Genomic DNA, 57671 nt, shown 5'->3' on the forward strand with positions numbered 1-57671 from the left:
CATGTAGGCTAGCTACACATCAAAGCCTCTGCCTTGTATAAATACCCAGCAACTCGCTGCAAAAATCAGCTCGAAAGATCAACATGCCCTAGTAGTACACAAGCAACATGGTAGAATGCCGCCATTAATCTTATCCTTGTATAAGATTATTGAACCTTTCCATCGCTATTTAGCCAAATCATACCGAGAAACTTATGCCATTTTCCAAGCTTGGATTAAGCTCACCTATTGTTAAAGCCGTTGCAAAACAAGGCTATGAAAAGCCAACTTCGATTCAAGAAAAAGCAATTCCAATTGTACTTTCTGGTAAGAACCTTATTGCGGCAGCACAAACAGGTACAGGTAAAACTGCGAGCTTTGTTCTCCCTATCTTAGAAATGCTAAGCAAAGGTGAAACGCAGCGTAAAAAACGTATTCGCGCCGTGATCCTGACACCGACTCGTGAGCTGGCTGTTCAGGTTGAGCAAAACATCACTAAGTACGCCAAGTTCCTAAACCTAACATCACTAGCGATGTACGGTGGCGTATCTTACCAACACCAAAAAGACCGTCTGATTGAAGGTGTTGATATTCTGGTTGCAACACCTGGCCGTTTGATCGACATGTACGGACAACGTGCCGTTCACTTTGATGAAGTTGAAGTTTTGGTTCTTGATGAAGCAGACCGCATGCTAGACATGGGTTTCATTGAAGACATCAACAAGATCATTGCGCGTTTACCACAAGACATCCAAAACCTACTGTTCTCAGCAACGCTTTCAACGCCAGTTCGTGCGCTAGCGAAAAGTGCTATCAGCGAAGCAGAAGAGATTTCAATTGCCAAAACTGATGCGTCTAAAGCGAACATTGAGCAATGGTTGGTAACGGTAGATAAAGATCGTAAGTCAGCACTGTTGAGCCACATGATTACCGAAGGTAATTGGGATCAAGCGCTAATCTTTATCGAAACCAAGCACGGTGCGGCTAAGTTGGTTGCTCAACTAGAGAAACGTGGCATTCAGGCTGAAGCTTTCCACAGTGGACGCAGCCAAGCGATCCGTGAAAAGATCTTGGCTGACTTCAAGAAAGGTCGCCTAAAATACTTGGTAGCGACTGGCGTTGCTGCTCGTGGTATTGATATCGATAATCTAAGCCGCGTAGTGAACTACGACCTGCCTTTCCCAGCAGACGACTACGTTCACCGTATTGGTCGTACTGGCCGTGCTGATGCATCTGGTGAAGCGATCTCTTTCCTATCAAAAGACAACTTCAAAAACCTGTGCATTATTGAAAAGCGCCTTGGTCACCTGATTGAACGTCGTGTAGTGGAAGGTTTCGAGCCGCGTAAAGAAGTACCGATTTCAGTGCTGAATTTCGTTCCTAAGAAGAAAAGAGAACAGCAAGAGAAAGAAGGCAAGTAAACTATCAAAGCTTAACTAGCAGCGATAACGTGTTAGCCGACGTATAACTTAAACGAAGCCCCATGTGGCTTCGTTTTGTTCTTTGATACACAGATAAAACAGAGGTATTGAGATGATTACTCCTATCGCAACGAGGTTAACCCGAGGACAAGATCTAAAGCTTGAGATCCAGAGGCTAGTGACAGCGCACAATATCTCTGCAGGCTCTATTGCTTCTTGTGTCGGATGTGTTTCTCAACTCAATATTCGCTTAGCTAATGCCAGCAACACCAAGCAAGTTCAAGCTCCATTCGAAATCGTATCTGTAATGGCAACGCTAACGCCTAACCACCAGCACGTTCATATATCCGTTGCTGATGAGAATGGCGATGTGATTGGCGGGCACCTGCTTGAAGGGACGATTATCGCAACCACCGCTGAATTGATTGTTCACCGTTACGATACTTTGACCTTTAACAGAGAGCATGACGATTCGACGGGTTACACTGAGCTCACTATCAGCAGTAACACATAATAGCTTCACTCGTAACAGCACCAAACGCCTCATATAAAGCGATACCACCCAATAGTAATTAGGAAACACGATGGCTCCAAACTCCGCAGACTCCGTTATCGTTCTCGATTTCGAAACCACAGGCTTATCACCAAACATGGGTGACCGAGCGATTGAAATCGGTGCGGTGAAACTCGTTAACGGCGAAGTCGTCGACACCTTCCAACAACTCATGAACCCAGGGTTTCGTGTTAGTGGATTCATTGAAGGTTATACCGGAATCAGTAACCGTATGTTAAGCACAGCGGCCAGTTGTAGTGAAGTGATGGATGAGTTTGCAGACTTCATTCAAGACAGCCAACTTGTCGCTCACAATGCCTCATTTGATAAGCGCTTTCTTGATGCGGAATTAGATAATATTGGTCGCGATTACAATGGACAGTTTGCATGCTCAATGCTGATTGCTCGTCGTCTAATCCAAGACGCACCGACTCATAAGCTAGGCGACCTTGTGCGTTTCAAGAATATCGACAACGACGGTACTTTCCACAGAGCGTTAGCCGATTCAGAAATGACAGCTAGACTGTGGTTATTGATGATTGATGAACTACAAAGCGACCACGGTATTCAACAGCCGAGCTTTCAACTGATGCAGAAAATATCTAAGACCGCTAAAGGCTCTATTGCAAAGCTGTTGATGAGTAATCGAGGTTAAAACCCTTACCATACGATAATGTTTGAAAGGCTGATTAGTTTAACGCGATCAGCCTTTTTAGTTATTAACGAAGCTTACTTGCACCCTACTCCTGCAATGCCACCAGCGTTGCTTTAAGGCTCTCTAACTCATTCATGAAATAAGACCATTGCTTATCACTACTGGTGGCGGCGATATCCACCAAGAATTTGGCTGATGTTTGCATATTCTTATTAAGCTTAGATTCCAATTCATCTGGATAATAAGCTTCGTTATTCAGAAGCAAGTTCATAATAATTGGCTGAGCGATATGTAGGTCACTCTTCTTTTCCATCAGTGTTGTGAGATCTTGGTAGGTATTATTTTGATATTGGCGCCAGTTATCGTTGGTATTTACCCACTCTTGAGACCAAGTATAAATAATCTGCTTTTGTTCTTTCGATACCGATCCTAGCCATCGTTCTAGCCTCTCTTCTATTCGATTTCGATATCGTTCTCTGGAATCTTCGTCATTCAACGACAATCTTCCTTCGTAATAGTCTTGCTGCTTTTCTCTAAAGTTTTTTAAGAACTCGCTATCTTGCTTAGGGCTAAGTTGCATACTTAACGCGTAAACATCGGGTGCAAATTTATTAACGATCGAGCGAATATGATTTTTAATTTGCTCACTTTGGTCGACGATAAAGGCAGAGTTCATATCAGGACGAGTAATACTTTGAATCGCTTCTAATTGCGAAATGTACAATGGGAGTTGAGTTTCTTTATGCCAGGCTTGCAATGAGTCTAGACGGGCTTCTAGCTCGGACTCTTGACTATTAGATAAGGAAACAAAGTCTTCGATATAACTCACCGCAAACCAACTGATATTGTTATAGGCGAATTTCGTCCCACACCCCGTAAATAGGAAGCACACCAATAACATTAACCAACGGCATTTTCTCATTACACCCTCTCACAAACTTCTACTGATCAGCGAACCTGTAAACAGCTTTATCAGATTCACTATTGATCTTATAACATTAGCTATAAAAGCAGCTGATCGTAAAAACTTTAAGATAAATTGAGACTTCACCTTGCTAAACCGTCTATTTAGGCAAATGATTAAACTAAAAATAATTAACGGCAGTGATATAACTTGATTTTTATTACTCATTTGACGTAGTGCGAACCCTATAAAAGAATCGGGTCAGCGTATTTTCAAATGATTGATTATTTGGGAGGCAAGCTATGGCCGCTATTCCTGAGCACCCAAGCGATTTAGAATATGAGCTTTGTTATTTTGACGATGGTTCAATAACCACAATCACGATATTCGTTCACAATCGACAGGAAGCGATGAATTGGTATGTTAGCGAAGGAAAACATATCAACGATCTTTATTCGATAAGACCCGATGAATAATGCTTTAGTATAGAGGACTAGGTCAATAAACCTAAGAGAAGAAGCTTGAGTGACATTTTGTGGAACACCCTTTACTGCAATGCCATTAATTAGACATATCGCAGCAAAGGGATTCAGTCTCGAATTACTTCAGGATTCGGGCGCGGAATTGACGACCCTTCATTTTACCTGATTCGATTTTGTTCAGTGCTTTCTTAGCCACAGATCTTTCTACCGCTACGTAAGCACGCATTGCGAACAGATTGATCTTACCTACTGATTTACCATCAATGCCGCCTTGACCCGTCAATGCACCAAGAATATCACCAGCACGAAGCTTAGCTTTCTTACCGCCATCAATCTGGATGGTAACCATGTTTGAGTAGTATGGCTTAGCAATTGGTTTTGCTGGTAGTTCAGATGGCTCGATTGGCATATCCATGTACTCATCAATTTGAGCAACACGGTACATCTCTTTCTCGCTAAAGAAGCTGATAGCGACGCCTTTGCTTCCTGCACGGCCAGTACGACCAATGCGGTGTACGTGAACTTCAGGGTCGCGAGACAATTCAAAGTTGAATACTGCGTCTAGGTTATCAACATCAAGACCACGAGCCGCAACGTCTGTCGCAACTAGAATCGAGATCGTTTTGTTTGAGAACTGAACCAAAGCTTGGTCACGTTCACGCTGCTCCATATCGCCATGAAGTTCGATAACGCTGAAACCACGGTGGCTTAGCTCATCGTTTACGTTCTGCACTTCTTTCTTAGTGTTACAGAACACAACCGCAGATTCCGGTTGGTGATGAAGTAACAACAACTCTAGAGCGTCATCACGAGCTTCAGAGCCTTCTAGCTTGTAGAAGTGTTGTTGGATGCTTGAGTGATCGTGTGTTGATTCAACCTTCACCATTTCTGGGTTACGCATGATGCGGTCTGCAACAGACTTGATTTGTTTAGGGAAAGTAGCACTGAATAGTAGAGTTTGGCGTTCTTTTGGAGCTGCTTCAATCACTGCATCCAAAGCGTCTTGGAAGCCCATTTCTAGCATGCGGTCAGCTTCATCTAACACAAGTGTGTTCAGCTCAGACAGATCAATACGACCTTTCTCTAGGTGATCAAGAATACGACCAGGTGTGCCCACAAGAATGTGTGCGCCATGCTCTAGTGAACCAATCTGTGGGCCCATTGGCATACCGCCACAAAGTGTCAGCACTTTAATATTGTGAATACCGCGAGCAAGAGTACGAATCTCTTTTGCTACTTGGTCTGCAAGCTCACGAGTCGGACATAACACTAAAGACTGAACACGGAAACGCTTAACGCGTAGGTTCTGCAGCACGCCTAAACCGAAAGCAGCTGTTTTACCTGAACCCGTTTTACCCTGACCGATAACGTCCTTGCCATTTAGGATAGTAGGAAGACTTAACGCTTGGATCGGCGTCATTTCAGTATAACCAAGAGAATCCAACGTATTTAGAAGCTCTGGCTTAAGGGCGATTGAAGAGAATTTTGAAGTGCTCAATGGAAATATCCAACTGGTGAAAAACAGAGTGCATTATGAGTGTTTTTGAAAATTATTCCACCTTAATCACAGTTTTGAAGAAACATGTTAGGCGAGCACAAAAAAGCCAGCTTTCTTAGCTGGCTTTTGCTTCTATACGAATTGCTTCCTATGGCACACCGTGGCCTTTAGAAGCTACCCACACGCGATACCATTGTTCGCGAGTCAGTTCAATTTTCAGTGCATCAACAGCTGTCTTAACGCGCTCAATCTTACCTGAGCCAATAATGGCAATTGGGTTAGATGGTAAACGGCGTACCCATGCGTAGATCACTTGATCAATGCTGTCTGCACTCACTTCTTGACGAATCGCTTCTAGCTCATCACGAACACGAATCGCTTGTGCTGAGTCACCACTGAAGATACTACCACCACCAAGACAAGACCACGCCATCGGGCGAATGCGGTTCATCTGCAGTTGATCTAGTGTGCCATCATGAGCCACTTCGAAGTTCAATGGGTTGATTTCAACTTGGTTGGTCACTAACGGCTTACCGAGGCGAGATTGAAGCAGTTCGAACTGACGCGGTGAAAAGTTAGAAACACCGAAGTGCTTAACTTTACCTACTTTGTGTAGCTCTGCGAACGCTTCTGCTACTTCATCTGCATCCATCAATACGTCTGGGCGGTGAATCAATAATACATCGAGTTCGGTTACACCCAAACGCTCTAGAGAATTATTTACCGATTGGTAAATATGGTGTGCGCTGGTGTCATAGTGATTGATCTTACGATCAGGAGTGTGGTCACCACATAGATTAATATCGCACTTGGTGACGATTTGAATATCATCACGAAGGCTTGGTTCAAGCGCCAATGCCTCACCGAATAACTTTTCACATTGGTAGTTACCGTAAATATCCGCGTGATCAACCGTTGTGATACCAAGATCAATGTGTTGCTTCAGGAAAGTCAGGCGTTGTTGCGGGGTCATACCCCATTCTGCTATACGCCAGTATCCTTGCACCAACTCAGAAAGTTCTGGGCCTTGTGGCGCTATCGTTACTTTTGCAACCATGGGTTGTCTCCTTTATCAATACTGAACGTATCCTAAGCTCGTTTTACCGAAGGCTCAACGTATAACAAATGGCAAAGGCAAACGCTTACTAAAAATGTGAGAGCCGCAGAAAAACGAACACTTAAATGAATTATAACTTGCCGTCTGCCCGCGAGCCGTTCTCCTGAAAGGCTTGTTTAGCCTAATAAATAACGAAACTATCTATAAATTTGAGCAATTAAAAGCGATTAAGTTCAACCGTTAAGTTGTCACCATCACTATGTAACTGAATCCAAGGAGAGGAAGATCCAGGAGAAGATAAGTTAGGAACATTCCATACACTCATTTGCTCTGATGAACCGTGTGGCGCGTTGATAAATTCGACCAGCTGTTTATCCACCTTATCGAAACCAACACCTTCATTTCGAGCTCGTTCGAGTTGAGCAGTAACATCGAATTCATCTTCGCCAATACGAATTGAACTGAGAGCAAAGCCATCTTGGCGAAGGTACGCCTGAAGCTTTGTGTAACTTAGGTTCGAATATGGCAGGTTTAAGTGCACTGTTTCAACGCTTGAGTCCCCCAACTCCAGTTCAACATAAACGTCCAGATCGTAATATTGGGTTAAGTCACTACACAACAAAGTGCCTTCGGTCTCACCACAATCCATCAAGTCGATATCGTTAATATAGTTTTGAGAATTCGGCAGGCTTGGGCTGCTGTTAAATACTGTTCTTAGCCACCAGCTTTCGGTTGCTTGTGCGGAAAATGCAAAAGCATTAAGGGACAGCATTAAAGGCAAGATTAGAACTTGAAAGATTTTCATCGACTGGGCTTATTTAGCGCTATATGAAGTATCCATTATACGTGACCAATCGACAAACAACTGCTCGAGTCGCAAACTTTAGGCGAAAAAAAACGGGCATACATGCCCGCAGATAAATTCATCACCGAATAACGTAATCCGTCACGTTGAGAACCATTACAAAAGTAAGGATATCACTCCGCCAGTAAGATTACAACACGTCGTACCCATTACTTATATCCACCTTCAATTGCAGGTTCTTCAAGCGACAATCTCACTTTGTTACGTTGAATCGCTTCTGGTGGTAAGCTGATGAAACCGTACTGATTTAGTACCTCTTGATGGTCTTCAGAAAGCGTTAGACCAATAAAGAACTTCTCTTGCTCAGTAAACCCTTTACGGTGTGCAGGGATGTTCAAGTACATGTAGTACACAGTCGCTAATGGGTAACGCCCAGAGAGGATTGTCTCTTTGTTAAGGTCGTAATTAACCCCTAAGTTATCGACAACACTCAACCATTTCACATCAGAAATTTTATCAGAGTATACGGTGTAACCAATAGCAGCTTCTTCATCTTCAATCTTATTTATAAGATGCGGTAAATCCGCTAAAAATTGAGTATGAGCGTATTCCCCGTCCGTTTCACACTCAACCCAACTTGAGAAGGTGGTGTGCCCCTTCAGGTTATGATCAATGGCGAAAGGCAACATGTGAGCATCTAGGCTTTCACCATTACGAGCATCACTACTAGCCAACCATTTCGGGTGTTTAGGATCGTTAGAACACCCAAACACATCGATGAGTTCAGCAACAGTGATCGATGTAGCAGGATTTTCCTCATTGGCCAGAATCGCAATCACGTCAGCGGTAAACATCAGCTCTGTCGGTCTATAACCGTAGCGCATGTCAAACCTAGCCATCTCTTTGTCAGTCCATTTTTTGGAAGTGATACCAACACGCGAGCGCTGCATGATCATCTGTTCTGGGACGCTGTCACTCAACAAGATTTCTAAGTCGATCTCTTGGCTCTCAAGCAGGTCTTCAACAAGTCCCTGCATATTAGGCTCAATCGCGACCAAACCAATGTCACTGACATCATTAGCTAATGTCGATGCAGATAGCAACGCAGGTACAGCAGCAAGCAGCAAGCCCGATTTATTAGATAGACGTTTCATTACTGGCCTCCTACTGGATCAATCGACGTTTTAGACTCAACATCGCTATTACTATCGAGCTGCATTTCTGAAGTGAAGATGTTCCAAGATGGATTCACTTCCATGCTTTCTGTTTTAATCACCGCAATCGTTCTGCGCTTACGTTTGTGAAGATGCTGAGTTAGGCTAGTGATCTGAGTAAACTCTTGTTCGAAAATACGCTCACCATCAACGCCTCTGTCAATCAATGCGTCTCGAATCACGCCAGTTCTTTTCTTGGCCAGTGCTTTGTTATAAACGTTTGTACCTTCAGAACTGGTATCACCTACCAAGGTAATTGAGGCGTCAGGTTGCTCTCCTAGTAAACGCACCAACTCATTTAATACAGCCGTATGATCAGGTTTAAGGTCATACTTATCAAAATCAAATGCCACGCTTAATACTTCAACGTCTTCGACAATTTTCCAATTGGCACACCCTTTAATGTCTACCGCTACACCTTCTGGCGTATCGGCACAAAGATCTCGCTGATTAATCACACCATCGCGGTCATTATCCGCTAAGTCATCAATTTGATGGCGTGTCATGGTCGTATCAGGCGTTTCTGCACATCCCATCAGCAAGATAGAGCTAAGTAGCGCTAGTTTAAAATGTCTCATTACTTGTTCTCCCCTTGCCACTCTTCTGGATGTTCAATCCTTAACGCATACGTCAACATGCCCATCGCATTCAATACTCGATAAGCCGCTAACGTTTGATCATATTCAGTGCTAATGAAGTTTCTTCGAGCCAAGAACACCTCGACCTTCGCATCAAGTACATCGAGTAGGCTTCGTCTACCAACATTAAATTGTTGGATATAGCCGAGCTCTGCAATTTTCGCTGCATCAACGTTCTGTTGAAGTAGGGATTTTTGCTGTTCTAGCATTTTGTATGCGTTCCAAGCCAGTTGTGTACCTTCTCTAACCTCACGCTCCGTTCGTAGTCGTATCGCTCTTGCTTCTTCAACTCGCCAAGCCGATGATTCAACTCTGGAATCGGTAGAGAAGCCATTAAACAGGTCATAATCCATCGTCAACATCAGTCGAGCATCTTCATCGACACCACCTGGAGGGTTAGATACGTTGTCATTCTTGTTAGCATGAAGCTCAAGTTTAAGCTCTGGGTAGTAATCTCCCTTCTCACGGCGCATCTCTTTACGAGCCGCGTCGATATCAAACAAAGATGCCTTGATTTCTGGGTGATTCTCGACAGCCTGTTCAAGTGCGACTTGTGCTGAGCTTGGCAATAAAGCGTAATCAAAACGAGGATAAACCAAGTTCACCGCAGGTTTACCAACCAAGCGTAGGTACTGTGTTTGCAAATCAAAAAGGTTGTTCTGAGCGGCAATAAGTGAGGACTGTGCTGTGGCAACACGGGCGGAGATCTGAGCCAAATCCGAGTTACTACTCAAGCCTTTGCTCTTTTTATCTTGGATATCTTGATAGATTTCTTGGTGCTCTTTTACGTTGCGCTTAGACAACTCAAGCAGCGTCTCTGCTTTAAGGATATCAAGATAATTTCTCACTACATCTAACGATACGTTTTCAGCGCGAGAAATCAGGGTTAATCGTTCAGCTTCAGCTTCGAACGTCAGTCGATCGACATTCGACGTCGTTTTAAAACCATCGAATAGTAACTGAGAAACTTTAACGCCAATTTCCGTTCGCGTTAGGCCTCGATCATCAGTGTCGAGTTTGCTACCACTGTTGTAGCGCGTCTCTTCATAACCTGCCGCTGCGTACAAATTAACTTGCGGCATATACAAACCACTCGCCGCGTCACCGTCTCTTATCACCGATTGATATCGGGAGTATTGCGCCAATATCTCAGGACTATAGTCGATGGCAAAGGCCACGGATTCTTCTAATGAAGCTGCTTGAGACAGCCCACTCATTAGTAAGCAAGAAGAGAGTAAGAATTTTGAATGCATTACACTTCCTTTTATATTTATGCTTAACGCACTTCATCGTTCGCGAAGTGAGTTTTCCTTAGCTCGTAAAATAGGTTTTAACCAATAACTCAATACTGTTTTCTCTCCGGTTAATATATCAACCGCGACTTGCATCCCTGGGATAATGCTAAAGGCAGAGTTTTGTTGCTGGTCTTCGTTTAACTGAATATGGGCGCGATAATAGGCGTTGCCGTCTTCCGTTTGTAAGGCGTCGGCACTCACGTAAATCACCTCGCCTTTAAGTCCGCCATAAATGACGAAATCATAGGCCGTAAATTTCACTGTCGCGCCCAGCCCCTTATGAACAAACGCGATATCTTGTGGAGAGATTCTCGCTTCAACAATCAGGTCACTGTTTGACGGGATAATCTCAATGATCGGCTCGCCGGGACGAACAACACCACCAATGGTACGCACAAAGATCTCTTTGACTGTGCCATCAACAGGCGCAACAATTTCGGTACGCTTGAGTTGGTCGGCAATTGCCTGCTGGCTTTCGTTCAGCTGTGCTATCTTGCTCGCCACTTCATTCAACTGACCTTGTACTTTGGTACGAAAATCTAAGGCAATGCTTCGATGATCCGCTATCGACTCTGAGTAGGCGGCTATCTGCTTCTGCGCTGCTACTTTTGAGCTAGCAATATCACCTTTGAGTTTGACCACATCACGGTTCAGTTTCAGCAGTTCAACTTCTGCTACAGCACCACTCGCCACCACGTCTTTCAACATGTTGCGCTCTCGAATTACAATATCTAGGCTGCTCTCTAACGTCTGAATATTATTAAGCGTATCGACTCGAGCCTGGTCTTGTTGTTCGATACGAAGTGCCGCCTCTTCCAGTTCAGATTTCAACTGTCCTAAACGCTCTCGATAGTTCGCCTTGGCGTTCATTAACGCAGGGTGGCTTGATACATCAACAATGATATTTTGCGGTACTAAGACTACTCGCTCATACCACTCTTTTGCATCGTTATTTAAAACGACCGTCGACAGCTCCGCCTTTAATCTTAATTGCTGAGCAAGCAAGGTATCCGCTTGTTGAGCCGACTCTAAAAACGCCGCCTTAAAGCGTGTGTCTTCTAACTTAGCGAGAGGTTGCCCTTTCACAACAGATTGGCCTTGTCGCACTATAATCTCTTGAACCAAGCCCCCTTCTAAGCTCTGAATCGTCTGTACTGAAAGGCTAGGCACCACCTTGCCCTCACCAATCACCACTTCTTCGAGAGTTGCCCACGTCGCCCAGCCAATGATCGACACAATCAACAGTGCACTTAGCCAAATCAGCTTTCGAGAGCGGAATGCTAAGTGGTTGTTGGTCCACTGAATATCGTTACTCATGACGGCCTCCCTTCACTACAGATACCGTCTTAAAACGACTCGCCCCTTTGGGTACACTTTTCTTCTGAAGCGAGAGAATATCTTTAGGCGCACCTTCCGCCACGATTTGACCTTTATCTAAAACGATCACGCGGTCACACATCATTAAGAATGAAGATTTGTGCGAACTGATCAGCATAGAAGTTTCTCTCGGCATACTTTGCAGTGCATTGAAGAACTGTATCTCAGCTTGGTTATCTAACGCGCTGGTTGGTTCATCCATGATCAATAACTTTGGACAACGGTATAGTGCTCTTGCAATGGCGACAGCTTGGCGTTGGCCGCCAGATAACAACCGGCCACCTTCGCCAACTGGTGTCTCAAGACCATTGCTCAAACGCCCCATATAGCCGTTCAAACCCGACTGTTGAAGCGCTTGTCTTAGTTTTACTTCATCAACATTGGTCGCACCAAGCGTAACGTTGTCGTAAACACTGCCAAAAATAAGATTGGTGGTTTGCCCCACCCAGCCCATGCCACTACGCAGAACACTGGTTGGCCATAATTGCCCATCAATCTCTTGATAGAAAGCTTGTCCTGTTGTTGGCATATACTGGCGAGCAACAATCGATAGTAGGGTTGTTTTGCCCGAGCCTGCCGCACCAACAAGGCCAACTCGTTCACCGGGCTTTATCTCCAGTGAGATATCCTTCAATGCAGGGCTTTGAGTTTCTGGGTAAGTGAACGTCACTTCATCAAGCCTTACCCCACCGTCAAAATCCCCCTTGTCTATCACCTGATGTTTCGACTCTTCCTGAGGCAGTTCCATTATCTGGTTCAAGCCTTCGACTGCCGAACGGGTTTGTTGAAACCTCAGTAATAGAAGAGAAAGCTGATTCACTGAACTCGCTGCTCGCCCACTCAGCATCACCACTGCAATTAACCCCCCCATGCTGAGTAGGCCTTCAGAGATCTGATACACACCGAAGATAATCAAAGTGATGGTGACGATCTGTTGACTCGACTGAATAGAGTGCGTCACGATATTGGAGTAGTGTCGAGATTGAGTCTGCCATTGAGAGAGCGATGAAATAGTCTGTTCCCAACGCTTCTGGGTAAGACCCTCAGCATTGTTTTGCTTGATATCCGGAAGGGTTGTTAAGCAATCAAACAGCTGTGCTTGTCTTTGTGTCGACAAACGTGCGGTTTCATCGAATGTTTTCTCGACTTTACCTTTCATCGCAATGCTCAGGACAATCAATACCAACATGATTGCGACTGGGATGAACATCATCGCGCCACCGAGCCAACCGATAAGAAACAGGAACAACAAGGTGAACGGTAAGTCGACTAACGTGACCAAAGATATGGAAGTGAAGAAATCTTTTACGCTATCGAAGTCTTGAAGCTGCCTTGCGAATGCACCCACCGATTGTGGTCGGTTTTCGAGTTTCATTCCGAGAACTTTTGAGAACAACTGAGAAGACAACTTGTTGTCTATATAGCGCCCCGCCATATCAGTCACAGAGCTTCGTGAGCTTCTCAATACCCAATCAAAAACAACGACAATACCAACGCCTGCGGCCAGTACCCAAAGCGTGTTAAACGCTTGGTTTGGTACCACACGGTCGTACACGTTCATGGTAAAGAGCGGAACGACTAGCGCCAATACGTTGATCAAGAACGAAGCGATAAACAGGTCTCGATACCAAGGTTTCACTTCTTTGACCACACGCCACAACCAGCGCGTGTTTGATTTACTGTCACTGCGTTCGTGCGATTGAACACGAGCATCATCGAGAGCTTGAGCGCCAACTTGCCAAACATAAGGTTCGACTTGTGCGACCAACTCTTTTAGCGAGATAGTCTGACTAGAATCACTTTCACAATCTAAAACATCAAAGTCACCACCCGAGCCTTGGGTAACGACTACAGGAAAACCTGTCGCTGATTTCACAGCAACAACCGGAAACTGACATTGAGTCAGCAACTCTTTTTTTACATGACTCAGAGTCAAGCCTGATTTCTCAATCGCTCTTGGGAAAAGGGACTCATTAAGCCTTCCTTGGTCTAAAGGTAGGCCAGACACTATTTTGGACGGGTGGCTACGCACATTAAAATGCTCACACAACCACTCAACACAACCTAGCCAGCTGTCTTTTTGTTCTACCAATCTAAAACTTCCTTTTATAGACTGTACATCTAACTTACAGCGTTAAATTATTGTCTTCTATCATTTTTTGTAAAATTTGTGCTTCTAATGCACTGCTACTATCACCCTGATACAAATCATCATACGTCACCTCGGCGAGCAAGATATTTTGTTGGACGTCATCGTCTCCATTGGCCTTAATCGAAATCGTTACGCCTTCCGCTGATTCTTCTAGATCGAGGTACTGTGTCGCACCAATGCCCGTCGCGATACCTAAGCCACCCAGGATACCTGACAAATCAATCGCATCCGTGTCTGGTGAGGCATCAAAATCTTGAACCACATCGAAGCTCGGCGCATCTGCACTGCCTAAACCTGTAGATTCAAATACAAAGCTATCCGAGCCTGTACCACCAATTAGCAAATCATTGTCATCTGTTGCGGTAATCGTAGAGTCACCTTCAGCCACAAACTCAACCGATACGGTTTGTGGGAGCCCTACCGCTTGGTTATTACCGATTTCTGCTGATGGCTCAATCGTTAGATCAAATTGATCACCACTGTTGTAGCCGCCGGTAATCGCTACATTAGGCACATCCGCCAAGTTCACCACGTATTGTCCGCCGACCATCGAACCATGTGAGAAAGTCAAACCGGCAGGTATGTCATAGATGGTAATAAAACCCTCCTCAGAATCGGCAGGGTTAACGAGAGAAAGATCTAGACCAAGAGGAATCGTGCCGCTTGCTTCAGCGACAATTGATGGGTATTCGAGGCTTAACAACGGAGCATCGGGCTCTGGTGTAATCACCAAAGTCATATCTTGTGAACTTGATTCGCCAGTATCTGTTACCAAATTACCAAGCACCGTATTTTGGTCAACCGTTTGACCAGTGATCGTAATATCGAGGTTGCCCCAAGCGTCTCCAGCAAAGAACTCAAGCTCATCAACGGAGCTCGCAGTCACCAGAATAGTAGCGTGAACACCACCAACCCCATTAGAGATAAACTGCGCGGTTTCAGAGCCAATGCGAATTCTATCAAGCCCAATTAAACCTGAAGGATCCGAAGTCCCATTTACCGTGAGTGTAATTAATAAAAACTCGTCACTGTTAGTTTCAAAACTATTCGCATCGAGTGGAATAACAATACCTTCATCTTCACTACCAATCAGCTGTTCAGGTAGGTCGAAAAACTCAACTTTATCACCGATAGGATTCACACCGACGGTAAACTCAGATTCTGTATAACGAATATCTGTTGTACCAATTTCTTGAGTGATTGCCTCAAGAGCAAGATCCATATCTCCACTGAAATCCCTTGGCGGCAAAATAACTAGGTTCGCAAGCTGACTTGGATCCAACTGCCATTCATAGGTAGGGTTTCCATCGAAGGTACCGCCATCAGCGCCATTGTTTGGAACCAATTCATAGGTATCTCCTACTTTAATTGCGACAACTGCGCCTTCAGGAACTCCCTTTAATGAAAGTGACATATTTTCAGAGCCATCTTGGTCAATCAGCTCTGCGCTAAGTGATGACAATGAAATATAGTTGTCTTCGTCACCTACTATATTCTCCGTCACCAGGTTCGCCGCATCAGCGACAGGCTCAACAGTAATAGTCACCACCGTCGTTTTATCTTGCGTATCCGTTTCAGTCACACAATCCGCTTCATCGGTAATATTTGCTTTCACAGTGAGGGTAATTTCACCACTGTAATGTTCAGGTGGAGTTACCAACACGTCACTCAATCGGCTAGGGTCTGTGACCGTCCAAGTGCCATCGCCATTGTCAACTAACAGCCCGGTGTCTGTTGGAGTTTCAGACAAGGTTGCTCCATTCGAAATGCTCACCGTTAGAGAGTTAACGGTTTCTTTACCAGTAGCGCTGTTACCTTCACCTGTTATTAACTGCCCTGTTTCAACGCTGTCACCAAGGACTAGCTCAAGATTAAGGTCTGTCGCGGTGTCTTCTTGAATGGTTGTAGCGTCAGTCACGACCGTAATGTCGTCCACAACGGGTAGAACTTGAATACTGATGGTTTGGTCTGTTGTAACGGTATCTCCGTTACAAGGAGAGGTCTCAATGGTTTCAATCGTAAAGTTGATACAGCCAGCAAAGTCTTCATCTAAGCCCGTTAACGTTAGTTTCGAGAGTCCATCTGCAGTAATTGAATAACCGACGATCTCACCAGAAGCATCGTATTCAGCAATCACACCATCACCGGAGATCTCAACGCCTTCAGGAAGTGAATCGGCAGGAATATAGAAAGAGATTTCATTGCCTGGATCACTGCCAACATCGGTGTTTAACAAACCAGTAAGATCAATATCTTCCCCTTCAGGTGTTTTAATTTCGCCATCGGGTTGAATCGGGCTTGGTGGACCAACAGGATCACAACTGCCGCCACCGCCATCATGACCAGTAATTTGCAGCGGGAAAGTCGCATCAATATATCTCGCATCTTCGCCATCAATCACACGAGCACGAACCACAATATCCAGTACCGGAGTATCACTTGGACTGGAAATCGTCGCATTATCTAAAATGTACGCTGCAAGCTCTTGGAAAGAGTCACTCGTTAGCCCATCCGCCGATATAATCCAATTCCCCGAGCTATCTTGCGCGGCACCATTAGGGTGCTCAACAATCAACGAATAGCCGTCGGGAATTTCGATCAAAATATAATCGAGGTACTCTGACCCATCGATATCCGCGTCGACGAATGTCACGGCGTTAGATATATCAACAGGCGAGCCATCTGTACTCTGTAAAAGCTCTGTAGAGCCTTCTAATCGAGTATCTAACTCGACACGAGCATCGACAGTCACGCTAATAGAACCAATAATATCTTTAATATCCGTGGCACCAGTTGGAGAGGTATCCGTGACTTCATAGGTGATAGGAATCGAGAATGTTCCGCTTAAATCTTCTGTCGCTGTAACAGAAAGCCTACCGCTGCTTAGAAGATCCGAAAGCGTTGGAGTTGTTGAGTCCAGTAGAGTGTCCAAATCTAAGCCTGAGGCTGGAATCTGAATAGCACTCCCATCAAAATAAAGAGTGAGATCTGCAGGTAGGCTATCAATGACATATCCCGTCAAGGATTCGCTGCCATCAATATCCTGATTCACTGAAGGCTCGAGGTTAAGGCCTATTTGACTATCTTCGATCCCTTGAGTACTCACCACTTGACCGTCTTTTTGGTCAACAATAGGGGCTAACTCTACTTTAAGTGTCATCAGAAATTCACCCGAATCACCATCGGGCTCAGTTGAGATAGCAATAACGGTGAGTTCTAATTCACCACTAAAGTCAGGAACCGGCTTGAGGTACAGGTCATTCAGTTGAGCGTTAGATACTTGGAATACCGGTCCTGTAACATCATCAACATACGCAATCGTCAGTGATACTGGCTCACCCAACGCATCCACCAGCAAAGTGCCTTCCGGAATGTTGGTAAGCAGTATGTTGATCTCTTCTGAAACATCGTCATCCGTCGTTTGTATGAGGAAGTCGAGTTGTATTAACCCATCTTCATTTAAGACCGATTGGTTGCTGATGACTTTACTGTCACTGTCGTATTGCCAATGACCATTACCGCCGTCTACCGCGATAGGTTCATCTACAACACCTTTCAAAAAGATGTTGATGGTTTTTGTATCACTTGACGCTTGCCCATTGATAGGAATAAGTGAATCGACCGTCGACTCGGTCGCTATCGCTGTTACGTTTATTGACAGGTCTTCAGTAAAGGAACTGATATCTTCTTTAGGCTGAATATAAGCAACACCATTGGCGATTGCTTCGGCAGTGACTGAATAGGAATTGTTGCCTATCTTTGCGGTACCATCACCTTCAACAGACCAACCATCTTGAACTTGGATAATATAACTTAACGATTCAGAACCATCGGTGTCGGTAAGAGTGCCTTCAATGACATCTTTGAGATAAATAGCTTCATCCTCTAGTCCCTTATAATCTTTCACTGATAAATGCGGAGTATCTGCATCCGGTGACATTTCGACCACTACGGTATTGACAATATCGGCTGTTTTATCACCTGGATCCGCGAAGGTATTACCCGATTCGGTTGCGACCGCAGTAATCTCAAATTCGAATCGACCCGCTAGGTTTTCATCAGCTCTGATTTCCATTTTATCGATTTGGTTCTGCGTGTACGCTTTACCCTCTTTAATCAAGGCTCCATTCAAGGTGATATTTAACCCATCGGGAATGCCACTAATCGTATAGGTCAGAGCTTCAGACGAATCTTGATCAACGAGCTGAGCTGTAATATCAAGTTTGATAGGGTCAGCGTCATCTTCCACAGATTGATAAGTGAAGACCGAATCAGACCAATCAGGTGCGTCAGCTACAGGTAAAACGGAAACCGCAATATCGGCTGTAAGTTCTTTTGGTACTGTATCTGTGCTAATGATGGCGTTAATCGCCAAAATAACCGTCGACGTGGTGTTAGATTCATGGAGGGCCGGACGATAGGTTAACTGTCCATCTGGGCCAGTAAACTGACTATCAATCGCTGTCAGCTGACTTCCTGATAAGGTGACCTTGCCGTCGACAACTTGAAGTAGCACCCCATCAAGGTACAAGCTACCACCGTTTAGCGATGCTTCGGAGAATTCGATAGCGGTAACGGTTTCGCTTTGGTCAATATCACCAGTTGAGACACTGACAACAATAATCGCATCGTTATCTTCTGTGGTTTCTGAATCTTCATAACGAATAAAGCCTTCGTTATCATCGAGGACAAGTGTCGCAGTACTAGCAACTTCATCACCATCCGCATCTCGGACTAAGTAATCAATGTCATCCACTAGTCTTGGATCATCTGGATTTGTAGCTACATCTGGATTTGTAGTTAGTTGGTAGCGGCCATCTGAGTGAAGCGTAAACTGGCCATACACGCTATTATCAAAATCATTAATTAGCTCAATCTCGATTGACGTAATTACATCGGTAAAAGTGTAAGTATCACCACGATAGTCAAAACTAACGATTTCTGCACCGTCGGCGCCTGCAAACTCTTCGGTTAAGAATTGCCCAGTAAGGTTATCACCCTCAACCAACTCAATAGAACCACTTCGCGCAGTTGGCACACCATCTTTTACGTTGACAGAGTAAGTAGCAGGATCAGAAGTATCTCCATCCGCATCATTAACTGTCAGTTCAAAATTAAGGGCTAGGTTGTTTTCACCATCGCCATATGCGTGATCTAGTGGTGCATAGAGATCAAACTCAGTGGTCCCGTCAGTATTAAAACGAATCCTAAATACGTTATTGCCGTCAGTATCTTGCCCGTAATACCAACCATCAGAATCAACAGCTTGAAGGGATATCGCTTTCCCAGCGCTAGTGTAGCTTAGTGCATCAAATGCAGCGGTATTTACCGTGACAGAAACAACATCATCAGAGCCCTCAATAATACCTAAAGAAGGACTGCTATCCTCTGATCCAACTTGCTGGCCGTCTCCTAACAACCCATCCTCATCAACGGAGATACTTCCAATTACCGATATTTCAGGATCTTTACCGTCATAGATTTTGATGTCAGACTCTTGCGTGTCTCTCGAACCATCGGAATCAATGGTGACGATAGAAGCTGGAATCGTCAGCTCGGTGTCTTTAGAACCTGAGCCATGATCAATGGACTGATACAGTTCAATAACGACATCAACGTTTGTTGAGCCATTGGCTTCAAGGCTGAAGCTGTCTGGTAATTTGATTCTGAAAACAGCATCGCCATTACCAAGAACCGCATCAAAGTTACCATTACCATTATCACGCCAAGTCAGCGCTTCACCATTGCTGGTTACCGCTACACCATCGCTATCTAGAACAGCTTGGCCCGTGGTCACATCCAAACCTAAGAAAACCAGAGGGTCATTGCCCGCGGTAACAGCTAAGCTCACGTTTGCTGTTGAACCAACTCCCGATGGAGTGTTATCAGCAACGGGAATTTCACTCAATTCCACCATTCCAGAGCCAATCGTTGGCTCACCACCATCAGTCACTGATACATTCAGGGTTAATTTGGTTTCATCGTTATCATCATCTCTAGCGGTAACAACAAATGGAATTTGGTCCATAGGAGAACTTTGATCCAAGCCTTTGTTTAGAACAAATGTGTAAGTTACATTCGAGTCAACCTGGCTGTCGGTTTGAGGGAAACTAAGCGTAAAAGCAACGTTCTCCGCACTGACAGAACCAACGTAACCGGTGAGCAAGTTTCCGTTAGGGGAGACAGTGTAGACAATCTGTTCGCCTCCGCTAAATAACAAGGGTTGATCAGCTAAGTTGAAAAAAAGTGCCCCCTCATAGTCACTACCTAAATTGAGGCTGAAAACACCGGTGCTTGATGCAGTGCCACTTGAGAGATCAGATTCATCAATGACCACATTGCTCACACTATCTAGGCTAGGATTCGCCCCATCTTTGACTACCCACTTAAAATTGCCGTCAGTTAATGCGGTGCCATCCAAATCAGTCCCTTTAACGTTCAATGATAATGTGAGTGAATCTCGGACAAAGTCGTGGTTAAGCGGTTTATTCAACACTAAAGTAACGTCCGCCAAAACATCATCACCACTCGCGCTTGCTGCTAGCGTCAGTGTAAAAATAGTTTCGCCGCCAACTTGTGCTGTAATCACTTTACCGTTAGCTGACAAGGTGTAAGAGAGCGGTATCAGAATATCACTCGTAGTTATATTCAGTGCATCGAGTTGATTCAAAGTGCTAATATCAAAAACTAGTGAGTCTGGATCAGGGTTATCAGAACCTCCCAAAACGGAGAACTGACCCACTACCGTTTGGATACCATCTGCAACATCTGTTTCTATTGTTGTCGTACTACCATCTACAATGTGACCACCTGCACCATCAATAATATCGATAATAGCAGTACCACTACCAAAGTCGTTGCTGATATCCCCAGCGACGTAATTAAATGTAATATTTTGGCTGACCGTATGATCAAGGTTTCTATCAGCAACAAAATTCCAATGACCATTCGCAAATACAGTCAAGGTGCCTTCGCTAGTAGTAAATGAAACTGGAGAACCACCGACAATCGTCTTGGTCGTGCCATCAACTTCAACACTTTTTATCGTAAGTTGAGTATCTAGGTCTATATCGTTATTAAGGACGTTGCCAGATGCAACTTCCCCCTCAACCATTTGATAAGATTCATCAAAAACAAGTGGTTCAGAATCTTTAATGATAATAGGTAAATGGCCGATGACCAGCTCCGTAGTGCCATCAGCGTCCGTTTGCAAACCTTCAATAACCAAAGACGTTTGAATAGAATTTAAACCTGTCTCTTGGTCAATCGCCTTGTAGAAGTTGATGTTTACGTTACTGCCAGAAATAGCAGCATCGAATACAATTTCGCCATCGCTTCTTGTTCCAGTTAGGCTTTGTTTGTCACCTGATACGGTAATCGTTATCGACAAGCCTTGAGAAGTTAGCGACTCAGCTATAGTTTGATCTTCGCTAAACGAGAAATCTGCAAAATCGATCCGAATATCAGAAGTTTGTGTTTCGTCTCCAAAAATACCGATGATGTTTTCCGAAAACACAACAGATTCAGGAAGAATAATCGTTGGCATATCATCGATGGCTTCGTTGCCGACTGTATTGAAAACTTTTGCGTCGATCGTCCATTCTGCCGACGAATCCAATGCAGAGATGTCAATGTTCTCCACCTGCCAATTACCCGCGGAATCAACTACGCCCTCAAAGACTAGTGTCTGAGTTCCGTCGCTTACTTCAATGTAAACCGGTAAACCTTCTGCAACATTGGTTGTACCCTGCATGGTGGTAAGTTGGCCACTACGAAATGCCAAAATACTAAAACCATCTAACGTATCAATATCAATAACAGGCGAAACGGTATCAATAACAATGACCCCGGCACTATTTACTGCATTCGCTGGGTTACCAGCGATATCAATAGTGTCAGCCTCAATGGTAATACTGCCATCAGCAAAACTCGTTAAATCGACGCCTTCGACAGACCAAGCACCGTTCACAACCGTCGCCGTCAGCGCGATAACGTTGGTGGTGCTGTCTGAAATACGGATATTGACCGTTTGACCATCCTCAACATTTTGGACGGTACCGAAGAACTTGGCAGACTGAACTTCGAAACTGTTGAGAACACCATCGCCGCCATCATCAACACTTGCGGTGATGCTCGCTAACGTATCTTTGATTATGGTGTCTGTCGCTGTGGTTGGGTTTCCGGCAATATCGATGGTGTTAGCAATCACCGTCAACTCCCCTTCCGCAAAATTTGAGTAGTCTTGTAGAGTGAGAGTCCATGTACCACCCGATACGGTCGTTGTGTATTCTTGGGTGAGTCCTTGGCTATCGGTAATGGAAATGCTTATCGTCTGACCATCTTCAACATTGGCTACGGTGCCGACTAGCGCTCCGTTGGCAATTTCGAATTGGTTGTAAAACTCATCACCAAAACCATCAAAATCAACATCGATTGTAGCTAGGGTATCTTTGATTGTAGAGTCGTTGGCCGCAATGCTGTTACCAAACTCATCAGCAATGACCGCATCGACCTTAAGAGCCCCCTCAGCCAATGAAGAGAGATCAACACCGTTCACAACATAGGTTTCATCGCTTGTGATTGCTGTTGTGGTCACCGTATTACCATTAATGTCAGTGATCGTTAGCAGAACGGTACGCCCGTCTCGAACATCAACAGCGGTACCCGTTATCGTGACTGAAGGTACTTCGAACTGGTTTTCGTAACCGTCACCACCATCTAAAATATCTACGGTTAACGCAGCACTCGGTAAAAGTATGTCGAGATTGCCTTCATTCGATGTTGCGTCGTCTTCAAAGTATTCTGTTGGTCGAGTATCAAAACCGGCTTCTGCCAGGGTTTCGTTTAGTGTAGATCGGACATAGGCAATAAAAGAGGCACTAGCGCTAGGTTGGTCGTTTGAAGCACTCGGCTGTTCTGGCGAGCTTTCAATGTTGTTTACAAGCTGTGTCACAACCTTTTCCAACTGTTGTTCTACAGCTTCTATTTGTGGTTCTGTCAGAGGTTGAGTCTGGTCCAAGTTTTGAGGTTCAATACTCACCACTTGCACGCCCTCGACCTTCGCTTGCGTAGCGGGTAATGGCTGCCAAGTACCGTCAGGAAACACCTGCCAAATTACCCCGCCAACTTCGATATATAAAATAGGATCCATCCTAAACCTCTTCCTTACAAAAACGCTGACCTTGAGAACATCAATTTACTCAATAAAAGGCTGGAGAAATCAGCGAACTCTCTCTTATAAATACTAGCAAACAACAAATCATTAACAGTTAATTAATTACCATTGATACGCTGTAAAGTAAACCGATATGCTGTGACTTGCATTCAGTTATATCTATCGTCACAAAATACATTCAATGAATGTGTCATAATGTTGAAATTACTGGTTAATTTTCAAGGAATGTCATGACTGCAACGAACTATCTCAACCAATTGAATCAAAAGTATCTTGCGACTCATAAAGCGAAAGAGGACTTCTTTTGGGATACCTATATGGGAATCAGTGACGACCATGATGGTTCGACACTCGCGCAGACTCAGTGGACCGAGTTTCTAAGCTCTGCCGAACAGATTACCGCTATTGAAATGCAACTTGCTGCTATCGATGAAATTCAAGACCCCCAAGAAAAAGAAAGTACGTTTACAGGCTTAAATGGCTGGTTGGCGACCTTTAGAGCTCACGCTATTGAGTCTGAGCAGTCACAGAAGCTTAAAACAGACCTCATAAAATTTGAGGCTGAACTGTTTGAGAAAAAACAAAATCACGTAATGACTTACGTCAATGAAACGGGTGAAGAAACAGAGGGCTCCTTGCCAGTTCTAGGCTCAGCAGTTAGAAGTAATAGTAATGAACAAGTAAGGTTTTCTGCACACCAAACACTATTAAATTTAGAGCAATGGCTGCTGGTTAACGGATTTATTGAGCTGATCAAAAAGCGTAATAAGTTTGCCCGATCTCTAGGGTTCAAAACATTTTTTGATTACTCAGTCGTTAAAACTGAACAGATGACCACTGAGCAACTGTTCTCGATTCTGGATGACTTTGAAACACGTACCCGTGATAGTCACCAACAAAGCTTGAAGAACCTAGCAGAGCAAAAAGGTCAGAGCGCCCTCGAAGGCCATAACTTCACCTACTCTTTTGCTGGTGACGTGATGAATGACCTCGACCCTTATGTCCCTTTCTCAAAGTCATTAAGACGCTGGATTGAATCTTTTGGTCGCCTGAATATCGAATATTCACAAGCCACACTGAAGTTGGACTTGCTTGATCGCAAAGGTAAATACCCAAACGGCTTCTGTCACGGGCCTATTCCTTCGTTCTATGACCAAGACACCTGGGTGCCTGCTCAAGTCAACTTCACTAGTAATGCTAAGCCCGATCAAGTAGGCAGCGGCTATGATGGGATCAACACACTGTTTCACGAAGGTGGGCACGCTGCGCACTTTGCTAACGTGAAAATGAACGCGCCGTGTTTCTCTCAAGAGTTTGCACCTACCTCGATGGCTTATGCGGAAACCCAGTCTATGTTCTGCGATAGCCTATTGAATGATGCCGATTGGTTAAAACAGTACGCACTTAATGCAGAAGGACAACCGGTGCCTAATGAGCTCATCAAAGCAATCATCGATAACAAACAACCCTTCAGAGCTTATCAAGAACGCAGCATTTTAGTGGTTCCCTATTTCGAGCGAGCACTTTACGAATTGGCAGATGAAGATCTGACGCCTGAAAAGATCACCGCTCTCGCTCGTAATAGTGAGAAAACGATTCTTGGATTGGCTTGTAGCCCTCGCCCATTAATGGCGATCCCGCATCTATTGTCGGATGAAGCGTCTTGCGCGTATCAAGGTTACCTACTGGCTCATATGGCGGTGTATCAAACTCGTGCATATTTCACCGATAAGTTTGGCTACTTAACGGATAACCCAGAGATCGGCCCTTTGTTAGCTAAGCACTATTGGTACCAAGGAAATAGCGTGAATCATAATGGGACAATCGAAAGCCTGACTGGGGAAGGTTTTAATGCCAAATACCTCGCTGACGAGTGCAACTTATCGCCAGAGGAAGCATGGGCTATTGAAGAGCAAAAAATCAAACAGCTATCGACAAGAGAGCGTGTACCAGTTGCTGATTTGAATGCGAAGATATCGATCGTTGATGGGTCAACCGAGTTGGCGAATAATGATAAATCAAACCATCAGATGTGTGATGAGTTTGAGCACTTTATCGTTGGGCAATACGGTCGATAGATTGTGTTTAAGCCTCTGTAACAAAAATTGAGTTCAAAACTAAAATGAAAAAAGGACGATAAGTTATCGTCCTTTTTAGATTCAGCTTGGGATCTATATCGTGAAACATGCTGAGCGAATTTTGCTATTAAACTCAACATCAACAGAATCAACACTTCTTAGTGATTTTCGATGAATGCCGAATACCTGCCCCGTCAAAACAATATAAAACTTTTCTGTTTTGAGTAAATTCCAAGCTTCATCAAGAGATTCAGCATAAACCTTGTTCTTGAGATCTTGTGGGCGAGTACCTGCGACTCTTCCATGTTTACGTGCCAATTCAAATAGTCCGTTTCGATTCGGTTTACATGTAAACAGGGTATCATTTCCGTAAATAACACCCTTGGCAGTAATGCTTTCAACCATTACATTTCTCCAAATAATAATTCCACTCGTAACACTTGAGTGGCATACCACATGTCGATTTGTGGATGCTTAAACTGCGAAAAGAAGAGAACATGGTGTAACGACCGGGCAAGCTATTACACCATTACCATCAAATTTCTTAGAAGCTCTAAGAGTTCAAGTTCTTAGAAGTAGTAGTAAGCTGCTGCAAATACGTGAGTTTCTTCATCGTATTGCGCACTAGTTTTGCCTACACGGTAACCATCCAGGTCTTGCTTGATATCAATGCCCATGTCAGCGTTGTCAGCAATACGGTACATTGCCGCGATGTTGATGTAAGAAGCATCGACATCGGCTTGGCCATCAAGTTCATTGCTGCTAGATGCGTAACCCGCTGCGATTGTTAGGTCTTCAGAAAGTGTGTAGCCACCCGAAACGTAGTAACCCGTATTCTTAACAGAGTCACTCTCTTCAATCCAAGAGTTCACGCCTAGTTTAAGAGCACCAACTTTAACGTTACCTGTCACTGTGTAAACTTCGTAATCAGCATCGTCATCACGAGCTTCATAACCAGCGTATAGGTTGAATACTTCTTGCTCTAAACCGATGTAACCATTAATGCCTTTATCCGCATCATTATGATCGTCACCTGTTTCAAAGTAAGAAATACCGTAAGCGATACCATTGGTTGCACCCTGGAACTTAACCACGTTGAAGCCGTCTGAAGCATCGCCAGCAGAAGCACCAAACTCATAGGTGTTGTCGCCAGCGCCATCGACTTTGTCTAGTGCTGTATCATTTTCCCAACCGAATGAAGCGATACCAAAGCCAGTGTCGAAACCAATCCATGCTTTGTCTACGTCGGTTGCCGGGCCAGTATCAATACCGTTTGTCCAACCAGCAGTTGCTGCATTCGCTGAAACGTTGTTATCAGTGGTGTAGTTGACCATCATGTCAGTTTCAAAGTAACCAACAATACGGTTGTTACGGTAGTTTACCGCAAGAGTAAGACCGGTTGCCCAGTCATCGTAGAATGCTTTAGAACCCGTATCGTAGTAACCACCAACACCGAAAGAGCCTGATACTGAGAATTGATCTTTGTGCATTGAGTCAAATGCAAACATATCTTCATTTTGGCTATTTTGGCTGCTTGTGTTTACAGCAAAAGCTGAAGTCGAGATGCTTGCAATCGCAAGTGCTACTAATGTCTTTTTCATGATAACCACTACCTATATATTGATTCGGCCTTGTTAGTCCGGCCTTTTGGAGTGGCGCTATTGTTCAAAAAAATACGTTATTGATATACCGTAAATTTACTGAAAATTTTATAGCTTTGGTGAATTAAATTACATAATGATATGTTGATATGGCTTTTATATTGAGAATCGCAAGCCGAGCGTAAACCCGATATCCGTGCTGTTATCCATATTACGGATGTTCTCAATCATCACGGGGTTTGTTAGGCAGAATTAAAAGCCTGAGCCTATAAAAAACATCGTTCAATTAATGCAGTAAATATACTGCTTATCACTCTGTAATATAGAACCAAGAGTTATAAAAAAACGGAGACTAGAACCTCTGATATATATCAGAATCTTATCTTGCACTGAGCTAGTTGAACGAATATCTTCTGTGCATTGACCCAATGAATGTATCGAGTAAGGAAAAACGTGTCTGCTTTAAACCTAAGTTTTGAACAACTATTAATGAAACAATCGACCTCACTTATTAATAGCGATCCTAAAAACTTTCAAACAACTTGGTCAGAAGCAAGTTTTGACGTACTCGATTGGTTTGGGATCGATCGTTTAACGCTATACCCTAATTCAATGGTTTTACTTGAAGATGGGAAAACGTGCTCGGTTTCCAAAGCAAACATACCTCCTGTCGATAAGAAAAGTTTGGTTGGCGGTAACTATCTTGATTACCTAAAGCTATTGAAAACCAATGAAACTTATCTCACTTTTACCAGTGACGAGCTCGTTTCAACCAAAAACTATGTGTTAAAGAAGATCTACAAAGAAGGAGGAAGGTGGCATTGCATCATTCCTTTACAGCTGTTTAACCAACGCTGGGGAGCATTGTCTTTCACTAACTTTCACGACAACGATACCACCTTCAATCTCGAAGATATCCAGCGCTTAAAGTTAGTCTGCGAACTTTGGCTCTGTTATTGGCAACATTCAACGTTAGCCAGAACGCTAAAACAAAATGAGAACTTGTTAGAAGATGATAGTGAGAAGCTATTGTTACTCACAAAAAAACAAACCAAGGTTCTGGCTCTGATTGCTCAAGGGTTTAGTGCAAAAGAGTGTGCCGATAAACTTCACTTAAGCTCGAGAACCATTGAGTCACACAAGTACCGCATGCTAGGTATGTTGAATCTAAACAGCCATAATGACCTTATTCAGTTCGCCTTACGCAATGGTTTAGGTATTGCAGAGAACCTGCATACAACACGTTAAAACAAGGTATTCGATGCCCTTCTGCTCTTTATATATTAACGTTCGATGTTTCTTGAGATCAATAATACCAGTTACTCGTTACCTTCACTCAGAGCAAATTTGATCTCGTCTGAAGAGAACCCCTTTCGACTGAGCATTGCGTAAGCCTTGGATCGTTCTTTATGATCATTTAGATCGTAAGATTTCTTCTGTAATTGTTCTAAACACGAAGAATAGAAGTCTAGTTGCTCTTCGTTAATCAATCGTTCGATTAGCGATGACAGTTCACTTGTGTCGATTTGTCGCTGCCTAAGCTCTTGCTGAATGGCAGTCAGGCCCTTGCCTTTACGAGCATACTTCAACACCTCTTTTTCCAAATCGGCTTTCTCGGCCTTAATTTGAATGTTACTTTTCAGTTGATGCGCTTGTGGGTGCTGGTCAATCGCTACCTTAACTTGTTGATAGCTAAAGCCACGCTTTTGCAGGGTCGCGACTAGCTTTTCACGGCTCATAGTAAAGCTTGAGTAATAGTGGTTGACTCGTTCTATCAAGATGGTTTGTTCATCAATAGACTTTTCGAAGGACACCTTATGAATCGCATCAGAAATCACAGAGTCCGTCAGACCCTTCTTCTTCAGTTTTTCGACAATATATCGAGAACCAAATTCACCAGAAAAAGCTTGTTCCACGAATTGTTCTGCAAACACTTGGTCAGACTTGAGATACCCAAAGCCTTTCAGAGTCCCTAAAGTTTCATCGATCCATTCTTGATTGTCGGTTTTCACTTTGAGCTTCGCAACCAACTCACTTTCCGTCATATCCCTCTGAGTTAAATGCCACATCGCAGAGTTCATAACACTTTCAATTCGCGTCGCTTTTCTTACCGTTGTATTTCTACTATTCGTTTTTTGCTGTGAATCATCCATTCGCTTTCAACTGTCCAGATTGAGCCTACCCCATCATAACTTAATTCTAAGATGGGTGGAGTGACATAAAGAATGAGGCTCAATATAAACGACAGCCAAAAAAATGGACGCTTATTCAGCGTCCATTTGATATCACATTAAGAATGATGGCTCGAAGCCACACTTAGCTTTTACGTAATCGCTCTTTTCGAAATTGCTTCTCGTACTAGCTCTTTCGCTTAGTTCTCTTCGTGATTGTAAATATGTACATCTCGTTGAGGGAATGGAATCGTGATGCCTTCTTCATCGAAGCGTTTCTTCACGGTTTCCGTCACATCCCAATACACATCCCAGTAGTCATCAGTCTTAACCCAAGGCCTTACGACAAAATCTACAGAAGACGTATTCAAGGTATGAAGCTTGATCATATGCTCTGGTTTTTTCAACACTAGAGGGTGTGCAACAATGATGTCGTTCAATACCGCTTTCGCTTTATCGATATCATCTGAGTAACCAATACCGAAAACCATATCAACACGTCTCACACGCTCTGCCGTGATGTTGTTGATCACGTCACCCCAGATTTTGTTGTTTGGGATCACCAAGCGTTGGTTATCGATAGTTTGAACGGTCGTCGACACTAAGCTCATATCTTTTACCGTGCCTTGCACGCCCGCCACTTTAACCATGTCGCCCACATCATAAGGACGGTAGATCAAGATCATCAAACCCGATGCAAAGTTAGATAGCGTATCTTGCAATGCGAAACCAATGATGACACCTGCAACACCGAAACCAGTGAGAAGTGGTGCTAGCTCTATCCCTATTTGAGACAGCGCAATAAGCAAACCAATAAACACGACCGCTTTAGATGCAATGGATACGAAGAAGTCCTGCATCAAGACACTGAAGTCCATTTTAGAGTGCGAAACACTCTTACGAACGGTCTTACGAGCCACGTTAGCTATAAGGCGAGTTACATACAAAATACCGAGAAACAGAGCGAGTTTAACGATAAAAGAAGGGGTATTTTCAAAAGCCCATGAACTGAACGAACGAAGCCAACCATCCAACAACTCAAGTGCAACATCAACATCCAATACATCGGCGTTAATGTCTCCCGTCGTTGCCAGCAACACTCGCTTGTAAGAAGTCACGTCGACGCCAAACGGTTCCATTAGTGTGATGGTTTCTTCTAAGCTCGACACCATGACACTAGTACGCTCGCTGAAACGCTCAAGCTCCTTTTTAATGGTCGCTTTCTCTTCTTCATTCACGAAAGACAAACGCGCTTCTAGATCTTGTCGCTGTGTGTCTGTGTAAAGAATGGCATTAGTCAGGTATTTAGAGCGAGACACCAAGTCAACTTTTAGAGCTTTTTCCGGTACAGCTACATCAACACCACGCTCTTTTGACCACGCTAATGTTTTAGCGAGCTGTTGGTAATAGGTGTCCATCATTCCGATTCGTTTCTGAATGCGTAATTCAAGACGTTTCTTAACATCACCTTCAGCTGAACGATTTTCTTTGCTCAATGTAACGATTTTAACTTCATTCAATGCCAACAGTTTTTCTAAGAGTTCAACCTGCTGAGAAAGAATGACATCAAGTCCATCTTTTTTGTCAGATGATAATTGAGAGAATATCTCTTCACGTAAGGCTTGATTCTTACGCCTTAATATATCCTCAAGAAAGGGCTTCTCTGCATCATGCGCCGTTTCTAATGTTGCCAGATCGAGCATTAATTGATCTTGTACTTCTGCTATTTTATCGACACTTTGTGCAAAACTTCCAAATGCAACAAACGCCAACATTAACAATAGACAACGCCAAACCTTCATCATATTAATTCCTATTACTGTCTAAATTGACCCTATAAATAGTAGTAAAAAGAAGATGGATAACAAGCATTTAAACGTATGTTATGTTAAAACTTCGCAAATTATCAGACAGCTTCTAATATTTGAGAGTTCCAATCCCCACTTATGACCTGTAGAGTACGCATCCAACAAAGAACAATGGCCAATATCTTCACTCGGGCACATGCACTAAAGCGCCTTAAATACGATGTTGGCTCACAGCAAGAGAGCATAAAAATGAACAACGAACTTGATATTATTGAGTCTCTAGAAGAACTAGAGCAATTCCTAATTTCAGTGGAAGCTGGCGGTTTAGGCCTTGAAGGCGTTGAAGGTGTAGGCATGGCAACCAATAATTCTGATGGCCGTCACTTCGTTGCTGTATTCAACAGCAGCCATAAAGTTCTACTTGCTCGTTGGATCACCAAAGAAGTCTTTGATAACGGTAAAGACTTGGTACGTAACGGCCCTCGCCGCACTCACTAAGTTTTTCCAATAGTCCTAATGATTAAAGCCCAACACGTTCATCTACGGCCTGTTGGGCTTTTTTGTATCGCCTCTTGGAAAATAAACCACTCGATACACAATAAATTCGCGATAACTGCCGATTGTTGTGAACTTTAACTAGAGCTCAATGTCGTATTCGCGTGAGTTGGTGATTATACGGCGTTTATCCTATATCTGCTGTTTCCCGCACTAATACATAGTTTCACTTTAACAATTTTATGACTTGTGGCGCGAAGAGAACTTATCTAAGCTAGCCACAATCCAACGAGCTCGCTTTTAGCTACTAACTGATTCGATTACTGACTGATTTGCTAAATACACCATTACTTTTCTTATCTACACAGAATCGCCGACAAAAGCATTCGCTTTGGGCGCTCTTTCTTACCGGACTGGTTATCGTAACCTGTCTGGCAAGTACGCTATCTGTAAAGAAAGTATCGATTTCAACTTCTCTCATTGGTCAATCTATCCTAGTTGATGCACAAACTCACACGGAAGCCAGTAACCCTCAAACCGACATCGCTTCTTCAGAAAAAATGGCCGCTCTATACGCCAGTGTTTTCGGTTTAGAAGCCTCTAAAATGTTAACTTCACCCAATTCAAGTTCATGCAGCCTAAGTTCAAAAATGCTGACCTTTGCCGCCCCAAAAACCAGCTGGCTGATCCCATTCGTACTTATTATTGCTGTTGCATTTAATTTACCGCCTCACATCTCAAGGTTATCTAGAGATAATCATCGCTCTACTCGACCTACAAAACTCCGCTTACACCTAACTCACTGTATATTTAGAGAGTAAATAACCGGGCTACTACACCCTATTTATTTATTTTTTGGAGATACATTTGTGTACAACACACTACTAACTAAGTTTGTCGATTCATTGGCATTCTCTATGCGTACATGCGCGAAAACCTTAGTCACTGCCCTTTTGGTTATGACGTCATTTACCGCCTTGGCACAGACAACGGGCTGGCTTAGTGTGCCTGAGCATCCGCCTGTTAAGATGCGAATGATGTCGACAGGTGAACAGTCGGATGACGGCTCTAAGATCCAAACCGTGCTCGATGTCGTGCTCGACGGCGACTGGAAAACCTATTGGCGTAGCCCAGGCGAAGGTGGCATTCCGCCAAGCTGGGACTGGTCTGGTTCAACAAACATTGAGTCAGTAGATTGGCATTGGCCGATACCTAAGTATTACGAACAGCTTGACGTCATGACGTTAGGTTACAAAAAGCACGTCAGCTTTCCTGTCACGTTAACCCTGAAAGACAACACAAAGCCTGCAATATTCAGGGCGTCGTTTACCTTTCCGTCGTGTACCAATATCTGTGTGTTAACCGATTACGATATCGAACTGCCGATTGACCCACAAACTTTAGCGCTCGATGAAGAAGCGATGTTTTTGTTCAACCAAGGCATGAGCCAGTCGCCACGAGAAGCTAACCGCACTGCGGTGAACGGTCTGTTTTGGGATAAGAGCAAGCAGCAATTAGTTACTCAGCTGACAAGTAAAGATGGCTGGGATAAGCCTATGGTGTTGATTGACGGGCAAGAAGTGATTGATGACTTCTTCTCTCAACCAAGCGTCCACATCACAGACAATACAATGACAGCCGTATTTGATGTGAGCAACTGGATCGGTGAAGTCGACTTAACGGACCGTACAGTGAGTGTCACTGTTTCAGACAGTAATTTTGCCGAAGAGATGACGGCTCAAGTTGGGTCACAACCGATCACTTATCAAACAAGCAACAACGGTTTTCTGGCAATGATTAGCTTTGCTTTAATTGGTGGTTTGATCCTCAACATCATGCCATGTGTGTTGCCAGTATTAGGAATGAAGTTAAACAGCATCATTCAAAACCAAGGTGCATCTAATCGTCATATTCGACTGTCATTCCTAGCTTCTGCTTCAGGTGTCATTACATCATTTGCGCTGTTAGCCCTAGGTATGACAGCTCTAAAAATGGGTGGTAATGCGATTGGTTGGGGAATCCAATTCCAAAATGTTTGGTTCATCGGGTTCATGCTGATCATCACTTTGCTGTTCTCGATTAACCTGCTTGGGTTATTCGAATTCAGACTACCATCAGGCTTAAACACTTGGATGGCAACCAAAGGCGATGACTCACATTCAGGCCACTTTGTTCAAGGCATGTTTGCGACGCTGTTAGCAACGCCGTGTAGCGCGCCATTCCTAGGAACCGCAGTCGCGTATGCACTCGGAGCAAGCTACCAAGAGTTATGGGCTATCTTTATCGCACTCGGTATTGGTATGAGTGCGCCTTGGTTGATCTTTGCGCTATTCCCAAGCCTAACCAAGTTGCTTCCAAAACCTGGAGCGTGGATGTTCAAAGTTAAGCTGGTATTTGGCTTAATGATGTTCATTACCAGCCTTTGGCTAACAAGCCTTCTGAATCCATTCATTGGTAAATTCCCGACTATCCTGCTGTCGCTATTTATCGTGATTTCAGTGCTAGTTTGGATTGGCATGAAACTGGGCCGAAAGGTACTGATTCCTATCATGGCAACCACAACCTTGGTGTTTGGTGCTGCATTGATCGTCGGTAGTGTCACCGCTGATAACTGGGCGACACCCATTGTTGACGATCTCGCTTGGCAAAAGCTGGATGCGAAGCAAATCCCTCAGCTCGTTGATGAAGGCAAAACGGTCTTTGTCGATGTGACGGCTGATTGGTGTATCACCTGTAAAGCCAACAAGATCGGTGTCATCCTTCAAGATCCTGTCTACAGCCACCTACAACAAGAAGACATAGTTTTGATGAAAGGCGATTGGACGACACCAAGTGAAAGTGTCACCCAATACTTACAAAGTAATGGGCGATTTGGTGTGCCATTTAATATCGTCTACGGTCCAAGCTATAAAAGCGGTATTCCACTTCCTGTCATTCTCAACAGTGACACTGTCGTGCAAGCCATCGATGCTGCGAGATAACTGATGAAGACTCCCAACAATGAAGAGAGATCTAACACGGCTGAAGACAGCACTGTAAAGAGTGAGGCCAAAAAGCCAAGTCGTCTTAAGAAGTGGGGAAAGGAACTGGTTTCAATGATACTTATCGTTGGCGTGGTTTCATTTGCCATGGACTTTTATCACAGCAGAAGTATGCCTCAGGGCGATGCGATTCCAATTGTGGGTCAATCGCTCCAAGGGGAAGATATTGATGTTATCGAGCTAAGCAAAAATGGTAAGCCTGTCATTGTCTATTTTTGGGCGACTTGGTGTGGTGCCTGCAAATTTGTGAGCCCAGCCGTCAATAGCTTCAACGACTCCCATCAGGTGGTTTCGGTCGCTCTATCGTCTGGCCCAGACGAGCGTGTCCAGCGCTACTTGGATGCAAAAGAGTATGACTTCCCTGTTATCAATGATCTTTCTGGGTCAATCAGCAGAAGTTGGGGCGTTAATGTCACTCCAAGCATCGTCATCATCAAAGACGGAAAGATCAGCAGTATCGCAACAGGCGTTACTTCTCCTATAGGGCTGTGGTTAAGAACCTACTTTGCCTAACTCGCTCACAAAGAAAAAACAGAGCAAAGCTAAGTGAATAAAGCGATTCAGCCCGTTTAACAAACAACATTAATGTGAGCGCAACCCAATAAGCGCTCACGATTATCACGAATTTGAGAAAAGACAATATGAAAAAGCATCTGATAAGCGCACTGATTTTAGGCTCACTATTGAGTACTAATGCCTTCGCAGAATTAAACAAAGAGCAAACTCAACAACTTGAAGAAATTAATCAATTCCTGAAAGAGAACCCTTCAACAATCTCTGGGTTGCATACCAGTTTAGAGCAGTACGTAGCAGGTCAAGAGCAAGCGAAGAAAGCCCAAGCGGAAAGCCATGATTGGTTATACAACAATGACGCTCACCCAATCACGGGCAATCCGGATGGCAAATCGGTCATTATTAATTTTACAGACTATAACTGTCCTTACTGTAAGCGCTTGGAAAAAGGCTTGGTTCAATTAGCCTCTGAAAACAGCGATATTAAAGTGATCAACGTGTACTTATCGTTTAAGCAGCAACAGGTTTCGGGTCTAAACACCAACGCAGCGCTATACGCGATGAAAGTATGGAAAGATAACCCAGAAGTATTCCCTGAAGTTGATAGATTGCTGATGGCGAAAAGCGGCATTCACTCGAAAAGCTCACTAGAAGCAGTCGCCAAGAAGACGGGAACAGAGGCGGAGCTAAAAACAACTCAAGAACAAAACCAGGTTCTAACCACTAACCACCAAACCTTTAGCGCTCTAGGTTTAACAGGCACTCCAACCATGATGATGAACGGAAATGTTTTACCGGGATATGTGCCTTATGACCGACTTAAAGATATCGTGGACGACGCTTTTTAATCGAGTTTAGACAGAGATAAAAATTCGAAAGAGAAGTGAATAAAAAGCCGACTCGTAGTCGGCATTTTGATGAGCTTAAAATAATGTTTTCAATATTATTTTTGAAACAGAAAAGCAGTCGAAGTGTCACTATCTTGCAATGGATTCTTAATCTACACTCGCTACTCTAAAAGCAGTTCTGTCGATGAGTCCAAGACGTGCTTACTCTAGACAACTGTCTTTTGACCGAGCCCCTTGCTCGGTCTTTTTTTTGCGTGTTTTAGATGGCGACACAGCGCATTAACACGAAAACGTCCAATCAACTGAACCCTAACTCAGCAAGCGACAAACAAGTGCACCCGGTTCCCTTAACGCATCCACGTTATAGCTAAGGACACATCCAGCAGATGGCGCGTGATAGCGGCGACACTCATTACCAAAAGCGTCATATTGAATTGCTAACAAATCATCTTGCTCCACGCTTTGTAAAAGCTCGACCTGAGGCAGAACAAAACCACCAATATCAGCACGAATAGATACCACATTGTTACCTTCAATCCAATCCATACTCGGCAACTGGCTTGTCCCCAACGGATCTTTTCCCTCAACTTCAAGCATCTCGTAATAGGAGAGCATATTCAAAACGCCGTCTACTGCTCTTTGAATCATTTCAGGCTGAGTAAACTTACCCATGCCTACTTCCACCGTGATACTTGGTATTCCACTTCGATTCCAAACCGTTTCAAGAATACCCGGGTCGCCAGGATCATTAAGCACACAATCAGGTTGCATCAACCTTGCCATCTCCAAACATTGTTCAATTCGGTAATCAGCAAACACATAAAGTGGGTAGACCGCGCCACGAGTTTGAGTATGGAGATCAACAGCGAATGTCGCATTGAGCTTAAGTAAGCGATCCCACAGAGACGCAACAAAGCGCTCCGCAGCTAAACCATGTGCATCACCCGGAAAGAGTCGATTAAGATTCGCAGGACATGAGCCAGGATCTGAAGAGACGAAGTCACGACTATGGTTCAACAAACCTGACAAGTTCACCGTAGGCACAATCGTTACCGAGCCTTTTAGGGTTTTACCCACTAAGTCACGGATAATTTGCTGAGCAGCCAACACACCGTTTAGCTCATCACCGTGAATGCCGGCAGTGATCATCAATTTAGGGCCATCTTGGCTGCCTTTGAAAACAGAAACCGGCATATTCTTAGGCTGCCCTAGTCCATCACTGGTTACTTGAAACCAAAACTGATGCTCTCCAACGGGTAAGTCTTCAACATTCAAAGAGCCAATAACCTGTCTGCCTTGTAAAACATCGCCTAAGTACTCTGTTTTCATCCAACGTCTCCATCTTGTTGAGCAAAATCTATTCTCTTCTAAGTTTTTGCATCATAGAGGATATCTTAACCAGTACAAGCAGTTAATCAGATTAACAAGCTCTAAAGCGCTCCCAAAATTCACCAGCATCGACATACGTGATTCCAAGGTAAAACTTGTCAATGTGACCTTTGAAATACACGCAACTTGTATAACTATTCACAGAACACTCAGTCTGATGAAATAAAAGTGCAATAAAATCAACACTTAAAAAAGTTCCCCATTCACGAAAATGTAATTTTATAGAAATGAAAGCTTAATTTAGCTGTTCTAAATTAGCTTCATATCGAAACGGAGAGCACATTGCTCACGGATTTTAAAATACAAGGTAAGTGATTATGAAAAAGGCAGTTCTAGCTTCTGCAGTGGTAGCGGCACTAGTTTCAGGTTCATCTCTAGCAGCAACAGTTTACAGCTCGGATGGTACGGAACTTAAAATTGGCGGTCGTGCGGAAGCTCGCTTCAACGTCTCTGATAACAACGAAAGTGCGTCTGACAGCTCTTTTAAAGACAAGTCACGTGCCCGCGTAAATATCTCAGGAAAAACTCAAGTTTCTGATGAACTATACGGCTTTGGTAAATATGAAGCTGAGTTTACAGGAGACACAGCTGTTGGTGTTAACGGAGAAAAAACTGACTCACTTACTAACCGTTACTTCTTTGCTGGTCTTGGTACCAACTTCGGAGAATTTTCTTACGGTAAGCAAGACTCAGCTCAAGTAATGTTGACAGATATTACAGATACGATGGCTACATTTGGTGCAGATGCCGCTGATGCTGTCGCTGGTAACAAAGACAAACGCGAAAACAACTTCCTTTACTCTGGCGAATTTGACGCGTTGACAGTTCAAGCAAACTACATCGCAGCCGATGAAAAAGATGCGGACAGCTTTGGTCTTGCTGCTATGTACAACCTAGGCGCTTTTGACCTTGGTGCTGGTTACGTTTCCCAAAAGAATGGTAACTTCGATGATGACCAGATTAACCTTGTAGCTCAATTCTCGATGGATGCGTTTACTGTTGGTGGCTTATACACAATGGCTTCAGTTGCAGATGAAGATTACACTGGCTACGAGCTTTCAGCTATCTTCAAAGCAACTAAGCAGTTATCACTAATTGGTGTATACAACTACGGTGAGTTCGATAAAGCGGCTGACGAAGAAGCAAATAACTTTGCTATTGAAGCAGTATATAAGTTTAACGGCCACATCCGTACCTATGCTGGTTACAAGTTTGAACAGCTAGACAATAAAGATGACCAGCTACAAGCGGGCATCCGTTACGACTTCTAATCTAAATCGACTTTAGATAGAGACTAAAAAGGTTGGGCAATGGCTCAACCTTTTTCTTGTTCAAATATTCTGACTAACTTCATCGATGCTTTTTCTGGTTAAGTCTTGCTAAATCCGTATCATAGGTGGACCATATCAAATAATTAGAAGCATCATGTCACAACACCATCCGATCCAAGGCGCTAGCTGGATGCTAACCGCAGGCCTAGCCTTTGCCATTATTAATAGCCTAACCCAAATAGCTAGCATTCACTTCGGACTGACTTCTACTACCGTTGCCGTCATTCAATACGCTATCGCGTTGTTCGCGATTCTTCCTTATCTGAAAACGCTGGGGATTCGCCGCGCACTAAAAACCGACAACCTAAAATTGCACGTATTTCGTGTCTTCTTGTCTGTTATTGGTATTCAACTTTGGATATGGGCACTGGCTTACCCAGTGCCTATTTGGCAAGGTATTGCCCTTCTCATGACTTCGCCTTTATTCGCGACTATAGGTTCTGGGCTTTTTCTAAAAGAGAAAGTGGGCGCTGCTCGTTGGGGTGCAACCTTGGCGGGTTTCGTGGGAGCCATGGTTATTTTGGAACCGTGGGCAGAAGATTTTAGCTGGGCAACGCTACTGCCAGTTGGCGCTGCATTCTTTTGGGCGTGCTACTCTCTTATGGTGAAAAAGCTCTCCTCGCAAGACAGCCCATCAACCATGGTGGTTTACCTTCTTCTCCTGATTACACCCTTCAACCTTCTTCTCGCAGTTCCTGATTGGCAAACTCCGAGCGGTGGCACTATCTGGGGAATATTAGCTGTCATTGGCATAATGACTGCGCTTGCACAATGGGCAATCGTAAAAGCATACTCGGTGGCTGATGCCTCTTTCGTTCAACCGTTCGATCACGCGAAATTACCACTTAATGTCTTGGCTGGTTGGCTAGTCTTCAGCTGGGTTCCACCAGGTCGTTTATGGCTAGGGGCTGCGATTATCATTGCGTCAGTTGCTTTTATTACCCATTGGGAAACAAAAAGGCCAGCGAAATCGAAGAAAGTTTAAAGCTAATGAAATAAATAACGCTACTGTCCGTTCTATATTGATAAGAGAATTTTAAACGAGGTCGTAACCATGAAGAAACCAGTCAAGATTACACTATACCGTTGGGCAGGCAGCTGGGGTCCATTTAAAGTCAATATCCCATGTGGAGAATGTACCCTTACTAAAGACATTCTTAAGGACACTTTTGAGAATGAATTAGCCGATGTCGATGTCGAACTGGAAGTGAAAGATTGGTTATCTCATTGGTGGGAACCGCTTAAACTGGGTTCTTGGCATGCGCCAATTCTTGTCGTTGAAGGTAAAGTCGTCAGCCAAGGCGAAGCACTCAATCGCGGCGTGCTCGTTCAATCAGTAATCAAAGAGTGGACCAAAAGAGATACCCTAACAGGCAACATTGTTTACGGGAAAGCGACATGCCCATTCTGCGTCAAAGCAAAGAAAATGCTTGATGAAGCGGGTGTTGAGTACCAATACCACGATGTCGTAAAAGACAGCGCAGCTTTGTATCGTATGATTCCAGAGGTAAAAGCGCACATTGGTGAGAAAACACCAGTAACTGTCCCTCAGATCTGGCTCGATGGTAAATACATCGGTGGAGCAGACAACTTAGATGCATGGATGAAAGAGAATGGCTTAGATAGCATCCCAAATAATGTTGTCGATCTGTCCAACCAATCAGCAGGCTAAGCTCACACAGAGCTATAAATCCAATCGTGAATTAATCAGTGTTTTTTGTGTCCATCCACAACAAAACAGGGCGATGAACTTCATCAATCGCTAAAACGACAAAGGCCTTAAACATCATAGATGTTTAAGGCCTTTTAAAATTCCGTTTTTTAAAATGCTTATTTAGCCATTTTCTTCATCATTCGCTTAAGGAATGATGTTTTTTTTGGCTTTGGCTTGCCATACAATGCTTCGTGCATCATGTTTTTTGCTGCCATTTGACCAAGGTATGCATAGCCTAGTTCGTAATTCATGCTTATCTCCGCACATAATCAACTTTTCTTAGCGCGGATTTTACACTTAAAACGCCCAAAAACAAGACCCAAATCACACTTTAATGCAATGAGAGCCATTGATTTGCAATAAACCTAATTTTGTCTGTGTGCTAATCAGCACTGTCTATGTATATCAATGAGTTAACCTGAATTCTGGTTTGAGCTTAATGCTCCATTCCTAATAACAGTCCAACACATTGATTTAGACGCTTATAAAAAAAAGCAGCTCAGAGAGCTGCTTTCTAAAATACTTTACTAAGAACCCTAGCTGCGCTTTGGCTGTCTGTAAGTTTTACCAGCAATTTGGTATGTGTCTTTTTGCTTCAATTCAAACATTGTTTCAAAGAACCAAGCTGCAAATTTGATTAAGTCATCGCCTTCATTCATGACATGTTCGATGTACTCTTGCTCTTCGCCTTGTTCATTTTCTTGAAGCGTCACGTGGTAAATACGCTTTTCGCCTTCCACTTCAGCTAGTGCAAATTGACCAGTCAGTGATGCAGCAGCCTCAGCGACTTCTGTATCCTCATTGGATTTCAATAGCTCAAGCGCTTGAGGCAGGCCATCTAGTGCGCAGATAGCTTTTACCAGTACTTCAAATTCATTTTGCTGCATTTTGTTTTTACCTATTCAATGGACCGAAGCATTGTAGAAAACCATCAACACAAATACAACGTATTAACGATGGTGCATTGGACGATAGTGGACTAGGCATTTAACTATATTCCACTTCAACAGTATCATCTTTCTTGTTCATTTTGGTTGAAGACCAAAGCACGCCCCCCATAGCTCCTCCTATAATCAAGTAGAACACACCTAACTGTAGGTAAGTCGTCACCCAACTCTCGACGAGATACCCACCAAGTAAACCCGCCAAACACATCTGAATTGAACCCGACAATGCAGATACCGCACCAGCTTGTTTCTTATGTGGTTCCAACAACATACTAATAGAGAGAGGAAAAGAGATACCCTGCGCAATAGTCAGCCAAGTAAACGCCCAAACTAAGTTAAAGATGGATAACTCATGAGTCAAAAGCCAAGTTCCCGACGCCAAGATAATCAAGATAGCTAGGCTCATCAGTTGAGGTGTACTAAACCTACGATTGAACAAGTTTAAAGCGACGCTACCTACCAGCAAGCCTGCCGAAGGGACAATCATCAATGTGCCGTATTCTGCGGCAGTCAGCCCCAATTGCTCTTGCATTAAGAATGGAAACAGCGATAAAGATACCAAACTTGCCATGTAGCTCATCCAGTTATAACTGGCACTGGTCAACACTTGGCGGTTAGTCAACAAGCGTCCGTAGTTCTTCACCACTTGGCAGGCATCAAAGCGACTCTTTCCATATGGCAAAGTCTCAGGCAACACAAAGTAACCCAGAGTGAATATTGCCAGTAGATACAGTAGAACAAACAGGAACACCGCTTGCCACCCGAGATGAAATGAAATCCAACCACCAAATACAGGCGCAATGATAGGCATGATCGAAGCGGTGATCGAGATATAAGACAACGCTTTGGTCAGTTGAGGGCCATCATAACTGTCGCGGAGCACACTTCGTCCGAGAACCGAAGCACTACCCGCTCCTAAACCTTGCAACAAACGGCCAACCTCTAGCGCCAGCATGTTGTCAGAAAACACGACACAAACGATAGTACCAATCAAATAAACGCCCTGGCCTAACAAGAAGATAGGCCGTCTTCCCACCGCATCAGACATAGGTCCATAAAATAGCTGAGACAGGCCAAAACCCACAAGGAACAGCGTGACGAGCAGCTGTACATCTACCTGAGTCACACTTAAGTCAGAAGCAATTAACGGCAAAGATGGCAAATAGATACTCACACCTACCTGCCCCGTAGCAATAATCATCATTGCTAAGAGTAACGGCGTTTTTTTAAAGGTCGATTGGCTCAAAAAATTCCCTATTCGTTTGATATTTGTTCATGATATAAGTTTATATTCAAAACCAGTAATTGATAATTAACCAAATTGGAATTTAATTAAGTCCTAACAGGAAACAATATGGATTGGATTCTCAACGTAAAGAGCTACGTTAGAGTGGTGGAAGAAGGCAGTTTCAATGGTGCTGCGCGTAAACTCAATACCACCAGCTCAGCGATAAGCAAAAGGGTAAACTGGCTCGAAGAACGCATCGGGACTCAGCTACTGAAGCGCACAACCCGCTCGATTAGCCAAACCGAAGCGGGCGCGCTGTTTTACCAACGAGCCAAAGATCAGCTCGATAACTGGCAGTCAATCATTGATGAAACTCGCTCAGTTAACCAGACTCCCGCAGGCCTATTAAAAATTGGAGCAACCATCGCAGTTGGCTCTAAATTTCTCGTTCAACACATGGACGATTTCCTAGAAAAGTATCCAGATATTAAGGTACAGCTCATCACCACCACTTCAGGACAATTACCTGAACTTGGATTGGATCTGGTGATCAGCCGAGAATTGGAACAGCTCAACTCTTTAAGCTTCAAGAAAACGCCCTTGTTTGAGCACAAAGCGGGGTTCTATGCCGCACCGAGTTACCTCGCCAAACACGGTTACCCCACCTGCGAACAAGATTTAGAGCAGCATAATTCTTTAATCTGGGGAGAGCGTCCAACCCGTGAAGTCACGCTAACCAAAGGGCAACGCATCACTTTAAACGGCAACTTTGCTACCACGAATCCAGAAGCTTTGTTTCATGCTGCGAAGCGAGGAATGGGAGTGTTGTTAACCATCAAAGCGATGATCAAAGAAGATCTTAAACAAGGGACGTTAGTTCCAGTATTACCAAATATAACCGCCGACGAAGTGATGGTTTACGCGTATTACCCTAAGCTTGATTACTCACATACGCGAACCAAGTTATTTCTGGATCATTTAAAAGAGAGGCTAGACAAAGAGCGCAGCACTCAGGCTCTGTGAAATAAGTCACATTTTAATTTGAAAAGTTATACAACACGAACAATAATAAACTAGACGCATATAAGTGCTAAAACTTAAGACTGCGTAGTGCCAAAATCGTATAGACAAGATCATACACATACAGCTTACACAGTGAATCTGGTTAACTAAGGATGGTGACTATGACTCAACATACGCATAACAGCATGATAGACACAGAGCGCATTGGTCGTTTACTGAAATTGGAAGGTATCGACCTTTTAGAGTCAGCCGTACTTACTTTACATCAAACCTTTGGTACTCAGTACACCAGCATCATTGAGAAGAAGCACTTCCCAGATCAAATCGTTCCTTTGGTGATCGCCCACTCTGACCATGTACTGCATGATAAAATCAACGCACGTCATGGGCAGATCTACCAACAAGCAGTCAATCAAAGGCACCCGGATTGCTCGTTTGCTCAGCATGTCGTCCAGTCATTGCCAACATCGGCATTTAGGCAGGAAATCACCTCACAAAACTCCATCGCGATCCCTACTCGTACTCAAAGTGGTGAAGTGATGGGGGTGTTGTTCTCAACGTTTACCTCGCCTCTAAGTCCAGTTCAACAACAAGACGTGATAAAACACCACCAATTGTTCGCTGACATCATCATCCACACCTTGCGTGAAATGTGGTTCAACGACCGTTCTGAACAACTGGTTAATCAACTCAGTTACGAAGTATCACACGACAGCTTAACGGGGGTACTAAACCGAAGCTGCTTGTCTGATACCTTGGAATCGATCACTCAACAGAGCGTCACTCCATTCTCGCTCGCCCTGCTCGACATCAATAGCTTCAAAGCCATCAATGACATGCACGGCAATTATATTGGCGATAAGGTACTTCAATTTGTCGCAGAAACATTGCGTAGAACCTTACCCGAAAGCAATCTGACTTTCCGGACTGCTGGCAATGAGTTTGCTTTCATTACCTATCATTCGGACCCAATAGCAGTTTGCGAGCAAATCCTAGCCAAGATAAAACAAGGTTACAGTAATGTTGATATTAAAATCGATTTCGACGTTAGTATCGGCATCGCCCGTTCAGATGGTGGTGACAAGGACGTAGAACAGATCATCTTTAACACTAGCTTGGCACTTAAAGAGTGTAAACACAGCCAAGATACCCACATTCAATGTTACGACACTCACTTGAGGGTCCGTTATCAAAGGAAAACCGAGTTAATCACCGCCTTACGAAGTGAGCTTGAGAGTCCTATTTCAGGCAGTTATGTACCCAATGGTAATGGCATGTACGTAGTTGTGCAGCCGATCGTGGGTCAAGCTGATACTCAATGGGAATATTTCGAAGTACTTACTCGCTGGAAAACGAACAAACATGGTGATATATCGCCTGTGGAGTTCATTCAAGTGGCAGAAGAATCAGGGCTGATTGTAGAACTGGGAGAACGCATCATCGAGTTGGTGTGCCGTGCAAAAACCACACTAGAGCAAGGCTTGGGCTACAAGGTTAAGCTTGGAATTAACTGCTCCGCGCACGAGCTCACCGATTCGAAACGTTATATCTCATACCTGACTCGAACTATTGAACAGCACCATTTTAAGGCGAATGAGTTTGTTATCGAGTTAACCGAAACAGTACTACTCTCTCCGACGCAAGAGACTAAATCCGCTCTTAACTTTCTGAGAGGACAAGGCTTCACGATTGCACTCGACGACTTCGGTACCGGCTACTCCAGTTTGAACTACATCCACAGCTACCCTATCGATTGCATTAAAATTGATGCAACCTTTATTCGTAACTTACTAACAAGCTCTACATCCGAGAGCGTTGTCTGGTTGATTGTTCAACTAGCCCATAGGCTCGATGTATCTTTGGTTGCGGAAGGTGTTGAGAAGCGTGAGCAATTAGAAAAACTGCACGCAATGGGGTGTGACAAAATTCAAGGCTATCTCTACTCGCCCCCGATGCGACCTGAAGCTATCGTTAGCTATGTCGCGCACTCAGAGCCTTTAGTTTAAACCCTTACCGAACCTTCTATTGAGAACTAAAAAGCCGCAAGAGCATCACTTAACACTGACTGTGCTTTGTGATGCTCTTGCGGCTTTAAAACAGTTTAATGGCTAGCTACTTACTAGCATTATTAACCATTGCTAGATTGCGAGTTTCTAACGCTGCCTTCAATAGCTTATCAGCTTCATCTCTTGCAGCTACAAACGTCGCTTTTTCCTTTTTAGGCACAGAATCTGCCATAGGGATATTCGCTGTCATTGCATTCACAGGACGACCGCGCTCAATTAGCTCGTAGTGCAAGTGTGCGCCGGTCACTCGGCCAGTTTTACCTGATAAACCAATGCGCTGACCACGAGACACCGTTTGTCCTTTACGCACGAGGATCTTGCTCAAATGTAGGTAGCGTGTTTTATAAGTACTACCGTGCTGAATAACCACGTAATTACCAGCGTATGGGTGCTTACGAGTCATAATCACTTTGCCATCACCCGTCGCTTGAACTGGGGTGCCAATCGGCGTCGCGAAATCTGTACCATTGTGCGGTGAGACTCGCCCAGTCACGGGGTGTAAGCGCTTAGGATTAAATTGAGAACTTTGACGCCAACCACTGCTCACCGGGTAACGTTGGAAAGCACGCTGCAAGCTATCGCCATTGGCATCGTAATATTGCCCATCAGTATGTAAATACGCTGACACAACACGATTACGATTCATGATCTTAATTGCTTCAATTTCACGTTTTCCGGTTGCAACACCATCAACAAATTGCGCTTTCTGAAGCACTTCAAACTGATCACCAACACGCAAATCACGGCTAAAATTAAGCTTATCTTTCAACAGAGTAACAATATGATCAATCTCAAGACTATTCAGGCCAACCTTGTTAGCCGACATCGAGAAACTGCCTTGAATATCACCCACTAAAGGCTTTTGCTTCCATTCACCCGGAATAGAAATATCTTCGAATTCGTAGCTACCGTCATCAAGCAGTCGATAAACCACTTTATCTGCGACGCTAAATTGAAGCTCCATTTTGGAAAGTTCACCCGTCGCTTCATCACGCCAGAAACGTAAGGTATTGCCCGGACGAAGCGTATCTAACGCAAGAAAGTTTAAATCGGTTTCCATCACGCTCATCATCGATTTATAAGAAAATCCAAGTTGAGTGAAAATGCTACTCAAGTTATCGCCCGTTTGAATTTGATACTCAAATGTCGGTGGCTCAATAACGGTAACAGAAGAAGGTGACAGAATGGACTCAATAACGGTTGAGTCTGGTAAATCAAGATCGATCGTTTTCGTCAGATCCGATTGTGAAGATTGCAAAGCAACACCAATCGCTGCAATAAGTGGCAGCCCTAAAATAGCTACTTTTTTTACAGGTGAAAGCTCAGCAAACGCAGAGGGAAATATTTTTGAATACACGGTAAACAGGTCTTTCTACGATATAAAGGCATAGGATATGCTTTTCAAACGCATAAATCATCAATGCATTGTCATAATATGATATGAATCTGCTCAATTTAGGCTAAGTCATTGAGTTGCCATAGATGAAGAAGCAATTAAACGAGAAATAAAATTAACCGCTACATTTGAAAATAAAAAAGCAGAAACGGCTAGTATCTGCTTTTGATTGATTTACGTTATTCCGTTTCGATTAATTAATAGACGAAGTGAATTAGTTGATAATTTAGGCCAAAGTTAAGCGTTAACCGTCGATACCAAGCAGTTGTCTTCACCAAACTCGTTAGGGATGTAACGATCAGCATTCGCATCGTTAACCCATTGTTGGTCATCAACTAGGTAGCGAAATTGAAACTCGCCATCTTTAGGTAAGCGAGTTTTAAACTTGTAAACCTTCCCTTTCGCCAGTTTTTTCATTGGCGTGGCTTTCCAATCAAGAAAGTCAGCAACGATGGATACCGAGTTCGCTTCTTGAGCTTCTAGCTCGAAGGTCACTTCAACTTCATCTTTCGTTTTAAAAAAACGTTTATTAATCATTCGCAAGCTCCATTTGTAAAAGTAAGCAGACACAAAGCAAAGTGTGTCTAAATTTCATTCATCTACCTAAGATAGTATGTAATTTGGCTCACATAAACAACAGATCCTTACACTAACGAAAACGTTATTGCTTACCAATTGATTGCGTATCAAAAGAAAAGCTCATTAACACCTTTTCAGAAGGGGATTCTGCAAATGATTGTTCCGAAGAATGCTGAGTAAAGCCGATAAAACCTTCCCCAGTGAGTTTATTTTGTGATCGCGAATCTGGCTGCTTAGCGACCTCCAATGTCTGAATCTGTATACGATCACCCAGTAAAAGTTGGTCGACTAACACCACACGGCTTCGTTGCTGGTCATGTTTAAACAGGCCAAGATAATAAAACACACCGCTGCCTTGGTTAGATATCCACATCGGCGCGACGAAGAAACTCGCCTTACCTAACGTGACAGCTGAAAGGTTATTGGTGTCTACCGTTACCACACCGCGCTCAACTCCCGAATCATAGCGTCCAAAGGCTATAGCTCTAGGTTCATCGAATTCATTGATAAAAGCGTACGCGTTGGTCTCAGGTACTTTAATTGTCCATGGGTTAGTCGTCTTCAAATCAAAAACGGTTTCTACGACTGGGTCATAAGTCACTTGAGAAGAAGGAAACTTCGCCAAGATCTCTTCGTCACTTAAGCTAAAGCGATAAACACCCGCCAGTATCACCACGACCAGCATGACGATTGGAATCAGTAAAATCAGAGGAATAGGTAAGATTTTCTTTTTCATGAGCAATTATATTCTTTTGTTTTCATCCAGTTGTGCAGACCATAAAGGGCTTTAGTATAATTATCAATACAGGGTTAACCAGAAGTGGAGCATGGATGGATATCAATCATATTAAAGATAGAAATATCAGAAGTTGCGAATGCCGCTGTGGATCAGTCAACCTAGTATGCAGAGGTGAACCTCAACGAACCTCTGTATGCCATTGCTATGAGTGTCAGAAACGCACCGGAAGTGTATTCGGTGTTCAGGCTAGGTTCCCAATAGAGCAAGTCACCCTAAGCGGAGAAGTGACCTCTTTCTCACGCATCAGCGACACGGGTAATGAAGTCACCTATCAGTTTTGCCCTAAATGTGGCACCACCATGCTCTTACAATCTGTTGCTGCTGCCGATTTTTATATTGTCCCGCTCGGATTATTTAAAGAGCAAGACTTTCCGCTACCAAGCTTTTCAGTCTACGAAGAACGGAAACATGGTTGGGTCAAATTCGACCATCAAATGAGTCACTATAACTAGCTTGTTACTGACCTTTATCTTTATAAAGCAACAGCATTAAAACAAACTGCAATACTGTTGCCTAAGATCAAATATCAATGCTCCACAACGCTAGCGTATCTTCTCGCTAGCGTTATAATCTGCTCCTCTTTTTAACCCAGGGTGAACAACATGATTTCTAAGCTACCTCGCTGGGTTGAATACGGCGCCTTACTGTTAGCAGGCCTTGCTGGCAGCGTTAATGCAATCGGCTTACTCGGTTTCCAACACCAAGCAATCTCCCACATATCGGGCACCATGTCTTTACTAGGCAGTAGTCTGCTCACACCAACTTCGGCTTCTGTCCATCTCCTGTTGGTGATCATGAGCTTTATGTTCGGTGCAGCGTTCAGCGGGTTCTTTATTGAAAATCAAGCACTGAAGCTAGGCCGCCGTTATGGTGTTGCTTTATGTATAGAAGGTGGATTACTGTTCTTGGCACTATGGGCACTGTTGCAAGGCTACACTTCAGGCCAGTATTTCGCTTCAGCCGCGTGTGGTTTGCAGAATGCGATGATCACCACTTACAGCGGTGCAATCATTCGAACAACACACATGAGCGGGATCATTACCGATCTTGGGATAATGATTGGCGCACGCTTAAAGGGGATGCCCTTTGACCGCCGAAAAGCCAAGTTGCTGATGTTCATTGTGGTTGGCTTTCTGTTTGGTGGTTTAAGCGGCGCATGCCTGTTTCAGCGCTTTGAAATTTTAGCGTTGGCTTTCCCTGCCTCTTTCGCCTTCATTATCGCATTTAGCTACTGGGTCTACCTGACCTATCGAACTGAATCCTCAATCAATTTATAAATACCTGGCAATATATCCTCAAACTACGTAACATCCGCAACACTTTATTCTAAACTCTTAATGAGTTGCAGAACAACTAGTGTGAATAGTTAGCGATATTTGATGAATAGTATTGCATGCACTATCAATACTGGGTAATCTTGCAGCCAGTGAGAAAATACGGATATTTAGAGAATAAAAACGCCAAGGATGTGGCTTTTTTACATGTAGAAATACGAGAACAATTAACATGTCTAACAACACGAATACTGCTCAACCAGAGAAATCTAAAGGCAGTTTCTGGGTTTTCTTAATCCCATCTCTGATTGGTTTGTTCCTTTTCATGGCTCCAATCAGCTACCAAGGTGATCTAACGATCCCTGTTGCTATTCTAGCCAAATCAATTCAAGCGGTTTTCGGTGAGTCTCTAGTTGCTATTATCACGGCAATCGTTGCCTTCATGTCTGTAGCTTCCATTTTAAGTACCATTTTCAAGCCTGCATTCATTACATCGAATTCATTTCTAAACGGCCTTTTCAACCCATCTCCATTATGGCTGCTGGTTCGTATGATTGGTGGTGCTGCAGCATTCATGGCTTTCTTCCAAGTCGGCCCTGAGTTTATCTGGGAAGAAAACACCGGTGGTTTAGTTCTAGAAGGTCTGCTTCCGACACTGTTCTCAGTATTTATTTTTGCTGGCTTACTACTGCCACTGCTGCTTAACTTCGGTTTGTTAGAACTGTTCGGTACCTTGCTAAGCAAAGTAATGCGTCCAATATTCAATCTACCTGGTCGTAGTGCTATCGACTGTATGGCTTCTTGGTTGGGTGACGGCAGCGTTGGTATCCTTCTTACAAGCAAACAGTACGAAAAGAAATTCTACACTCAACGTGAGGCTGCGGTTGTTGGTACGACTTTCTCTGCAGTATCTATCACGTTCAGTCTTGTGGTTATTGCTCAAGTAGAACTAGAGCACCTATTCCTACCTTTCTACGCAGCAATCTGTCTGGCGGGTATTGTGGCTGCGGTAATCATCCCTCGCCTTCCGCCACTAAGCATGAAGAAAGACACCTTCATTGATGGCAGCAAGCCTCACAAAGACGCTGACGCAATCCCTGCGGGTCACTCAACCTTCTCTTGGGGTCTTGAGCTAGCGGTAAATAAAGCATCTCAAGTGAAGTCGGCTAAGTCTGTATTTGGTGAAGGCGTTCGTAACGCAGTCGATATGGTATTTGGTGTACTACCTGTTGTTATGGGTCTAGGTACAATGGCGCTAGTTATTGCGGAATACACATCTGTGTTCTCAATCCTAGGTCAGCCTTTCATCCCATTCCTAGAGCTACTTGGTGTACCTGAAGCCGTTGCTGCATCTGAAACCATCGTTGTTGGTTTTGCGGATATGTTCATTCCTGCGATTCTTGCCGCTTCTATCGACAACGAGATGACTCGCTTTGTTATTGCAGCAATGTCAGTAACTCAGCTGATTTACATGTCTGAAGTAGGCGCTCTGCTTCTAGGCAGTAAGATCCCAGTGAACATCTTGGAACTGTTTATTATCTTTATTCTGCGTACTCTAATTACGCTTCCAGTTATCGCTGGTGTAGCTCACCTAATATTCTAAATTAGATGCTACTTATATAAGTAAGCAGATATAATTATAAGCCTCACTTTTGTGGGGCTTTTTATTTGCACGAAATATATACACATTGTTATTTAAAGTGTAATCGACACATTAGTTCTGCATATCATTTAATTTCATATCTTTTATTCACCCTTCCTCTTTTTAATAGAAAACTTAGCGCATAAGCACTCAATTAATACATTCTTAATTCCCCCTTAAACTCCGTCTAGGCTCATTCCCCAACTCATTGAACAAAAAAACAAAAGTAGCAAATATGTAATTAATTGAATTTTGCATTGTGTGGGTTGTTGTATTTTTGTAGTCTATTTTGTGAATTTACATTCAAGTAATTTTCAATCTAGTCGATATATATAATTACAAAAACACGATTAACTTTAGTCTTCGCAAAGCCTGTGAGAAGGGGAAAACTCAATGAAATTTAGCCATAAGGTGGTTGCTGCATCATCAGCCTTGCTGCTAGTGACAGTATCATTGCTTTCAATACAACAACTTTACACCGTAAGAAGCGCTGTAGAAAACCACGTCAATGCGAGCCTGAAAGAAATGGTTTCTGGCGTTAAGAATACCGTCGAATCAGAGATGAACGCCAAGAAAGCGTTGGCTCAATCGACGACTGAAGTCATCGAGATCAACCCTCAAGATCGTACATACGTAAAAGAAATCTTAGAAAAGCCAAAACTTAAAAATAGCTTCCTAGCGGTTGGTTTTGGTTATGAAGCCAACGGTTTCGTTATTGAAAATGATGACGGCTGGGAAGCGGGTCCAGATTACGACCCTCGAATTCGTCCTTGGTACATTGATGCTAAATCCAAAAACAGTTTAGTTGTGACTGCTCCTTATGTGGATGCATCAAGTAAGAAAGTCATCATATCAGTGGGCACACCCGTTAAAGACAACGGTCGTTTCACTGCGGGTATGTTCTACGACCTAGAATTGACGAACCTTGCAACCTTGGTCAACCAAGTGAACTTGTTTGATGCGGGTTACTTATTCCTAGTGACAGCCGACGGCACAACGATTGCTCACCCTAATGCGAAAAACAATGGCGAAATGCTTTCAAGCTACATGCCACAAGCAAGCATTCGTGAAGGCTCTCAAGAAATTGAGGTCGACGGCAAAATGTTCCTAGTGAACTTCACTCACATCCCAAGTGAAGATTGGTACATAGGCGCAATCCTTGATGAAGAAATCGCTTACCAAACCGTTGAAGATTTGAAAAACAGCTCAATGATCTACTCGTTGATTGCGGTTATTCTCAGCATCATTGCTCTAACAGTTCTTATCCGCGTATTGATGCGCCCACTGGATGCGCTTAACCAAGCGATTCAAGATGTAGCGAGCGGACAAGGAGACCTAACTAAGCGTCTAGATACCAACACAGACAAAGAGTTCTCTGACCTAGCGAAAGGCTTCAACACCTTTACCGAAAACCTGCAAAATCAGATCATTCAATCGAAAGCGATTGGTGTTGAGATTAAACGTGGCACTGAAATCACAGTGAAAGGTGCGGGCGAATCAGCGAACGCAATGAATACCCAGTTGCAAGAGCTTGAACAGTTAGCAACAGCAATGAACGAGATGGCGGTTACCGCAACAGAAGTCGCAAACAACGCTCAAGGTGCGGCAGCTGCTGCTCGTGAAGCAGACGAAGCAACACTAGACGGCACTTCTGTAGTTAGTGATACTACTCAAGCGATTGATAACCTATCTGAGCGCATCGACCAAGCCGTTGCTGAAGTACAAGTACTTGAATCAGCAACCGCAAACATCGAAACGATTCTTAAAGTAATCAACGATATTGCAGACCAGACTAACCTACTCGCATTGAACGCAGCGATTGAAGCGGCGCGTGCTGGTGAATCTGGTCGTGGTTTCGCAGTCGTTGCCGACGAAGTTCGAACTCTGGCGCAACGTACTCAAGAGTCAACCACTGAAATCCGCAACATGATTGAGCAGCTCCAAGCGGGGGCAAGCTCAGTATCGAACGCGATGAACCAAAGTAAAGACACTGCTACTGACGCTGTTGAACGTGCTCAGCAAGCAAACTCTTCACTTGACCGTATCCGTGACGCGATTCAGCGCATCTCTGATATGAACATTCAGATTGCTTCAGCAGCAGAAGAGCAGAGCTTGGTAGCGGAAGAGATCAACAACAACACTGTTAAGATCAAAGACCTTTCAACACAAGTATCAAACGCGGCTCAAGAAGCGAACACAGCAATGCAGGTACAAACGGACAATGTTCGCCAACAAGACGAGCTACTGAACAAGTTTACGGTTTAACCGCCTTACCGTTTAACTAACACTCTGTTTAGTAAAGAATAAATAGTTTCACATTAAAAGCCCCGCTTACTGATTGTCAGTAACGGGGCTTTCTTTTCAATCTTTTCTTTCTAACCGATTAGACGTAACTCGTGGTCGTCAGCATCATGCACTGGTTAGGCTCAACCTTAATGGTTAAGTCCTTACCAACACAGTCGAACACCTCTCCAGACAACAAATCGGTCACTGCGCCAGTCCAATTTAATGAGGCTGTTTTGCTTCGTTTCGACTTGTTGATCACCACAATGCCTTTATCACCACGGACAAACACCAGTAAATCATCATTCGCTTCAACCACACGCATCGCTTCGCCATGAACATGGTTATGGAATTGAATCATGTTTTTCATGTAAGGCGCTTGCCAGTCATTAAGCCAGCGAGGCTGGCCGTTCTGATCCAGAATACCACTGGTGCTCAGCTCACTGTAAACAAGCGGCACACCGCCATCTCGACCAAGAATGAAAGCATGAGCCAATCGCTCATCGACTTCATCCATCACATGCTCCAGAAACACCTCGTTGTTCGGAATATCATGGGTTACCGCAAACGTGATGGCTCGCATGTTCGATAGTGCTTGACCGAAACAGTAGGGGTTGATCAGTGATTTAAAACTACCCTGCGCCGCAAACGCTTTGAAGATAGTATTGAACAGCGGGAAATCATAAGCGCCTAAGCGAGTGTGTTTGAGGTATGGTTCAAGGAACAGCTCATACTCTTCTTCCGTCGCACCGCCATCAGTAATGATCTCGCCAAAGATGTGCATTTCTTCGCAGATATCGTCAGTCCACACCTTACGCAAGTGTGACAGTGTCATGTGTTTCGCTGCATCGATACGAAAACCTTTCACACCAATCGCTTTTAGAGCTTTTAGGTACGCTCGCTGCTGTGCAACCACATTATCGTTGTCTAACAGTGTTGGTAAGCCCGGATCACTAGCTCCACCAGTAATACGCCCGTTCTGAACTTCCCATGTGTCTTTCCAGTTCTTGATACCAAACGCTTCCACGAAGTCGTTTTCATCAAATAATGGTTTAGAAAGATCACCAAACAAGCGGATGGATTCGTAATAGTCAGCCTCTTTTTGATAAGACGCCATGTCTTGCTGGTTGGGATACGTTAAATCACCACGGATGCCCGATTCATTGGCCATGTGATTAAACACTACATCTACATAGGTACGAAGCCCGTGTTGCTTTAACGTGTTCACCATCGCAGTGAAGTCTTGCGTGTCACCCAATTGATTATCAATCACACGATAGTCTTGTGGCTGATAGCGTTGCCACCATTGAGTACCAGAATCTCGGTCGTAGCCTTTAGGGCCGCGCAGCGATTTCATCGCCGGTGATACTAAAACAGATTTATAACCCAACTCTTGGATCAGTGGGGCGTTCTTCATTACGTCAGCGTAGCACCAGTCAAAGGCATGCAATATGACATCCGTCGCTGGGTTGCTTAACATAGCTGAACTCTCCATGTTGTTCTCCTACCAAACTCGTTTACAGCTTTCTAGATAAATACAAAGGCTAAAAGGCAAAGCTGCATAAATTTCCTCAAGAATGGCATTTATTATATGAGTTACTCATTAAAAACCCTCCTCCTCCTGCCAATTACTCACGGTGGATAGTTGAGGGCGTAGCACCAATTATCGCATAACGTCTGGGATGAACACTCAGCCATTGTGCTTTTAAATGCGCAAAAAAGTCACAAAAAAGGAGCGTATATACGCTCCTTTTATTCAATCTATCACATATTTATTGCTAAGTTCTGTAAAGAACTTTAACCACATGCCAACCAAATTTTGTTTTTACAAGATGTGGTACAAGCGTCTCGCCAGAGAAACACACCTTATCAAACTGAGGCACCATTTGACCTTTTTTGAACTCGCCCAGGTCGCCGCCCTTTTTACCAGATGGACAGGTTGAATGTTTCTTTGCTAGCGTTTGAAATTTAGCGCCCTTTTTAAGCTGCGTCATGATGTCTTCTGCTAGTTCTTTATGCTTCACCAAAATATGAAGCGCTGCTGCTGTTCTTGCCATGATAATTCTCAGTTTGTTGCTGCCAGTTTACTTACGACGGTTGCTTAGAACATCGCTAATGAACTGACTGTTGTAAATCTGTTTGCCGCTAGCGACTTATCGAAATAAATTCATCGACAGCCAGCGTTTAGCGTGATTTTAACCCAAGAACAGCTATTCTTCACTCTATAACCGAAAACAACTGCCTTAAAGGCCATTAAAAACCGCATCGCGACTTGCTGCGGCTTCCATTTCCCTTTAAATTAATCCTTATAAATTAAGCGCGTATTAAGTAGGAGCCACTTATGGCCAAACCGATCAGTAAAGCGAGTCAGTCACAGGGAATGTTGATGTTCAAGTTATCCCTTACTCAAAGTTTTGCGATTGGCACACTTAAGGTCAGAGAAATCGTCCCTTTTCAACCGATGACTCAGATCCCCTACTCCCATCATCACGTGATTGGTACGGTGACTATCCGCGACCTTACGGTTCCAGTCATTGATATGTCCGCTGCGATTGGCTTCCGCCCGATAACACCCGCTGAATACCAAGATTGTGTACTTATCGTCACCGACTGTTTAAGAACAGTTGTGGCGTTCTTGGTTCGTTCGATTGATAAAATTATTGAATGTGACTGGAAGAGTATTGAATCTCCACCCACCAGTGTGGGTCGCAATGTCTTTGTAACGGGAATTACACGCTTTGAAGACCGTATTGTACAAATGCTCGACGTGGAACTGCTGCTTTCTAAGATCTACCCAGATTATGAGAATGCGCATATCCCGATGCTGACCGATGTAGAGAGAGAGCGCCTCAAAGCGTTGAACATCTTACTGGTGGATGACTCTTTGATTGCGCGTAAACAGTTATCTGATGCCTTAGACAGCATCAACATCCCTTACAGCATTTGTAACAACGGCTTAGATGCCATTGACCTAATGCGACGCCAAGCCAGTGCTGGCAATGCCATTGATCTCCTCGTGAGTGATATCGAGATGCCGGGATTAGATGGTTATGAGCTTGCATTTGAAGTGCAGAACGACAGTGCTCTAAGTCACGCTTACTGTATTTTGCACACATCACTATCCAGTGAGATCTGTGTTGACCGTGCCAATCAGGTGGGGGCACATGAAGCGCTTGAGAAGTTCAATGCGGGTGAGTTAATCGAAGCCATGCTACGCGGCGCAAAAGTCTTAAACGACGCCTCCACGGCTGCTTAAACCCTGTCTTAAAAGCTAAACCACCTGTCACTTTGGTTTAGCTTCCTACATGCCAAATCATCTAACGCTCGGTTAAGACTTTTTCGGCATTGGGCTCTTTGGCATGGAATAGCTCTTACTCACGAACTCCACTTCCTCAACCTTTTTGACGTGATTGGTATAAGACGCCAAGGCATAGAGTGTATTCGCAACTAAGTTAGCGTATTTAAAAAGAATCGGGTCTGGCGACTTTTTGCTTTCATGATGTTCAATACTGACCAGTGCTCGCACGACCTTTTTAGCCTGACAACGACACAAGTGAAGTTCGCTCGACACTCGGTTCCCACCAGGTAAAACAAACCCTTTGAAACCACCTTCTAGCTGATCGCGAATGTGATGATAATCTTGCTTGAGCTCGACCAGTTCGGATTCAGTGATCGCTAATTTCCCACGTACTGAACCATTTAAATGATAGATGTTCGGTTGTAGGCGTTGCAGGATCTCGCGAACTTGTGGTTCCAATTCCAATGAAAGAACCAATCCAACTCGGCAGCAAAGCTCGTCCGACAGAATCTCAAAATCACAGACAGGACTGTCTTCATAAATAAACGGGTAGCAGAACTCGTCCCAATCTCGACTTACTGGTTTCACGTATCGATCCTTACACATAAATATTAATCAGACGCCAATATACCAAACTCTTTGATTGAGTCTGAGTTTATTAGCTCAAAGACCCGCAGTTTCCCTGCTTGATAATGAGATAGCAAAAAGCCCTCACATTGGAGGGCTCCTAAAGAAATCGATTAAACGAAATTATTCGTTAGACACTTTTTTGTGGCCTTCTTGTAGGTGAACGAAATCCACCAAATCGTCGCCTGACACTTGATATGCTTGACCAAAACCTTTCACGAACAGTCCGTTCTCTGCTTTAAGGTTGAATAGTGAGAAATCTTGAAGCTGGCTCAAACCATCGATGATCTCGCCAAAACGCTCTTGCATCTGGCC

45 protein-coding genes and 1 pseudogene (1 of these 46 running past the window's edge) are annotated in these 57671 nt (G+C 43.8%); 20 read left to right on the forward strand and 26 right to left on the reverse strand.

Annotated elements, in window-relative coordinates; translation table 11 throughout:
• The first annotated feature begins 194 nt into the window (after window positions 1-194).
• The 3 genes from FTW16_RS09715 to FTW16_RS09725 all read left to right on the forward strand — a co-directional run bounded on the left by FTW16_RS09715 (window position 195) and on the right by FTW16_RS09725 (window position 2608).
• Window positions 195-1400, forward strand: a complete 1206-nt coding sequence (locus tag FTW16_RS09715; protein ID WP_017630130.1) for a DEAD/DEAH box helicase — start codon at window positions 195-197, stop codon at window positions 1398-1400.
• Window positions 1401-1512: 112 nt separating this feature from the next.
• Window positions 1513-1914: a PPC domain-containing DNA-binding protein gene (locus tag FTW16_RS09720; RefSeq protein WP_146490888.1), complete on the forward strand. Its 402-nt coding sequence runs from the start codon at window positions 1513-1515 to the stop codon at window positions 1912-1914.
• A 70-nt stretch (window positions 1915-1984) separates the two neighbouring features.
• Entirely contained in the window at window positions 1985-2608 is a 624-nt protein-coding gene (locus FTW16_RS09725; RefSeq protein WP_086712861.1) for a PolC-type DNA polymerase III, read from the forward strand.
• Window positions 2609-2693: 85 nt separating this feature from the next.
• Here the strand turns inward: FTW16_RS09725 and FTW16_RS09730 are convergent, their stop codons facing one another.
• Entirely contained in the window at window positions 2694-3530 is an 837-nt protein-coding gene (locus FTW16_RS09730) for a DUF6279 family lipoprotein (protein WP_146490889.1), read from the reverse strand.
• Window positions 3531-3814: 284 nt separating this feature from the next.
• Here FTW16_RS09730 and FTW16_RS09735 point away from each other — a divergent pair, with 284 nt between their 5' ends.
• Window positions 3815-3988, forward strand: a complete 174-nt coding sequence (locus tag FTW16_RS09735; RefSeq protein WP_017630126.1) for a hypothetical protein — start codon at window positions 3815-3817, stop codon at window positions 3986-3988.
• A gap of 124 nt (window positions 3989-4112) precedes the next feature.
• Here FTW16_RS09735 and dbpA read toward each other — a convergent pair whose 3' ends face one another.
• The 9 genes from dbpA to FTW16_RS09780 all read right to left on the reverse strand — a co-directional run bounded on the left by dbpA (window position 4113) and on the right by FTW16_RS09780 (window position 23181).
• Complete coding sequence (gene dbpA / locus FTW16_RS09740) at window positions 4113-5492, reverse strand: ATP-dependent RNA helicase DbpA (RefSeq protein ID WP_017064348.1); 1380 nt, start codon at window positions 5490-5492, stop codon at window positions 4113-4115.
• Window positions 5493-5640: 148 nt separating this feature from the next.
• Window positions 5641-6549 carry an aldo/keto reductase family oxidoreductase gene (locus FTW16_RS09745; RefSeq protein ID WP_146490890.1) on the reverse strand — a complete coding sequence of 303 codons (909 nt, stop codon included), beginning with the start codon at window positions 6547-6549 and terminating at the stop codon, window positions 5641-5643.
• A gap of 217 nt (window positions 6550-6766) precedes the next feature.
• The gene (locus FTW16_RS09750) at window positions 6767-7354 is read right to left on the reverse strand and encodes a hypothetical protein (protein WP_146490891.1); all 588 of its coding nucleotides are present in this window, start codon (window positions 7352-7354) and stop codon (window positions 6767-6769) included.
• Between the two features lie 209 nt (window positions 7355-7563).
• Window positions 7564-8508, reverse strand: coding sequence for a PstS family phosphate ABC transporter substrate-binding protein (locus tag FTW16_RS09755; RefSeq protein WP_146490892.1), 945 nt, complete (start codon window positions 8506-8508; stop codon window positions 7564-7566).
• Window positions 8508-9146 carry an OmpA family protein gene (locus FTW16_RS09760; protein ID WP_146490893.1) on the reverse strand — a complete coding sequence of 213 codons (639 nt, stop codon included), beginning with the start codon at window positions 9144-9146 and terminating at the stop codon, window positions 8508-8510. The genes FTW16_RS09755 and FTW16_RS09760 overlap by 1 nt, the downstream gene beginning before the upstream one ends.
• Window positions 9146-10459 carry a TolC family outer membrane protein gene (locus tag FTW16_RS09765; protein WP_146490894.1) on the reverse strand — a complete coding sequence of 438 codons (1314 nt, stop codon included), beginning with the start codon at window positions 10457-10459 and terminating at the stop codon, window positions 9146-9148. The genes FTW16_RS09760 and FTW16_RS09765 overlap by 1 nt, the downstream gene beginning before the upstream one ends.
• Window positions 10460-10492: 33 nt before the next feature.
• Window positions 10493-11818: an HlyD family type I secretion periplasmic adaptor subunit gene (locus FTW16_RS09770; protein WP_146490895.1), complete on the reverse strand. Its 1326-nt coding sequence runs from the start codon at window positions 11816-11818 to the stop codon at window positions 10493-10495.
• A complete protein-coding gene (locus tag FTW16_RS09775; RefSeq protein WP_146490896.1) occupies window positions 11811-13970 on the reverse strand; it encodes a type I secretion system permease/ATPase in 2160 nt (719 codons plus the stop codon). The genes FTW16_RS09770 and FTW16_RS09775 overlap by 8 nt, the downstream gene beginning before the upstream one ends.
• A gap of 34 nt (window positions 13971-14004) precedes the next feature.
• Entirely contained in the window at window positions 14005-23181 is a 9177-nt protein-coding gene (locus FTW16_RS09780; protein WP_146490897.1) for an RTX toxin, read from the reverse strand.
• 254 nt (window positions 23182-23435) lie between these two features.
• Between FTW16_RS09780 and FTW16_RS09785 the strand changes: the two genes are divergently transcribed.
• Window positions 23436-25283, forward strand: coding sequence for a M3 family metallopeptidase (locus tag FTW16_RS09785; protein WP_146490898.1), 1848 nt, complete (start codon window positions 23436-23438; stop codon window positions 25281-25283).
• 93 nt (window positions 25284-25376) lie between these two features.
• On the opposite strand, the gene FTW16_RS09790 is transcribed toward FTW16_RS09785, so the two are convergent.
• The 3 genes and pseudogenes from FTW16_RS09790 to FTW16_RS09800 all read right to left on the reverse strand — a co-directional run.
• Window positions 25377-25688, reverse strand: a complete 312-nt coding sequence (locus tag FTW16_RS09790) for a hypothetical protein (protein WP_146490899.1) — start codon at window positions 25686-25688, stop codon at window positions 25377-25379.
• A gap of 164 nt (window positions 25689-25852) precedes the next feature.
• Window positions 25853-26884 carry a porin gene (locus FTW16_RS09795; RefSeq protein WP_146490900.1) on the reverse strand — a complete coding sequence of 344 codons (1032 nt, stop codon included), beginning with the start codon at window positions 26882-26884 and terminating at the stop codon, window positions 25853-25855.
• A 156-nt stretch (window positions 26885-27040) separates the two neighbouring features.
• Window positions 27041-27118: pseudogene (locus FTW16_RS09800) on the reverse strand (DUF3187 family protein); the annotation flags it as partial.
• A gap of 219 nt (window positions 27119-27337) precedes the next feature.
• On the opposite strand from FTW16_RS09800, the gene FTW16_RS09805 reads away from it, so the two are divergent.
• Complete coding sequence (locus FTW16_RS09805) at window positions 27338-28132, forward strand: response regulator transcription factor (RefSeq protein ID WP_146490901.1); 795 nt, start codon at window positions 27338-27340, stop codon at window positions 28130-28132.
• A 71-nt stretch (window positions 28133-28203) separates the two neighbouring features.
• Here the strand turns inward: FTW16_RS09805 and FTW16_RS09810 are convergent, their stop codons facing one another.
• On the reverse strand, window positions 28204-29037 hold the full coding sequence (locus tag FTW16_RS09810) for a regulatory protein RecX (protein ID WP_146490902.1): 834 nt from the start codon (window positions 29035-29037) through the stop codon (window positions 28204-28206).
• Window positions 29038-29255: 218 nt separating this feature from the next.
• Window positions 29256-30860, reverse strand: coding sequence for a mechanosensitive ion channel family protein (locus FTW16_RS09815; RefSeq protein ID WP_146490903.1), 1605 nt, complete (start codon window positions 30858-30860; stop codon window positions 29256-29258).
• Window positions 30861-31112: 252 nt separating this feature from the next.
• Between FTW16_RS09815 and FTW16_RS09820 the strand changes: the two genes are divergently transcribed.
• The 4 genes from FTW16_RS09820 (at window position 31113) to FTW16_RS09835 (ending at window position 35760) form a co-directional block, all read left to right on the forward strand.
• Entirely contained in the window at window positions 31113-31361 is a 249-nt protein-coding gene (locus FTW16_RS09820; protein ID WP_017062732.1) for a hypothetical protein, read from the forward strand.
• 914 nt (window positions 31362-32275) lie between these two features.
• Window positions 32276-34339: a protein-disulfide reductase DsbD family protein gene (locus FTW16_RS09825; RefSeq protein ID WP_146491181.1), complete on the forward strand. Its 2064-nt coding sequence runs from the start codon at window positions 32276-32278 to the stop codon at window positions 34337-34339.
• 3 nt (window positions 34340-34342) lie between these two features.
• Window positions 34343-34912: a protein disulfide oxidoreductase gene (locus FTW16_RS09830; protein ID WP_146490904.1), complete on the forward strand. Its 570-nt coding sequence runs from the start codon at window positions 34343-34345 to the stop codon at window positions 34910-34912.
• 128 nt (window positions 34913-35040) lie between these two features.
• Window positions 35041-35760, forward strand: coding sequence for a DsbA family protein (locus tag FTW16_RS09835; RefSeq protein ID WP_146490905.1), 720 nt, complete (start codon window positions 35041-35043; stop codon window positions 35758-35760).
• 309 nt (window positions 35761-36069) lie between these two features.
• Here FTW16_RS09835 and FTW16_RS09840 read toward each other — a convergent pair whose 3' ends face one another.
• Window positions 36070-37089, reverse strand: a complete 1020-nt coding sequence (locus FTW16_RS09840) for a succinylglutamate desuccinylase/aspartoacylase family protein (RefSeq protein ID WP_146490906.1) — start codon at window positions 37087-37089, stop codon at window positions 36070-36072.
• Between the two features lie 377 nt (window positions 37090-37466).
• Here FTW16_RS09840 and FTW16_RS09845 point away from each other — a divergent pair, with 377 nt between their 5' ends.
• The 3 genes from FTW16_RS09845 to FTW16_RS09855 all read left to right on the forward strand — a co-directional run bounded on the left by FTW16_RS09845 (window position 37467) and on the right by FTW16_RS09855 (window position 40152).
• Window positions 37467-38420: a porin gene (locus FTW16_RS09845; RefSeq protein ID WP_060980515.1), complete on the forward strand. Its 954-nt coding sequence runs from the start codon at window positions 37467-37469 to the stop codon at window positions 38418-38420.
• A gap of 154 nt (window positions 38421-38574) precedes the next feature.
• Window positions 38575-39465, forward strand: coding sequence for a DMT family transporter (locus FTW16_RS09850; RefSeq protein ID WP_146490907.1), 891 nt, complete (start codon window positions 38575-38577; stop codon window positions 39463-39465).
• 69 nt (window positions 39466-39534) lie between these two features.
• Window positions 39535-40152, forward strand: coding sequence for a glutaredoxin domain-containing protein (locus tag FTW16_RS09855; RefSeq protein WP_146490908.1), 618 nt, complete (start codon window positions 39535-39537; stop codon window positions 40150-40152).
• Between the two features lie 158 nt (window positions 40153-40310).
• On the opposite strand, the gene FTW16_RS24725 is transcribed toward FTW16_RS09855, so the two are convergent.
• The 3 genes from FTW16_RS24725 to FTW16_RS09865 form a co-directional block, all read right to left on the reverse strand.
• Entirely contained in the window at window positions 40311-40445 is a 135-nt protein-coding gene (locus tag FTW16_RS24725) for a hypothetical protein (protein ID WP_261383431.1), read from the reverse strand.
• A 285-nt stretch (window positions 40446-40730) separates the two neighbouring features.
• The gene (locus FTW16_RS09860) at window positions 40731-41081 is read right to left on the reverse strand and encodes a hypothetical protein (protein WP_017057980.1); all 351 of its coding nucleotides are present in this window, start codon (window positions 41079-41081) and stop codon (window positions 40731-40733) included.
• A 100-nt stretch (window positions 41082-41181) separates the two neighbouring features.
• Complete coding sequence (locus FTW16_RS09865; RefSeq protein ID WP_146490909.1) at window positions 41182-42387, reverse strand: multidrug effflux MFS transporter; 1206 nt, start codon at window positions 42385-42387, stop codon at window positions 41182-41184.
• A gap of 108 nt (window positions 42388-42495) precedes the next feature.
• Here FTW16_RS09865 and FTW16_RS09870 point away from each other — a divergent pair, with 108 nt between their 5' ends.
• Both FTW16_RS09870 and FTW16_RS09875 read left to right on the forward strand, forming a co-directional pair.
• A complete protein-coding gene (locus tag FTW16_RS09870) occupies window positions 42496-43392 on the forward strand; it encodes a LysR family transcriptional regulator (RefSeq protein WP_146490910.1) in 897 nt (298 codons plus the stop codon).
• Window positions 43393-43553: 161 nt separating this feature from the next.
• Window positions 43554-45398: a putative bifunctional diguanylate cyclase/phosphodiesterase gene (locus tag FTW16_RS09875; RefSeq protein ID WP_146490911.1), complete on the forward strand. Its 1845-nt coding sequence runs from the start codon at window positions 43554-43556 to the stop codon at window positions 45396-45398.
• A 106-nt stretch (window positions 45399-45504) separates the two neighbouring features.
• On the opposite strand, the gene FTW16_RS09880 is transcribed toward FTW16_RS09875, so the two are convergent.
• From FTW16_RS09880 to FTW16_RS09890, 3 genes are all read right to left on the reverse strand, one after another.
• On the reverse strand, window positions 45505-46815 hold the full coding sequence (locus FTW16_RS09880) for a peptidoglycan DD-metalloendopeptidase family protein (RefSeq protein ID WP_146490912.1): 1311 nt from the start codon (window positions 46813-46815) through the stop codon (window positions 45505-45507).
• Window positions 46816-47091: 276 nt separating this feature from the next.
• On the reverse strand, window positions 47092-47391 hold the full coding sequence (locus tag FTW16_RS09885) for an isoamylase early set domain-containing protein (protein ID WP_009845720.1): 300 nt from the start codon (window positions 47389-47391) through the stop codon (window positions 47092-47094).
• Between the two features lie 124 nt (window positions 47392-47515).
• A complete protein-coding gene (locus FTW16_RS09890; protein ID WP_146490913.1) occupies window positions 47516-48169 on the reverse strand; it encodes a hypothetical protein in 654 nt (217 codons plus the stop codon).
• A 32-nt stretch (window positions 48170-48201) separates the two neighbouring features.
• Between FTW16_RS09890 and FTW16_RS09895 the strand changes: the two genes are divergently transcribed.
• The 4 genes from FTW16_RS09895 to FTW16_RS09910 all read left to right on the forward strand — a co-directional run bounded on the left by FTW16_RS09895 (window position 48202) and on the right by FTW16_RS09910 (window position 53413).
• Window positions 48202-48684: a GFA family protein gene (locus tag FTW16_RS09895; RefSeq protein ID WP_179947237.1), complete on the forward strand. Its 483-nt coding sequence runs from the start codon at window positions 48202-48204 to the stop codon at window positions 48682-48684.
• Window positions 48685-48834: 150 nt separating this feature from the next.
• Window positions 48835-49509 (forward strand): YoaK family protein, encoded by a 675-nt coding sequence (locus FTW16_RS09900; protein WP_146490914.1) that lies wholly within the window; start codon window positions 48835-48837, stop codon window positions 49507-49509.
• Window positions 49510-49738: 229 nt separating this feature from the next.
• Window positions 49739-51109: a YjiH family protein gene (locus tag FTW16_RS09905; protein ID WP_146490915.1), complete on the forward strand. Its 1371-nt coding sequence runs from the start codon at window positions 49739-49741 to the stop codon at window positions 51107-51109.
• A 432-nt stretch (window positions 51110-51541) separates the two neighbouring features.
• Window positions 51542-53413, forward strand: coding sequence for a methyl-accepting chemotaxis protein (locus FTW16_RS09910; RefSeq protein ID WP_146490916.1), 1872 nt, complete (start codon window positions 51542-51544; stop codon window positions 53411-53413).
• Window positions 53414-53531: 118 nt separating this feature from the next.
• On the opposite strand, the gene FTW16_RS09915 is transcribed toward FTW16_RS09910, so the two are convergent.
• Together FTW16_RS09915 and ppiC are read right to left on the reverse strand one after the other, a co-directional pair.
• Window positions 53532-54926, reverse strand: a complete 1395-nt coding sequence (locus tag FTW16_RS09915) for an alpha-amylase family glycosyl hydrolase (RefSeq protein WP_146490917.1) — start codon at window positions 54924-54926, stop codon at window positions 53532-53534.
• Window positions 54927-55209: 283 nt separating this feature from the next.
• On the reverse strand, window positions 55210-55491 hold the full coding sequence (gene ppiC, locus FTW16_RS09920) for a peptidylprolyl isomerase PpiC (RefSeq protein ID WP_258185064.1): 282 nt from the start codon (window positions 55489-55491) through the stop codon (window positions 55210-55212).
• A gap of 281 nt (window positions 55492-55772) precedes the next feature.
• Between ppiC and FTW16_RS09925 the strand changes: the two genes are divergently transcribed.
• Window positions 55773-56687: a chemotaxis protein gene (locus FTW16_RS09925; RefSeq protein ID WP_048662365.1), complete on the forward strand. Its 915-nt coding sequence runs from the start codon at window positions 55773-55775 to the stop codon at window positions 56685-56687.
• 72 nt (window positions 56688-56759) lie between these two features.
• Here FTW16_RS09925 and FTW16_RS09930 read toward each other — a convergent pair whose 3' ends face one another.
• Entirely contained in the window at window positions 56760-57317 is a 558-nt protein-coding gene (locus FTW16_RS09930; protein ID WP_146490918.1) for an ATP:cob(I)alamin adenosyltransferase, read from the reverse strand.
• Window positions 57318-57479: 162 nt separating this feature from the next.
• Window positions 57480-57671, reverse strand: partial view of a heme utilization protein HutZ gene (gene hutZ / locus FTW16_RS09935; protein WP_060469343.1) — the 3' end only. It continues 339 nt past the right edge of the window; only the last 192 of its 531 coding nucleotides appear in the window; its start codon lies off the right edge, out of view — the gene reads right to left on this strand; it ends in the stop codon at window positions 57480-57482.

This window comes from Vibrio sp. T20 (genome assembly GCF_007858795.1).
In the GTDB taxonomy this organism is placed as follows: domain Bacteria; phylum Pseudomonadota; class Gammaproteobacteria; order Enterobacterales; family Vibrionaceae; genus Vibrio; species Vibrio satsumensis.

What these genes read in the sequence shown, in the direction of transcription:
- FTW16_RS09760 (WP_146490893.1), bottom strand. Translation starts at nt 9,146, where the DNA reads ATGAGACATTTTAAACTAGCGCTACTTAGCTCTATCTTGCTGATGGGA.
- FTW16_RS09875 (WP_146490911.1), top strand. Translation starts at nt 43,554, where the DNA reads ATGACTCAACATACGCATAACAGCATGATAGACACAGAGCGCATTGGT.
- FTW16_RS09905 (WP_146490915.1), top strand. Translation starts at nt 49,739, where the DNA reads ATGTCTAACAACACGAATACTGCTCAACCAGAGAAATCTAAAGGCAGT.
- FTW16_RS09845 (WP_060980515.1), top strand. Translation starts at nt 37,467, where the DNA reads ATGAAAAAGGCAGTTCTAGCTTCTGCAGTGGTAGCGGCACTAGTTTCA.
- FTW16_RS09860 (WP_017057980.1), bottom strand. Translation starts at nt 41,081, where the DNA reads ATGCAGCAAAATGAATTTGAAGTACTGGTAAAAGCTATCTGCGCACTA.
- FTW16_RS09770 (WP_146490895.1), bottom strand. Translation starts at nt 11,818, where the DNA reads ATGAGTAACGATATTCAGTGGACCAACAACCACTTAGCATTCCGCTCT.
- FTW16_RS09840 (WP_146490906.1), bottom strand. Translation starts at nt 37,089, where the DNA reads ATGAAAACAGAGTACTTAGGCGATGTTTTACAAGGCAGACAGGTTATT.
- FTW16_RS09815 (WP_146490903.1), bottom strand. Translation starts at nt 30,860, where the DNA reads ATGATGAAGGTTTGGCGTTGTCTATTGTTAATGTTGGCGTTTGTTGCA.
- FTW16_RS09790 (WP_146490899.1), bottom strand. Translation starts at nt 25,688, where the DNA reads ATGGTTGAAAGCATTACTGCCAAGGGTGTTATTTACGGAAATGATACC.
- FTW16_RS09715 (WP_017630130.1), top strand. Translation starts at nt 195, where the DNA reads ATGCCATTTTCCAAGCTTGGATTAAGCTCACCTATTGTTAAAGCCGTT.
- FTW16_RS09730 (WP_146490889.1), bottom strand. Translation starts at nt 3,530, where the DNA reads ATGAGAAAATGCCGTTGGTTAATGTTATTGGTGTGCTTCCTATTTACG.
- FTW16_RS09810 (WP_146490902.1), bottom strand. Translation starts at nt 29,037, where the DNA reads ATGGATGATTCACAGCAAAAAACGAATAGTAGAAATACAACGGTAAGA.
- FTW16_RS09870 (WP_146490910.1), top strand. Translation starts at nt 42,496, where the DNA reads ATGGATTGGATTCTCAACGTAAAGAGCTACGTTAGAGTGGTGGAAGAA.
- FTW16_RS24725 (WP_261383431.1), bottom strand. Translation starts at nt 40,445, where the DNA reads ATGAATTACGAACTAGGCTATGCATACCTTGGTCAAATGGCAGCAAAA.
- FTW16_RS09910 (WP_146490916.1), top strand. Translation starts at nt 51,542, where the DNA reads ATGAAATTTAGCCATAAGGTGGTTGCTGCATCATCAGCCTTGCTGCTA.
- FTW16_RS09825 (WP_146491181.1), top strand. Translation starts at nt 32,276, where the DNA reads ATGCGTACATGCGCGAAAACCTTAGTCACTGCCCTTTTGGTTATGACG.
- FTW16_RS09765 (WP_146490894.1), bottom strand. Translation starts at nt 10,459, where the DNA reads ATGCATTCAAAATTCTTACTCTCTTCTTGCTTACTAATGAGTGGGCTG.
- FTW16_RS09925 (WP_048662365.1), top strand. Translation starts at nt 55,773, where the DNA reads ATGGCCAAACCGATCAGTAAAGCGAGTCAGTCACAGGGAATGTTGATG.
- FTW16_RS09750 (WP_146490891.1), bottom strand. Translation starts at nt 7,354, where the DNA reads ATGAAAATCTTTCAAGTTCTAATCTTGCCTTTAATGCTGTCCCTTAAT.
- FTW16_RS09855 (WP_146490908.1), top strand. Translation starts at nt 39,535, where the DNA reads ATGAAGAAACCAGTCAAGATTACACTATACCGTTGGGCAGGCAGCTGG.
- FTW16_RS09915 (WP_146490917.1), bottom strand. Translation starts at nt 54,926, where the DNA reads ATGGAGAGTTCAGCTATGTTAAGCAACCCAGCGACGGATGTCATATTG.
- FTW16_RS09725 (WP_086712861.1), top strand. Translation starts at nt 1,985, where the DNA reads ATGGCTCCAAACTCCGCAGACTCCGTTATCGTTCTCGATTTCGAAACC.
- FTW16_RS09890 (WP_146490913.1), bottom strand. Translation starts at nt 48,169, where the DNA reads ATGAAAAAGAAAATCTTACCTATTCCTCTGATTTTACTGATTCCAATC.
- FTW16_RS09835 (WP_146490905.1), top strand. Translation starts at nt 35,041, where the DNA reads ATGAAAAAGCATCTGATAAGCGCACTGATTTTAGGCTCACTATTGAGT.
- FTW16_RS09735 (WP_017630126.1), top strand. Translation starts at nt 3,815, where the DNA reads ATGGCCGCTATTCCTGAGCACCCAAGCGATTTAGAATATGAGCTTTGT.
- FTW16_RS09885 (WP_009845720.1), bottom strand. Translation starts at nt 47,391, where the DNA reads ATGATTAATAAACGTTTTTTTAAAACGAAAGATGAAGTTGAAGTGACC.
- FTW16_RS09850 (WP_146490907.1), top strand. Translation starts at nt 38,575, where the DNA reads ATGTCACAACACCATCCGATCCAAGGCGCTAGCTGGATGCTAACCGCA.
- FTW16_RS09745 (WP_146490890.1), bottom strand. Translation starts at nt 6,549, where the DNA reads ATGGTTGCAAAAGTAACGATAGCGCCACAAGGCCCAGAACTTTCTGAG.
- FTW16_RS09755 (WP_146490892.1), bottom strand. Translation starts at nt 8,508, where the DNA reads ATGAAACGTCTATCTAATAAATCGGGCTTGCTGCTTGCTGCTGTACCT.
- FTW16_RS09720 (WP_146490888.1), top strand. Translation starts at nt 1,513, where the DNA reads ATGATTACTCCTATCGCAACGAGGTTAACCCGAGGACAAGATCTAAAG.
- FTW16_RS09780 (WP_146490897.1), bottom strand. Translation starts at nt 23,181, where the DNA reads ATGGATCCTATTTTATATATCGAAGTTGGCGGGGTAATTTGGCAGGTG.
- FTW16_RS09785 (WP_146490898.1), top strand. Translation starts at nt 23,436, where the DNA reads ATGACTGCAACGAACTATCTCAACCAATTGAATCAAAAGTATCTTGCG.
- FTW16_RS09830 (WP_146490904.1), top strand. Translation starts at nt 34,343, where the DNA reads ATGAAGACTCCCAACAATGAAGAGAGATCTAACACGGCTGAAGACAGC.
- FTW16_RS09900 (WP_146490914.1), top strand. Translation starts at nt 48,835, where the DNA reads ATGATTTCTAAGCTACCTCGCTGGGTTGAATACGGCGCCTTACTGTTA.
- FTW16_RS09820 (WP_017062732.1), top strand. Translation starts at nt 31,113, where the DNA reads ATGAACAACGAACTTGATATTATTGAGTCTCTAGAAGAACTAGAGCAA.
- FTW16_RS09795 (WP_146490900.1), bottom strand. Translation starts at nt 26,884, where the DNA reads ATGAAAAAGACATTAGTAGCACTTGCGATTGCAAGCATCTCGACTTCA.